The 42,760-nt window shown below is 67.1% G+C and carries 36 protein-coding genes and 1 riboswitch; of the genes, 14 read left to right on the forward strand and 22 right to left on the reverse strand.

Annotation, left to right across the window (positions count from 1 at the left end; genetic code table 11):
• Window positions 1-104: 104 nt before the first annotated feature.
• The 5 genes from AC1VXD_RS14530 to arfB all read right to left on the reverse strand — a co-directional run bounded on the left by AC1VXD_RS14530 (window position 105) and on the right by arfB (window position 4,462).
• On the reverse strand, window positions 105-551 hold the full coding sequence (locus AC1VXD_RS14530; protein ID WP_482992635.1) for a 3-dehydroquinate dehydratase: 447 nt from the start codon (window positions 549-551) through the stop codon (window positions 105-107).
• Window positions 552-554: 3 nt separating this feature from the next.
• Window positions 555-950 (reverse strand): hypothetical protein, encoded by a 396-nt coding sequence (locus tag AC1VXD_RS14535; protein WP_482992636.1) that lies wholly within the window; start codon window positions 948-950, stop codon window positions 555-557.
• 205 nt (window positions 951-1,155) lie between these two features.
• Window positions 1,156-3,312 (reverse strand): peptidyl-dipeptidase Dcp, encoded by a 2,157-nt coding sequence (gene dcp / locus AC1VXD_RS14540; RefSeq protein WP_482992637.1) that lies wholly within the window; start codon window positions 3,310-3,312, stop codon window positions 1,156-1,158.
• Window positions 3,313-3,423: 111 nt separating this feature from the next.
• Window positions 3,424-4,026 carry a lysophospholipid acyltransferase family protein gene (locus AC1VXD_RS14545; RefSeq protein WP_482992638.1) on the reverse strand — a complete coding sequence of 201 codons (603 nt, stop codon included), beginning with the start codon at window positions 4,024-4,026 and terminating at the stop codon, window positions 3,424-3,426.
• 4 nt (window positions 4,027-4,030) lie between these two features.
• On the reverse strand, window positions 4,031-4,462 hold the full coding sequence (gene arfB / locus AC1VXD_RS14550) for an alternative ribosome rescue aminoacyl-tRNA hydrolase ArfB (protein ID WP_108767332.1): 432 nt from the start codon (window positions 4,460-4,462) through the stop codon (window positions 4,031-4,033).
• 134 nt (window positions 4,463-4,596) lie between these two features.
• Here arfB and AC1VXD_RS14555 point away from each other — a divergent pair, with 134 nt between their 5' ends.
• Window positions 4,597-5,124 carry a DUF2059 domain-containing protein gene (locus AC1VXD_RS14555; RefSeq protein WP_108767331.1) on the forward strand — a complete coding sequence of 176 codons (528 nt, stop codon included), beginning with the start codon at window positions 4,597-4,599 and terminating at the stop codon, window positions 5,122-5,124.
• 34 nt (window positions 5,125-5,158) lie between these two features.
• Here AC1VXD_RS14555 and AC1VXD_RS14560 read toward each other — a convergent pair whose 3' ends face one another.
• From AC1VXD_RS14560 to AC1VXD_RS14575, 4 genes are all read right to left on the reverse strand, one after another.
• The gene (locus AC1VXD_RS14560; protein WP_482992639.1) at window positions 5,159-5,896 is read right to left on the reverse strand and encodes a pseudouridine synthase; all 738 of its coding nucleotides are present in this window, start codon (window positions 5,894-5,896) and stop codon (window positions 5,159-5,161) included.
• A 98-nt stretch (window positions 5,897-5,994) separates the two neighbouring features.
• Window positions 5,995-6,582, reverse strand: a complete 588-nt coding sequence (locus AC1VXD_RS14565; RefSeq protein ID WP_482992640.1) for an O-methyltransferase — start codon at window positions 6,580-6,582, stop codon at window positions 5,995-5,997.
• The gene (gene ubiB, locus AC1VXD_RS14570) at window positions 6,579-8,234 is read right to left on the reverse strand and encodes a ubiquinone biosynthesis regulatory protein kinase UbiB (RefSeq protein WP_482992641.1); all 1,656 of its coding nucleotides are present in this window, start codon (window positions 8,232-8,234) and stop codon (window positions 6,579-6,581) included. Before ubiB ends, AC1VXD_RS14565 begins: the two co-directional genes overlap by 4 nt.
• The gene (locus AC1VXD_RS14575) at window positions 8,231-8,866 is read right to left on the reverse strand and encodes a ubiquinone biosynthesis accessory factor UbiJ (RefSeq protein WP_482992642.1); all 636 of its coding nucleotides are present in this window, start codon (window positions 8,864-8,866) and stop codon (window positions 8,231-8,233) included. The genes ubiB and AC1VXD_RS14575 overlap by 4 nt, the downstream gene beginning before the upstream one ends.
• 389 nt (window positions 8,867-9,255) lie before the next feature.
• Here AC1VXD_RS14575 and ddlA point away from each other — a divergent pair, with 389 nt between their 5' ends.
• Entirely contained in the window at window positions 9,256-10,341 is a 1,086-nt protein-coding gene (gene ddlA / locus AC1VXD_RS14580; protein ID WP_482992643.1) for a D-alanine--D-alanine ligase, read from the forward strand.
• A gap of 81 nt (window positions 10,342-10,422) precedes the next feature.
• Here the strand turns inward: ddlA and AC1VXD_RS14585 are convergent, their stop codons facing one another.
• From AC1VXD_RS14585 to oleC, 3 genes are all read right to left on the reverse strand, one after another.
• On the reverse strand, window positions 10,423-10,578 hold the full coding sequence (locus AC1VXD_RS14585) for a DUF1328 domain-containing protein (RefSeq protein ID WP_005407633.1): 156 nt from the start codon (window positions 10,576-10,578) through the stop codon (window positions 10,423-10,425).
• A 121-nt stretch (window positions 10,579-10,699) separates the two neighbouring features.
• Window positions 10,700-11,686 (reverse strand): 2-alkyl-3-oxoalkanoate reductase, encoded by a 987-nt coding sequence (gene oleD, locus AC1VXD_RS14590; RefSeq protein WP_482992644.1) that lies wholly within the window; start codon window positions 11,684-11,686, stop codon window positions 10,700-10,702.
• A complete protein-coding gene (gene oleC, locus AC1VXD_RS14595; RefSeq protein ID WP_482992645.1) occupies window positions 11,683-13,341 on the reverse strand; it encodes an olefin beta-lactone synthetase in 1,659 nt (552 codons plus the stop codon). The genes oleD and oleC overlap by 4 nt, the downstream gene beginning before the upstream one ends.
• A gap of 104 nt (window positions 13,342-13,445) precedes the next feature.
• Between oleC and AC1VXD_RS14600 the strand changes: the two genes are divergently transcribed.
• On the forward strand, window positions 13,446-13,817 hold the full coding sequence (locus tag AC1VXD_RS14600; RefSeq protein WP_482992646.1) for a YkgJ family cysteine cluster protein: 372 nt from the start codon (window positions 13,446-13,448) through the stop codon (window positions 13,815-13,817).
• A gap of 115 nt (window positions 13,818-13,932) precedes the next feature.
• Here the strand turns inward: AC1VXD_RS14600 and AC1VXD_RS14605 are convergent, their stop codons facing one another.
• The 4 genes from AC1VXD_RS14605 to AC1VXD_RS14620 form a co-directional block, all read right to left on the reverse strand.
• Window positions 13,933-14,823, reverse strand: coding sequence for an alpha/beta fold hydrolase (locus AC1VXD_RS14605; protein ID WP_482992647.1), 891 nt, complete (start codon window positions 14,821-14,823; stop codon window positions 13,933-13,935).
• A 128-nt stretch (window positions 14,824-14,951) separates the two neighbouring features.
• Complete coding sequence (locus AC1VXD_RS14610; RefSeq protein ID WP_150455264.1) at window positions 14,952-15,968, reverse strand: 3-oxoacyl-ACP synthase III; 1,017 nt, start codon at window positions 15,966-15,968, stop codon at window positions 14,952-14,954.
• A 101-nt stretch (window positions 15,969-16,069) separates the two neighbouring features.
• Window positions 16,070-16,387 (reverse strand): DUF4156 domain-containing protein, encoded by a 318-nt coding sequence (locus AC1VXD_RS14615; protein WP_108767322.1) that lies wholly within the window; start codon window positions 16,385-16,387, stop codon window positions 16,070-16,072.
• Window positions 16,388-16,589: 202 nt separating this feature from the next.
• Entirely contained in the window at window positions 16,590-19,439 is a 2,850-nt protein-coding gene (locus tag AC1VXD_RS14620) for a M16 family metallopeptidase (RefSeq protein WP_482992648.1), read from the reverse strand.
• A gap of 405 nt (window positions 19,440-19,844) precedes the next feature.
• Here AC1VXD_RS14620 and AC1VXD_RS14625 point away from each other — a divergent pair, with 405 nt between their 5' ends.
• Window positions 19,845-20,321, forward strand: coding sequence for an XAC0231 family protein (locus tag AC1VXD_RS14625; protein ID WP_482992649.1), 477 nt, complete (start codon window positions 19,845-19,847; stop codon window positions 20,319-20,321).
• Between the two features lie 70 nt (window positions 20,322-20,391).
• Window positions 20,392-20,871 carry a tRNA (cytidine(34)-2'-O)-methyltransferase gene (locus tag AC1VXD_RS14630; RefSeq protein ID WP_482992650.1) on the forward strand — a complete coding sequence of 160 codons (480 nt, stop codon included), beginning with the start codon at window positions 20,392-20,394 and terminating at the stop codon, window positions 20,869-20,871.
• A 130-nt stretch (window positions 20,872-21,001) separates the two neighbouring features.
• On the opposite strand, the gene AC1VXD_RS14635 is transcribed toward AC1VXD_RS14630, so the two are convergent.
• On the reverse strand, window positions 21,002-22,165 hold the full coding sequence (locus tag AC1VXD_RS14635; protein ID WP_482992651.1) for an acyl-CoA dehydrogenase family protein: 1,164 nt from the start codon (window positions 22,163-22,165) through the stop codon (window positions 21,002-21,004).
• A gap of 223 nt (window positions 22,166-22,388) precedes the next feature.
• On the opposite strand from AC1VXD_RS14635, the gene AC1VXD_RS14640 reads away from it, so the two are divergent.
• Together AC1VXD_RS14640 and AC1VXD_RS14645 are read left to right on the forward strand one after the other, a co-directional pair.
• Window positions 22,389-24,065, forward strand: a complete 1,677-nt coding sequence (locus AC1VXD_RS14640) for an electron transfer flavoprotein-ubiquinone oxidoreductase (protein ID WP_482992652.1) — start codon at window positions 22,389-22,391, stop codon at window positions 24,063-24,065.
• Window positions 24,066-24,130: 65 nt separating this feature from the next.
• A complete protein-coding gene (locus AC1VXD_RS14645) occupies window positions 24,131-24,529 on the forward strand; it encodes a c-type cytochrome (protein WP_482992653.1) in 399 nt (132 codons plus the stop codon).
• A gap of 23 nt (window positions 24,530-24,552) precedes the next feature.
• On the opposite strand, the gene AC1VXD_RS14650 is transcribed toward AC1VXD_RS14645, so the two are convergent.
• Window positions 24,553-28,161 (reverse strand): ATP-binding protein, encoded by a 3,609-nt coding sequence (locus tag AC1VXD_RS14650; protein ID WP_482992654.1) that lies wholly within the window; start codon window positions 28,159-28,161, stop codon window positions 24,553-24,555.
• 76 nt (window positions 28,162-28,237) lie between these two features.
• Here AC1VXD_RS14650 and AC1VXD_RS14655 point away from each other — a divergent pair, with 76 nt between their 5' ends.
• From AC1VXD_RS14655 to pnuC, 7 genes are all read left to right on the forward strand, one after another.
• Entirely contained in the window at window positions 28,238-28,876 is a 639-nt protein-coding gene (locus AC1VXD_RS14655; protein WP_108767314.1) for a response regulator, read from the forward strand.
• Window positions 28,877-29,251: 375 nt separating this feature from the next.
• Window positions 29,252-30,034 (forward strand): hypothetical protein, encoded by a 783-nt coding sequence (locus AC1VXD_RS14660; protein ID WP_482992655.1) that lies wholly within the window; start codon window positions 29,252-29,254, stop codon window positions 30,032-30,034.
• Between the two features lie 104 nt (window positions 30,035-30,138).
• Window positions 30,139-32,145, forward strand: coding sequence for an XVIPCD domain-containing protein (locus AC1VXD_RS14665; protein ID WP_482992656.1), 2,007 nt, complete (start codon window positions 30,139-30,141; stop codon window positions 32,143-32,145).
• Window positions 32,146-32,419: 274 nt separating this feature from the next.
• The gene (locus AC1VXD_RS14670; protein ID WP_482992657.1) at window positions 32,420-32,791 is read left to right on the forward strand and encodes a glycine zipper 2TM domain-containing protein; all 372 of its coding nucleotides are present in this window, start codon (window positions 32,420-32,422) and stop codon (window positions 32,789-32,791) included.
• 142 nt (window positions 32,792-32,933) lie between these two features.
• Window positions 32,934-34,061, forward strand: coding sequence for a phosphotransferase enzyme family protein (locus AC1VXD_RS14675; protein ID WP_482992658.1), 1,128 nt, complete (start codon window positions 32,934-32,936; stop codon window positions 34,059-34,061).
• 94 nt (window positions 34,062-34,155) lie between these two features.
• Window positions 34,156-34,250, forward strand: a riboswitch (TPP riboswitch).
• Between the two features lie 70 nt (window positions 34,251-34,320).
• Window positions 34,321-36,510 (forward strand): TonB-dependent receptor, encoded by a 2,190-nt coding sequence (locus tag AC1VXD_RS14680; protein ID WP_482992659.1) that lies wholly within the window; start codon window positions 34,321-34,323, stop codon window positions 36,508-36,510.
• Window positions 36,507-37,076, forward strand: a complete 570-nt coding sequence (pnuC, locus tag AC1VXD_RS14685) for a nicotinamide riboside transporter PnuC (RefSeq protein ID WP_482992660.1) — start codon at window positions 36,507-36,509, stop codon at window positions 37,074-37,076. The genes AC1VXD_RS14680 and pnuC overlap by 4 nt, the downstream gene beginning before the upstream one ends.
• Window positions 37,077-37,192: 116 nt before the next feature.
• On the opposite strand, the gene AC1VXD_RS14690 is transcribed toward pnuC, so the two are convergent.
• From AC1VXD_RS14690 to AC1VXD_RS14705, 4 genes are all read right to left on the reverse strand, one after another.
• Entirely contained in the window at window positions 37,193-38,167 is a 975-nt protein-coding gene (locus AC1VXD_RS14690) for a Dyp-type peroxidase (RefSeq protein WP_482992661.1), read from the reverse strand.
• Between the two features lie 298 nt (window positions 38,168-38,465).
• The gene (locus AC1VXD_RS14695; protein WP_482992662.1) at window positions 38,466-39,041 is read right to left on the reverse strand and encodes an OmpO family porin; all 576 of its coding nucleotides are present in this window, start codon (window positions 39,039-39,041) and stop codon (window positions 38,466-38,468) included.
• A 284-nt stretch (window positions 39,042-39,325) separates the two neighbouring features.
• On the reverse strand, window positions 39,326-41,986 hold the full coding sequence (locus AC1VXD_RS14700; RefSeq protein WP_482992663.1) for an AAA family ATPase: 2,661 nt from the start codon (window positions 41,984-41,986) through the stop codon (window positions 39,326-39,328).
• A gap of 422 nt (window positions 41,987-42,408) precedes the next feature.
• The coding region (locus AC1VXD_RS14705) for an IS3 family transposase (RefSeq protein ID WP_482992664.1) at window positions 42,409-42,760 on the reverse strand (352 nt) is incomplete at its 5' end.

Here is a 42,760-nt window from a genome sequence, read left to right on the forward strand (position 1 = left end):
GTACCCCCCCCCCGCGGCCGGGCCCGCGCGCCCCCCCCGCGCGGGCCCCCGCGGGCGGCCCCCCCCCCCCCCCCCGGGCCCCCCCCGGCCGCTACCGATGGCGGTCAGGTGCCGACGTGCACGCGGTTGGCGTGCTCGGCCAGGCCGAGGTGGTCCAGGGCGATGTCCAGCGCCAGCACGTAGCTCTGCGCGCCGTAGCCGGCGGCGATGCCCAGGCGCTGGCCGACACCGGCCGGCAGGCGGGGTTCGGCCACGGCGCCATCGTCGTGCACTTCCACGTAGGCGTTGTGCAGGTACGGCAGCAGGCGTTGCAGGCGCAGGCTGCCGGCACAGGCGCCGGGGTCGAGCAGGGTCACCTCGCCGCGGCTGTGGTCGGCCACGCGCAACGCGTCCAGCAGTTCCTGTTCCGAACCGCAGGCGCGGATCGCCACGCTGGTGCCGGCATCGATCGCGCGGTGCACCAGTGATTTCAGCACCGGTGCCGGCAGCGGCAGGGCCGTGCGGATCAGCGGGCCGGCGGCTTCCGGGCCACGGATGATGAAGATCGACATGGCTCAGCCCTCCTGCGCCAGGCGGCGGCCGACGATGGCCAGCGACAACGGGTAGCCCGCCTGCTGGCTGCGCTGGTCGACCACCACCGCGGCCGGCCCGTGCTGCAGGCGCAGGCGTGCATCCAGGCCCGGCGCGTGCGGGGCCTGCAGTTCGATGTACGTGGCGGGCATGCGCTCCAGTGCCGCCTGCAGGGCGCCGCCCTCGGCCTGCCACTGCGCGTCGTCGGCCACGCCTACGTCCAGCAGTACCCAGTCATCGGCCTGTGCCTGGCACAGGCAGTGGCGCACATCGGACAGGCTGGCGCAGTCGTTGCACAGCACGCGATGGCCACACAGTTCCAGCGGAAGCTGCGGGCGTGGCGCCGACGACGGCGCGTGCCGGATCACCAGGAGGGTCATACACCACCTTGCACAAAGCGCCCTGCGGCGCGGTAGGCACACGATGCGCGTGCAGGCCGTAAAGGTGCGATGCCGGGGGAGGGCGTGGCGCGTAAAAGGTGCGTAACGCAAACGGGGTCGGAGCCCATTGCGCGGTGCGCAACGGGATCCGACCCCGGCTAACGCAACGAAAAACGGCGGGGTTTCCCCCGCCGTTTTGCATTTCTTACTTCAGCCCGCGGAACTTCAGCAGCGGTTCCACCGACGGGTCCTTGCCGCGGAAATCGCGGTACAGGGTCGACAGCTCCACGCTGTTGCCGCGCGAGAGGATCTTGTCGCGGAACTCCTGGCCGTTGGCCGCCGTCAGGCCACCGTGTTCGGTGAACCACTGGTAGGCGTCATGGTCCAGCACTTCGGCCCAGAAGTAGGCGTAGTAACCGGCCGAGTAGCCGCCGCCCCAGATGTGGTCGAAGTAGGTGGTGCGGTAACGCGGCGGCACCTGCGGCAGGTCGACCTTGAACTTCTTCAGCGCGCTGGCTTCGAAGGCGCCCACATCCTGCAGCGGGGCATCGGCCTTCTGCGTGTGCCAGGCCAGGTCAAGCAGTGCGGCCGACAGGTACTCGGTGGTCGCGTAGCCCTGGTTGAAGCTGCGTGCCTTGAGGATCTTGTCGACCAGTTCCTGCGGCATCGCTTCGCCGGTCTTGTAGTGCTTGGCGTAGTGGGCGAAGACCTTCGGGTCCAGCGCCCAGTGCTCGTTGAACTGCGAAGGGAACTCGACGAAGTCGCGCGAGGTGGCGGTGCCGGCAATCGACGGGTACTTCACGTTCGAGAACATGCCATGCAGGGCGTGGCCGAACTCATGGAACATGGTGGTGACGTCGTCGAAGCTGATCAGCGCAGGCTGGCCATCGGCCGGCTTGGTGAAGTTGCAGACGTTGTAGACCACCGGCTTGGCACCTGTCAGGCCGTCCTGCTCGACGAACACGTCCATCCAGGCGCCGCCGGACTTGGTGTCACGCTTGAAGTAGTCGGTGTAGAACAGGGCCAGCGAGGTGCCGTCCTTGTCGAACACTTCGTACACCTTCATGTCCGGGTTGTAGGTCGGAATGTCGGTGCGCTGCTTGAAGGTGATGCCGTACAGCTGGGTGGCGGCGTAGAAGACGCCGTTCTGCAGCACGTTGTCCAGCTCGAAGTACGGCTTGACCTGCGATTCGTCCAGGTCGTACTTGGCCTTGCGGACCTGCTCGGCGTAGAAGTCCCAATCCGAAGCGGCAACCTGGAAGCCACCCTTCTGGGCGTCGATCACCTTCTGGATCTCACCGGCTTCGGCACGGGCCTTGGCGGTGGCAGCCGGCACGGTGTCGGTCAGCAGCTTCAGCGCCGCGGCCGGGGTCTTGGCCATCTGGTCGCCCAGCTGGTAATCGGCGAAGGTCTCGAAGCCGAGCAGCTTGGCCTTCTGCGCACGCAGCTGGGCCAGGCGCTGCACGGTCTCGCGGGTGTCGTTCTTGTCGCCACGCTCGGCACGGGTTTCCGAGGCCTTCAGCACGGCAGCGCGCTGGTCGCGGTCGCTCAGCGAACCGAGCACCGGCTGCTGGGTGGTGTTCTGCAGCGGCAGCACGAACTTGCCATCCAGCTTGCGATCCTTGGCGGCGTTGGCCGCGTTGTTGATCGCGTTCTCGTCCAGGCCGGCCAGCTTGGCCTTGTCATCGACGACCACGGCCGCAGCGGCGGTTGCAGCCACCAGGCGGGTGTGGAACTGGGTGGACAGGGTGGTCTCTTCCACATTGAGCTTGCGCAGGCTCGCCTTGTCGGCGTCGGACAGCTGCGCGCCGGCGCGCACCAGGCCGTCGTAGTAATGCTCGACCAGGCGCTTCTGCACCGGGTCCAGTTCCAGCGTGTCACGCTGGTCGTACAGCGACTTCACGCGGGCGAACAGCTTCGGGTCGAGGTTGATCTCGTCCTGGTGCGCGGCCAGCTTCGGGGCGATGTCTTCCTGGATCTTCTGGCGCGCTTCGGTGCCATCGGCCTGGACCAGGCCGAAGAAGATGCGCGACACCCGGTTCAGGGTCTCGCCACTGCGCTCCATCGCCACGATGGTGTTGTCGAAGGTGGCCGGCTCGGCGTTGTCGGCGATCTTGCGGACGTCGGCCAGGTGCTGGCGCATGCCTTCTTCGAAAGCCGGCGTGTAGTCGCTGTCCTTGATCTTGTCGAACTGCGGCGCCTGGAACGGCAGCGTGCTGGCGCTCAGCAGCGGGTTGGTGGAGGCTTCGGCCGGCTGCTGGGCCGGGGAGTTCTGTGCTTCGGACACGGGGGTGGACTCCTTGCCGGAACAGGCCGCCAGCGCCAGGCTGATGGCGGCGGCCAGGACTACGGTACGCGACATGTAAAACGCTCCTTGGGCGGACGGTATGGGATACCAGCCCTCCACCCTACTCCTGTCGCGCACGCCCGGCATGTGCCGGACGTGGCGCCTCGGTTGCCGGCCGTGGCCGGCTCAGACCGTGCCGCGGGTCTTGCCCATCCAGGGCCGGTAGAACTCACGGATGGCGGCCATGTCGGCGGCATCATCGCCGGTCGGCTGGAACAGCGGGCCGATGCCGATGGTCTTTTCCGGGTAGTGGAAGTAGGCGGCCAGGATCGGCACGTCGGCCATCCGGGCGATCTTCAGGAAGCCGGCCTTCCAGTCCTTCACGGCCTTGCGGGTGCCTTCGGGGGTGATGGCGAACCACATCTTCTCGTTGTTGCGCAGCAGGTCCACGGCCTGGCCGACGGTGCCCTGCGGCGCGCTGCGGTCCAGCGGGATCACGCCCAGCTTGTGCAGCAGCGGGCCCAGCGGCCACCAGAACAGCGAGGCCTTGCCCAGCACCTTCACCTTCATGCCCAGCGCGATCTTGGCCGCCATGCCCCACAGCCCATCCCAGTTGGACGAATGCGGGGCGATGATGAAGACCACCTTGGGAACGTCGGGCAAGGTGCCTGTCACCTTCCAGCCGCCGACACGCAGGGTGCAGCGCGCCAGCCAGCGCAGGAAGGCGTTGGGCTTGACCTGCGGCATCTGCGGCGGCACGGCCGGCAGCAATGGATTCGGCTTGTTCAAGCAATCACTCCCAGTCACGTGATGAGCGACCGCGCTTGATCTGCGCGCGCCCGCGTTTGGCGTCCAGACGACGCAGTTTCGACCCGTGGGTCGGCTTGGTGGCCTTGCGTGGTTTGGGCACGCTCAACCCGGCCTGGATGAAGGCCGCCAGCCGCTCGCGCGCATCCTCGCGATTGCGATCCTGGGTCCGGAACCGTTGCGCGTCGATGACCAGCACGCCTTCGCCGGTCATCCGCCGGTCGCGGCGCGCCAGCAGGCGCTCACGCAACGGGTCGGGCAACGAGGGCGAGTTGGCCACGTCGAAGCGCAGTTCCACCGCAGTGGAAACCTTGTTGACGTTCTGCCCGCCGGCACCACTGGCACGCACGAACCGCTCGACGATCTCGCCGTCGGGGATTTCAAGCTGCGCGCTGATGGTGACCGGTCCACTGCCCATCCGCGCATTGTAGCGGCAGCCGCGTTGCCGTGGCTGCCATCGCGCACCGTATGCCGCCGATCAGGCACCGAACACGTCGCCTTCGCCTGTGCAGCGGGTATGCTGGCCATCCCATGTCCCGCAGGAAGCTTCGCATGACCCGCTTCATTCCCGCCCTGTCCACCGGACTGCGCCGTACCGTGCTGCTGCTGGCACTGGCCGCGGCCAGCGCACCGGCCCTGGCCGCGGCGCCCACCGACGCCGACATCAACCGCCTGCTGGCCGCCTCGCGTGCGCAGAGCCTGCTGGACGGCATGCTGCCACAGCTGGAGACGATGCAGCGCCAGCAGTTCGAGGACATCGCCCGGCAGCGCCAGCTGACCCCGCAGCAGACCGAACAGCTGCAGCGCATGCAGCAGCGCACCACCGCCACCCTGACCAAGGCGCTGTCCTGGCAGCAGCTGCGGCCGATGTACGTGGATCTCTACAAGAAGAGCTTCAGCAAGGAAGACGTGCTGGCGATGGCTGAGTTCTACGAGAGCTCGGCCGGGCAGAGCCTGCTGGACAAGACCCCGCTGCTGATGCAGAACGTGATGATCGCCATCCAGGAAAAGATGAAGCCGCTGATGGCCGACCTGGAGAAGGACATGCAGGCGATCCTCGACGAGCCGGAGAAGAAATAACGCCGGGACGTCGGGATGGATGGGGTCGGATCGGTTACGGCACCTGCCAGCCGAACAGGTCCAGGGCTTTCCGGAATTCACCGTCCACCGGCGCACGCACGTCCACCGTGCCGCCATCGGGGTGCGGGAAACGCAGGCGTTCGGCGTGCAGCAGCATGCGGTGCACGCCCTGCATGCGGAAATTGCGGTTGTGGCGCCCGTCACCGTGGCTGGTATCGCCGATCAGGTGATGCGAGAGGTGCTTGAGGTGGCGGCGGATCTGCCGGAAGCGGCCGGTCTGCGGCTGGCAGCGCAGCAGCGCGTAGCGCGAACTGGCGAAGTCGCCCACCGGCACCGACAGTTCGCCGGTGGCCAGGCGCTGGAAATCGGTCACCGCCGGCTTCTTCACCGGCTTGCCGGGGCCGCCGTCCAGGTCGTGGTCGACCTGCCAGGCCTCCTCGGCTGGCCAGCCACGGCAGATGGCCAGGTAATCCTTGCTCACCTCGCCGCCCATCAGCGCCTTGCCCAGCACGCTGGCGGTCTCGCGGTCGAAGGCCAGCAGCAGGCAGCCGCTGGTGGCGCGGTCCAGGCGGTGCACCAGGAAGATCGGCCGGCCCAGCTGCTCACGCAGGCGGTCGGCAAGGAAATCGTCTTCGCCACGGGCCAGCTTGCTGTCATGGACCATCAACCCGGCCGGCTTGTTGACCACGGCCAGGCGCTCGTCCAGGTGCAGCAGCTGCAGGGGGGCGGTTTCGATCTCGACCGCGGCGAGGGTGTCAGGTTCGGTGCTCACCGCGCGATTATAAGGGTGCCCCTTGCCCTGTAGAGCCGAGCCCATGCTCGCCTCCCGCAACAGCAGCCGAGCGTGGGCTCGGCTCTACAAGGCGTCCATCAGCCGTTGCGCACGGCCAGCAGTTCGCCGTTGCCCACCGGTACCAGGCTGGTGCTGAAGTCCGCGTCCGCATCCAGCAGCGCGCGCAGCGGTTCCATCTGTGCGGCGTGCGAGGTGGCGTTGTCGACTACGAGCAGGCCGCCGGGGCGCAGCACGCGACGCAGCTGCGGCCACCAGCCGGCGTACTGGTCGCGGTCCGAATCGAGGAACAACAGGTCGATGCTGGCATCGGCGGCGCTGGCCAGCCATTGCCCGGCATCGCCGTGCACCAGGCGGATGCGCCCGGCCAGGCCGCTGCGTTCGAAATTCGCCTGCGCCAGCGCGACCTTGTCAGCGGCGTACTCCAGCGTGGTGACGTGGCCATCGATGGCTGCGGCGGCTTCGGCCAGCCACAGTGTGGAATAACCATTGGAGGTGCCGATTTCCAGCACCCGCCGCGCCTGGCCGAAGCGCACCAGCACCGACAGCAGCTCACCGGTGTCGGCGGTGATGTTCAGCATGCGCCGGCCGCGCTCGGTCTCGCGCGCATCGTTGGCCCCGCCGTGGCGAGCCAGCTCATCCTTCAGGGCCTGCAGGGCGGCGCTCATCGCCACCACGCGCGGGCCAGCGCGAAGGCACCCACCGCGGCGGCGCCCAGGCTCAGCACCGGCAGGTCGCCCCAGTACCAGCCCGGCGGCTGCAGCACGTACATCAGCGTGGCGATGGCCAGCAGGCCGACGCCGGTGATGGCACCGACCGCGCGCTTCTGCAGGCGCTGCAGGCTGGCATCGAGGGTGACCAGGTCACGCGAGCGCATCGCCAGTTCATGGCGGCCTTCCACCTGCTGGGTCAGCCAGGCGTGCACCAGGCGCGGCATGTCCGGCGCGTGGGTCATGATTTCCGGCAGGCGCTTGCCGATCTCGCGCACGACCCGGCGCGGGCTGTAACGCTCGCGCAGGATCTTCGCCAGCACCGGCTTGGCCACCGCCCAGATGTCAATCTGCGGATCCAGCTGGCGGCCCACGCCTTCGATGTTCAGCAGGGTCTTCTGCAGCAGGATCAGCTGCGGCTGCAGGGTCAGCTGGTAGCGCTGGGCTACCCGGAACAGCTTCAACAGCACCTCGGCCAGCGAGATCTGCGACAGCGGGCGGGTGAAGTACGGTTCGCACACCGACCGCACCGCCGCTTCCAGGTCGTCGATGCGCACGTTGTCCGGCATCCAGCGCGCCTGCACGTGCAGTTCGGCGATGCGGCGGTAGTCGCGGTTGAAGATGGCCATGAAGTTCTCGGCCAGGTAGTACTGATCTTCCTGCGAGAGCTGGCCCATGATGCCGAAATCCAGCGCGATGAATCGCGGGTTGTCGCGGCGCGCCGGATCGGTGTCGACCCAGATGTTGCCGGCGTGCGCATCGGCGTGGAAGAAGTTGTCGCGGAACACCTGGGTGTAGAACACCCTCACGCCCTTAGCAGCCAGCGCCTTGCGGTCGATGCCGGCCTTGTCCAGGGCAGCGATGTCATCGGAGGGAATGCCCCACACCCGCTCCAGAGTCAGCGCGCGCTCGGCGGTGTGGCTCCAGATCACTTCCGGCACGTACAGGTCGTCGCTGTTTTCCCAGAAACGGCGCAGCACGCTGGCGTTGGCGCCTTCGCGCTGCAGGTCCAATTCGGCGGCCAGGGTGTTCTCGACCTCGGCCACCACTTCACGCGGGCGGATCTTGTCGGCGCGCGGGTGCGTGCGCTCGACCAGCGCGGCCAGCGAATTGAGCAGGGCGATGTCGGCGTCGATCTGCTTCTCGATGCCTGGGCGCAGCACCTTCACCACCACCTGGCGGCCATCGGCGAGGGTCGCGGCATGCACCTGCGCGATCGAGGCCGAGGCCAGCGGCTCGGTGTCGAAGCTGGCGAAGGCTTCGCTGACCGGCAGGCCCAGCGCTTCTTCAACGATGCGGCGCGCGGTATCGCCGTCGAAGGGCTTGACCCGGTCCTGCAGCAGGGTGAGTTCGTTGGCCACGTCCGGCGGCACCAGGTCGCGGCGGGTGGACAGGATCTGGCCGAACTTGACGAAGATCGGGCCCAGGTCCTGCAGCGCCAGGCGCAGGCGTGCGCCACGCGACTGCGAGGCGATGCCGGCCGAGGCACGCGGTACGAAGGGCTTGACCACGCGCAGCCAGCGCTCGGCCGGGGTGCCCTGCAGCAGGTCGTCGAGGCGGTAGCGCAGGATGACGCGGCCGATGCGGTTGGCCCGCAGCAGCGCCTTCATGCGGCACCCCGCAGGCGCTGCACGCGTGCGCCGAGGCGCTCGACGTCGTCACGCAGCACGTCCACGTCGTCGTGGAAGGCATCCAGTTCGGCCCGTGGCACCACGTCGCGCGACTCCTCGGTAATGAATTCGGCGGCGCTGTGGGCCAGGTCGATGGCGCCCTGGCGCGCGTGCTGCAGGGCGCTGCGCAGGGTGCTGGCGACCTGCACGCCGAGCACCTCGCCGAACACGCTGACGAAGGGCTGCTGCCAGTCGGGGTCGAAGCCCTTGGCCAGCTGCTGCAGGCGGCGCGCCAGTTCGGCATCGCCGGCCACGCGCACGCGGCCCTTGCCGTTGTCGTTGCCGCGGCGGGCGTTGGCCAGCAGCGGCAGCTGGGCGAGCACGCCGGCCAGGCTGCTGCGCACGGCCAGGTCGGCTTCCTGTGCGTCCACCGGGCCGACGCGCAACATGTCGCCATCGACGCTGATGCGCATCGCCAGCGACGGTGCGTCCAGGGTCAGGTCGATGTGGCGGCCGTCGAGGCTGGCCAGGGCGTGCCGGGTATCCGGATCCAGCGCCAGTGCGCGGTTCAGTGCAGCCTGCAGGGCACGGCCGGCGACTGGCTTGAGGGACGAGAGCAGGGAGAGAGCCATGTGTGCATTCTACCTGCGTGGGTGGGGGGCTTGGGCCGGGCTGCCGCCCGGCACCTGCAGAGGCAACGTCAACGTCAAATGCCAAAGCGGCTTCCTGGGGGAGTCGGAGCGGTGTGGGTGTGCGGGGACGCCGTAAACCCGTCCATGGGGGCTTGGTCGCCGCATCCATGCGGCTCACACAGCACACCCGCACCGCACCGCCCCACCCCCCCCCCCCCCGCCATCGACAGATTTACGCGATCTGTCGGAACGGCACGGGGTCGGATCCCGTTGCTGCGCAACGGGCTCTGACCCCACTGCTGTTGCTGGTGTGCCAACCAAGGTTGGCAACTACCGTAACCGGGCCGGGCGGTTCATGCTGTGTGGCCTTGTCACACAGGACAACGCGCATGGCACGGATCCGGGTCGGGATCATTTTCGGGGGCATGTCTTCCGAGCACGAAGTGTCGCTGCAGTCGGCGAAGAACATCCTCGATGCGCTTGATCGCGAGCGCTTCGAGCCGGTGCTGGTGGGCGTCGACAAGCAGGGCCAGTGGCACCTCAGCCAGCCCGATACCTTCCTGATCAATGCCGATGACCCTGCACGCATCGCGCTGCACCCTTCCGGCACGGCGCTGGCGGTGCGGCCCGGTGCGGGGCAGGCGCAACTGCAGCCGGTGGATGCGTCCACCGCGCTCGGCCAGATCGATGTGGTGCTGCCCATCGTGCACGGGCCGCTGGGCGAGGACGGCGCGCTGCAGGGGCTGCTGCGCATGGCCAACCTGCCCTTCGTCGGTTCGCCGGTGCTGAGCTCGGCGGCGGCCATGGACAAGGACGTGGCCAAGCGGCTGCTGCGCGATGCGGGGCTGCCGGTGGCGCCGTGGGTGTGCATCCGCCGCCACGAAGCGGCGGACGTGGACGTGCAGGCGCTGATCGCGCGCCTGGGCCTGCCGCTGTTCGTCAAGCCGGCCAACCAGGGGTCGTCGGTGGGGGTCAGCAAGGTCAAGCAGGCCGATGAATTCGCCGAGGCGCTGCAGCTGGCGCTGCGCCATGACCACAAGGTGCTGGTGGAATCGGCCGTGGTCGGCCGCGAGATCGAGTGTGCGGTGCTCGGCAACGATCTACCGCAGGCCAGTGTCTGCGGCGAGGTGGTGGTGCACGACGAGTTCTATGCCTACGACACCAAGTACATCAACCCCGATGGGGCGGATGTTGTGGTACCGGCGGCGATCGATGGCGATGTACAGGCACGCATCCAGCAGATCGCTCTGCAGGCGTACCAGGTCCTGGAGTGTGCAGGCATGGCGCGGGTGGATGTGTTCCTCACCGCGGATGGGCAGATCGTCACCAACGAGATCAACACCCTGCCCGGCTTCACCCGCATCAGCATGTACCCCAAGCTGTGGGATGCCAGCGGGTTGGGCTACACCGCGCTGATCACGCGGTTGGTCGAATTGGCGCTGGAACGGCACGCGGCTGATCGCGCGCTGGTGTAACGGCCTTCTGTAGAGTCGAGACATGCTCGACTGCGTTGTGGTCAGTCGAGCACGGCTCGACTCTACAGAAAGCGATATCGACTACCCGCGCTTGCGGAACATCGAGATAACCGCAAGGATCAGGAACACGACGAACAGGATCCAGGCGATGTTCGTGGCGGCACCGGCGATGCCGGAGAAGCCGAGCACGGCGGCGATGATGGCGATGACAAAGAAAATGATGGCGTAGTGCAGCATGGCGTTCCTCGCGGGTGGTCCGGCCGGTATGGCGTTGGGTCCATCCTGCGGATCTGCCGGTGTGCAACCGGTGACGGTGATCTGTTCGGCCGATGAAGCCTTCAGCGCCGTGACGCTGCCGTCACGACGCGGCCTTCAGGCGGCGCAGCCCTTCTTCGACGCTCACCTGCGGCACGTAGCCGAAATCACGACGTGCCGGTTCCATGCTGTACCAGTGCGGCGTGCACAGCTGTTCGGCCAGGAAGCGGGTCAGCGGCGGTTCGCCCGGCAGCCGCAGCAGCGGCCACAGGCGTTCGCTGATGGCACCGATGCGATAGGCGGTCTTGAAGCTGAGGGTCTTTTCCACGGCCGGCGCGCCGACGGCCGCCAGCAGCTTGTTGAGCAGCTCGCGCATTGGCAGCGGTTCGCCGTTGGAAATGAAGTAGGCCTTGCCGGCACAGGCCGCACCCGGCGCCAGCGCATCCAGGGCGAGGAAGTGCGCCAGCGCGGCGTTGTCGATGTAGGTGGTGTCGACCTTGTTGCTGCCATCACCGACCAGGCGCAGGCGGCCCTGGCGGGCGCGCTGGGCCAGGCGCGGCACCAGCTGCTGGTCGCCCGGGCCCCAGATCAGACGCGGGCGCAGTGCCACGGTGGCCAGCGTGGCGTCGTTGGCGGCCAGCACGCGTTGTTCGGCAATCGCCTTGGTCGCCGCATACGGCGCTTGGAAGTTCTCGCCGTAAGGCACTTCGTCTGCGCCCAGCCCTTCCACCGGATGGGTGGCGCGGTGGGTCACGCTGGGCGTGGAGGTGTAGACCAGCTTGCCGATGCCGTGCGCGCGGCAGGCGGCAATGACATTCTCGGTGCCGACCACGTTGGCCTGGTGGTAGCTGTCATAGCTGCCCCAGGCACCGGCCTTGGCGCCGTTGTGCAGCACCGCGTCGACACCGGCCACCGCGTGCAGCACCGCCTGCGCATCGGCCAGGTCGCCGCGGATCTGGCCCACGCCCATCGCCTGCAGTTCCGGGTAGTGGCTGCGGTTGAAAGCCAGCACCTGGTGGCCACGTTCAAGCAGCCCGCGGCACAGCGCCTGGCCAAGAAAACCACCACCACCGGTGACCAGGATCTTCATGCGCGCTTCTCCAGTTGGGCGCGGGCCCAGACGGCGAGCTTCTCGCGGCCGATCTTGGCGTTATGACGGATATCGACGGGGAAGGCCGGATGCACCAGGAAGTACTGCAGTCCGGCCTCGGCGGCGTGGACGGCCGCGTGCGCGCGCAGGGTCTCCTGCAGCGCCGGGCCGTCGGACTGCCCACACTGCAGTTCCACGCACAGCACCGGCACCTGCGCACCGGCGGCGCCGACGCCCACCAGCGCGGTGCGGGCCACGCCGGGCACGGTGTTGAACACCGGCTCGAGCTGCTCGGTGTACAGCGGCCCGCGCGCGGTTTCCACGCGCTGGGTCTTGCGCCCGCAGAACCACAGGCGGCCCTGCGCATCGAAGTAGCCGACATCGCCCATGCGGTGCACCACGCGGGTGCTGCCATCGGCCAGGGTTTCGCGGATCTTCGCCGCGGCGGTGGCCTGCGGGCGGTTGAAGTAGGTATCGGTGGTGGTGGGGCCGGCCACGGTGATCTCGCCCACCTCGCCGATGGCCAGCACGCGGGCCTGCGACCACTCGGGCAGCGGCGCATCGTCGATGGCGATGATGCGCACCTCGTTGGGCGCGACCACGCTGCCCACGCAGGTACCGGCACCGGCCTCGGTGGCGGCGCGGGTGCGCTCCAGTTCGCGGCCTTCGACCACGGCCACCGGCAGGCATTCGGTGGCGCCGTAGGGGGTCCAGAACTGCGCGTCGTCCGGCAGCAGTCTGCGGATGGTGGCCACCACGTCCGGCGGCACCGGCGCACCGGCCGAGGTCACCCGGCGCACCGTCGGCAGGGGCCGGCCGTACCTGGCGAGCACCCGCATCAGCGCCGGCGAACCGAACAGCTGGGTCACCCCGAAGCGCTGGATGGCATCGTGCAGGCGCGCCGGGTCGGCCTGCGCCGGCCGGGTCGGGTCCATGTCCGGGATGACCGAGGTCAGCCCCAGTGCCGGGTCGAACAGGGCGAACGGCGGGAAGGTCGGCAGGTCGACGCCGCCGGCCTCCATGCCGAAGGCGCTGCCCAGCAGCTGGATCTGGCCGACGAAGTGGCGGTGGCGGTAGACCACGCCCTTGGGCACGCCGGTGGAGCCGCTGGTGAACAGGATGGCGGCCATGTCCTCGCCATCGGTGGCGGCCAGCATCGGGCCGCCGCTGGCACCGGCGCGCTCCAGCGCAGCCAGGGTGGTTCCGCCCCAGCCCAGGCGGTGGCCGACGGTGACCAGGCGGGTGGCCGACGGCGCCCAGCGCAGCGCCAGCCGCGCCACGTGGGCCAGCGGAATGCCGATGAAGGCTTCTGGCTGCGCCTCGTCCAGGCACTGCTTCAGCGCGCGCTTGTCGATGCCCGGGTCCACCAGCACCGGCACCGCGCCCAGCTTGAACAGGGCGAACATCAGCAGGAAGAATTCGGGCGAGGGCCGCACCATCACCACCGTGCGCACGCCGCGGCCGATGCCGTAGCCGGCCAGGCCGGCGGCCATGGCATCGCTGCGGGCGTCCAGCTGGCGGTAGTCCAGGGTCACGTCGTAGGCGGCCATGCCGTTGCCGGCACCACGGCGGCCGGGGCAACGGATGGCGATCTGGTCAGGGCGTTCGCGGGCCAGTTCAGGCAGCCGCGCCGCGATATTGCAGGGTCCGTTCATCCGTTCATTGTCGCCGCTTACGGAATTTCTTGCGCGGCCGCCCACTTCGTGGAAAATCCGCAGCTTCGTTCCCGATTCCCGTTGCCGCCCGAGGCGGCTTGCCCATGCAACATCCCTGCATGACCTGCGGCGCCTGCTGCACCCAGTACCGTGTTGCCTTCCACTGGATGGAATCGGACGAGGTCACCCCCGGCGGCGTGCCGCACCCGCTGACCGAAGTGCTGGACCCGCACCGCCTGTGCATGCGCGGCACGCACTCCAAGCCGGTGCGCTGCGTGGCGCTGGACGCGCAGATCGGCGTGTATTCGCGCTGCACCATCCACCCCAACCGGCCCAGCGTGTGCCGCGAGGTGGATGCGTCGTGGGAATACGGCAAGGCCAGCCCGCAGTGCGACAAGGCGCGCATCGCCTATGGCCTGGACCCGCTGACCGCGGCGGACTGGGAAGGCGGCGACAACAACCCGATCGCGGCCTGATGCCAGGGGTCGGATCCGTTTCGCAGAAACGGCGCTGACCCCGGATTGCCCGGATGGGGTCAGCGCCCTCTCTGCGAGAGGGATCCGCCCCCGTGCCTGGATCTCGGCACATCCATCAGAGCGGGTTCGCGTCCAGGAAGGCGCGGATTTCGGGCACCAGCACCTCGTGCTTGTCTTCCAGCACGTAATGCCCGGCGTCCTCGAAGGCGTGCACCTGGGCCTTCGGCAGCGCGGCCTGGAAGCCCTCCAGGAAGTGGTGGTCGAACACGAAGTCGCGCAGGCCCCAGCCGATGAAGGCGGGGCGGTCGGCGAAGGACGGCAGCGCCTGGCCGGCACGCTCCAGCAGCGACCAGGCCTTGTCGGCCGGCGACAGCGGGATGTCCTGCATGAAGCGGATGGTGCTGATGCGGTTGGCGTAGCTGTTGTACGGCGACACGTAGGCGCGGCGCACGTCGGCCGGCATCTTCCGTTCCACGCCCAGCCACGAGGCACCGGACGAGAACGCATTGAAGGTGCGGATGATCCACTCGCCGATCTTCCAGTGGCGGCCCAGCCCGATCTGCCACGGCATCTTCTTGGCCGCCGGCATCGGGAAGGCGGCGGTGTTGAGCACCACCAGGCGCTTCACCTGCGCGTGGTGCGACAGCGCCCAGCCGAAGCCGATCATGCCGCCCCAGTCGTGCACGGCCAGGGTGACCGGGCCGGTGATGCCCAGATGCTCCAGCAGCGCCTCCAGGTCATCCACGCGCGACTGCAGGGTGTACTCGTAACGCTGGTCGTCGGGCTTGTCCGACAGGCCCATGCCGATGTGGTCCGGCACGATGCAGCGGTACCTGTCCGACAGGCCGGCCACCAGCGTGCGCCAGTAATAGCTCCACGACGGGTTGCCGTGCACCATCACCACCACCTCGCCATCGCGCGGGCCTTCGTCGAGATAGCTCATCGACAGGCCGGGACGGACCTCGAAACGCTGCGGGTGGGCGGGGTAACCGGGAAGATCGCGCATGCGGAGCACCTAGTGTGAATCGCGGCGCAGTGTAGAGCCGGGCCGATGCTCGGCTGCTCTCCGGTCAGGCCGCGGTGAAACCGCGCTGGGCGCGTGAGCCGAGCATGGGCTCGGCTCTACAGGAGGTCTTACCAGACCACTTCAGCCATCGAGCAGTTCAGGCCCGAGCCGATGCCGAGCAGTGCGATGCGATCGCCCTTCTTCAGCTTGCCCAGCTGCTTGAGCTTGCTCAGCACGATCGGCACGGAGGCCGGGCCGATGTTGCCGTGCTCGCCGAAGATGGTCATGACCTTCTTCGGGTCGATGCCGAAGTTCTTGATGAACGCGGCGGTATGCGGCTGGCTGACCTGGTGGATGACGAACTGGTCCAGTTCCTCCACGGCCCAGCCGAGGGCGATCCTGGCGGCGGCAAAGGTCTTCTGCGCCAGCTTGATGCCTTCGATCAGCAGCAGGCGGGTGTCGGTGACCATGCGGTCCAGGTTGCCCAGGCAAAGCTGGTTCCATTCGGTGGCCGAGCGGGTCACGCCACCCTTGTAGCGCGGGGCGTCGGGCACCAGCTCCGAGCGCGCCATCACCATGGCGGCGGCACCCGAACCGGTGGTCAGGGCGGCCAGCTCGTTGCGGAAGTCGTCGGCGGTGACGTCCGGGGCGGTCATGCGCTCCAGGGTCTTTTCGTACACCAGGTTGGCGGTCTCGCCATCCACCACCAGCGCGTAGTCGATGTCACCGCGCTCGAGCATGCGTGCAGCGATGTCCATGCCATTGATGAAGGCCAGGCAGGCATTGGCGACGTCGAAGGTCATGCACTCGTCGCTGACGCCGAGGTTGCCGGAGACGATGGAGGCCGTGGACGGCTCCAGGTAGTCGCGGCTGACCGAGGTATTGACCAGCAGGCCGACCTGGCCGGCGGTGATGCCTGCATCTTCCAGCGCCTTGCGGCCGGCCATGGTGGCGGCATCGGAGGCAAGGACGCCGTGGTCCCACAGGCGGCGGGCGTGGATGCCGGCGATATCGCCGAGCACATCGGTGCGGATGCCGAGGCGATCCAACGTCGGCTGCAGCCGTTCGTTGATTTCCTTGGTCGTCAGCGTATGCGGCGCGTCGACGTGTGCCAGGCCGGCGATCGAGACATTCTTGAAGAGCATCGAGGTTAGCGCCAAGGCTCAGGCAAAAGGGGGCGCTATTCTATAACTCCGGGGCTTTAACCGCATCTTTACGAATTCAGCCTTGGCCGTATGGTGCCCGCTCAGCGCGGCGGGCACTGGAAGGCGGCGAAGCGCTGGCTGCCATCGGCCGGGGCCGCAGCGGCCTGCACGGCATTGGCGCCGGCACTGGGGGCCTCGTTGCGGGCCAGGGTTTCCAGCTCTTCCTGCACGCGCAGCGGGTTGCGGTTGTAGAAGCCGACCTTGCTCTTCACGGTGACCACGACCTCACCCTTGGTGATGCAGCCCGCCGGCAGCGGGCCCGCCGGGAGCACGCGCACGGTCTTGCCGGCCGGTTCCATCGGCACCCAGGTGCAGGCCGTGACGGTGAGCAGCAGGGAAGACAGCAGCAGAAGGCGCATGGGCAGATCCTGGAAGGGTATGGGGCGATTCTGCCTGAACAGCCTGAATCGGGGGTAGCCGGGAGTGGGGTCGGAGCCCCCGGTTGCGCCGGGCCGTGCCCGGCGAGCGCGCAGCGCGGCATCGCTGGCCGCCGAGAAACCGCCGGGCATGGCCCGGCGCTGCCACAGGAGACCTGCCCGCCGGGGCGGGCAGGCGCATCCCTTATTTCTTGACCGGGTTGCCTTCGGCGTCGATCACGGTCACTTCGCCCAGCTTCAGCTCGCGCACGGCTGCTTCGGTCTGCTTGAGGTCACCCACCACCACCCAGGTCAGTCCCTGCGGCTTGATCGCGGCGGCCGCCTGCTGCACCTGGGCCGGGGTCATCGCCTCGATCTCGGCCTTGCGGCGCACCACGTAATCGTCCGGACGCTTGAACTGCACGATGCTGCCGATGGTCGAGGCCACCGCGGCGGCGGTCTCATAAGCGCCCGGCAGGCTCAGGGTCTGGATGTTGCGGATGCGGTTGACCTCGGCCTCGGTGGCCGGCTTGCTGCCATCGGCGAACTCGGCGATCTCCTTGCGCATTTCCGCCAGGGCCGGACCGGTCTTGTCGATCTGCACCGGCGCCATCGCCATCCACGGGCGCTGGCCCACGGTGCTGCTGGCGCTGGTACGGGCACCGTAGGACCAGTGCTTGTCCTCGCGCAGGTTCATGTTCAGGCGCGAGGTGAAGTCACCACCGAGCACGCCGTTGGCGATGTCGAAGCGGGTCGAGCCGGGGTCGCTGGACGGCGCCACCACCTGGCCTGCGAACAGGTTGGCCTGCACTGCACCTGGCTGGTCGATCAGGAACACGCGCGGAGCCGTCGGCACGGCCACGGCGGTGCTGGCCTTGATCACCGGTGCATCGCCGCTGGCCGTCCAGTCGCCCAGCTGCTTGTCCAGCAGCGGCACGATCTCGGCCAGGGTGGTGTCACCGACCACGATCAGGGTGCCGTCCTGCGGACGCAGCCAGTCGCGGTGGAAGTCGACCAGGTCTTCGCGGCCCAGGCTGGTGATCGCCGCTTCGTCACCGCTGCCGGTGAACGGAATGGCGTACGGGTGGCCCTTGCCGTACAGCAGCGGCGGCAGCACACGCATGGCCACCGCGTTCGGGTTGACCTTCTCCTGCTTGATGCCGGCGATCCACGAGGCCTTGACCCGGTCGATCTCGCCCTGCTCGAAGCGCGGCTCGCGCAGCAGGTCGCGGTACAGCGCCAGCGACGGCACCAGGTTCTCCTTCAGTGCCGACAGTTCGACGGTCACCGAATCCAGGCCGGCGCCCGCGTCCAGGCTGGCGCCCAGCGCGTCGGCCGCATCGGCGAAGGCCAGCGAACCCAGTTTGCCGGCACCTTCGGTCATCAGGTTCATGGTGAAGTTGGCGGTGCCCGGCTTGCGGCCCTGGTCGGCGGTGAAGCCGCCCGGGAACTGGTAGCTGAACTGCACCACCGGAATCTCGTGGCGCTCGGCCAGAACCACGGTGGTGCCGTTCTTCAGGGTGGCACGCTGCAGCGCCGGGAACTTCAGCTGCGGGAACTCGCGGGTCTGCGGCACGCCGGCCTTGCGGTCGACCTGTTCCGGCAGGGTGCTGTACTTGCTGTCCACGGCCGGCACGTTGAATGGCTTCGGGGTGGCCGAGGCTTCTTCCTGCAGCGCGACGCGCTCACCCGGCTCGACCACCAGGGTGTGGCTGCCCTTGTCCAGCCACTGCGCGCCCACGCGCTTGAGGTCGGCGGCGGTGGCCTTGTCGATGTTGGCCAGCGAGGTGCGGAAGCAGCCCGGGTCGCCGGTGTAGACCGCGCACTCGGCCAGCGCGTCGGCCTTGCCGCCGAAGCCACCGATGCGCTCGATGCCGCGGATGAAGCCGGCGCGGAAGCCGGTCTTGGCGCGCGACAGCTCGTCGGCGGTCGGGCCGTCCTTCAGCAGGCGCTCGATCTCCTCATCGATGATCTTCTCGACCTGGGCCGGGTCCTGGCCCTGCTTCACGGTGGCCATGACCATGAAGTTGGAGCCCAGCTGCGAGGCGTAGGCACCGGCGCTGATGTTGTCCACCAGCTTGTCCTGGTGCTGCAGGCGCTGGCTCAGGCGCGAGGACTTGGCGCCTCCGAGGATCTGCCCCAGCAGCTGCAGCTGGTCGATGTCGGTGGTGCCGACCTGGGCCACGTTCCAGGCGCGGTAGATGCGCGCCTGCGGCACCTTGTCGGTCATCACTTCACGGGTGTCGGCATCGCGCTTGGCGACGTCCACCTTCGGCTGGGCCATGGTCGGGCCGGCCGGGATGCTGCCGAAATACCTGGCGGCCTTTTCCTTGGCGGTGGCCAGGTCGATGTCGCCGGCCAGCACCAGCACCGCGTTGTTGGGGCCATACCAGGTACGGAACCAGGTCTTGACGTCATCCAGCGAGGCGGCGTTGAGGTCGTTCATCGAACCGATGACGCTGTGGTGGTACGGGTGGCCGACCGGATACAGCGAACGGTTGATCTTCTCCCACACCTGGCCATAGGGCTGGTTCTCGCCCTGGCGCTTCTCGTTCTGCACCACGCCGCGCTGCTCATCCAGCGCCGCCTGGTCGATCGCACCGACGAGGTGGCCCATGCGGTCCGATTCCATCCACAGCGCCATGTCCAGCGCGGTGGTGGGCACGTTCTCGAAGTAGTTGGTGCGGTCGGTGTTGGTGGTGCCGTTCTGGCCGGTGGCACCGACCTGCTTGAAGGGCTCGAAGTATTCGCCGTCGTGGTTCTCGCTGCTCTGGAACATCAGGTGTTCGAACAGGTGCGCGAAACCGGTACGGCCGGCCGGCTCGTCCTTGCTGCCCACGTGGTACCAGATGTTGACCGCCACGATCGGCGCCTTGCGGTCGGTATGCACGATCACGCGCAGGCCGTTGGGCAGGGTGAACTGCTCGAACGGGATATCGACCTTGGTGGCGGCGGTCGGCTTGGCCGCCAGTGCGGCGGTCGGCGCAAGCGTGCCGAGTGCAGTACTGAGGGCGACGGCCAGCAGCGCGGTGCGCGGGCGCAGGGCGAGAGACATTTCCGGATCCTTGGTCACGTTGGTGAATCGCGATCCTAGCGCGCGGGCGCGGGGGCCGGTATCAGCCACCAGTCACTGGGGGTGTCTGCCGCCGAGGGCCTTCCGGGCCCGCTTCAGGCCGGTCACGGGCCGCCCGGTTCATCGTCCGGACAGTGTCCAACGCCGTTCGAACGGACAGGTGTCCGCCCTGCGGACACTCTTCGCATACCTTAAATCCCTTTTAAATCAATACCCTGTAGTTGGCACGGGGATTGCTATGTTCTTTCTGCGCCAGGAAGGGCTTCAGATCAAAAGTGACTGGATGCTGAACAAAAGCAAGGATTTGAAAATTTTCCTTGTAAGCCCCGAATTGGTGTTCTACCTTACTACCACACCACCGCTCACCAACACTAAACAGGCCCCGTCATGAACGCCAAGACCATTGCCATCGCCATCGCCCTGATTGCCGGCACCGCGGTTGTTTCGTCGGTGCAGGCCTCCGAATCCATCAAGACCCTGTCCACGGTGCAGGTCCGCCCGGCCGCCGACCAGCTGGCCCAGCAGGCCTGGGAACAGGCCAGCGGCATCGTCACCCTCGCCACCGTGGAAGTGCGCCCCAGCGCCAACCAGCTGGCCGAGCGCGACGGCTTCATCGCCGCCCCGGTCGCTGCCGCCCTGCCGATCACCACCCTGGCCGCCGTCGAAGTGCGCCCGAGCCTGGAACAGCGCGTGGCCCTGGCCGCCGAGCTGGAAGCCCAGCGCTACGCCGCCACCCTGGCCGCCGCCGCCACCAGCGTCGCCAACCAGGTCATCACCAACCTGCCGGCCCTGCAGGTGCGCCCGAGTTCTGCCGATCTGCAGGCCCTGGCCACCGAAACCGCCCAGGTCCTGCTGCGTCCGTAAGCGGCGTCCGCCCTGCCCCGCGCAGGGCGTGCGCCGTAATGGCGGCATCGGTCGCAGGTACACTGCAGCGATGAATGCCGCGCCCCTGTTCCACGTGATCCTGTTCCAACCGGAAATCCCGCCCAACACGGGCAATGTGATCCGCCTCTGCGCCAACACCGGCGCGCGGCTGCACCTGGTCGAACCGCTCGGGTTCGCACTGGAAGACAAGCAGCTCAAGCGTGCCGGGCTGGACTACCACGAGTATTCGCGCCTGCAGGTGCACCCCGACCTGGACACCGCGCTGGCGCGCATCGCGCCCAAGCGGTTGTTCGCCCTGAGTACCCGGGCCAGCGTGCGCTATGACAGCGTCGGGTTCGAAGAAGGCGATGCCTTCCTGTTCGGGCCGGAAAGCCGCGGCCTGCCGCAGGACCTGCTCGATGCGTTGCCCGAAGGTCGCCGCCTGCGCCTGCCGATGCGCCCGGACAACCGCAGCCTCAATCTGTCCAACACCGTGGCCGTGGTGATGTACGAGGCCTGGCGCCAGCACGGGTTTGCCGGCGGCGCATGACGCGCGCACAACCGCGGTGACCACGGCATGCCAACCAAGGTTGGCATCTACCCGTGGATCCACGCGCGGATGTCAGTAGATCCACGCCATGCGTGGATGTCAGTAGATCCACGCCATGCGTGGATAGCCGTCAGAACGCACTGATCCCGGTCAGCTCGCGACCGATCACCAGCTGGTGCACGGTCTCGGTGCCTTCATAGGTGATCACCGATTCCAGGTTCAGCGCATGCCGGATCGCCACGTGCTCGGTGGTGATGCCGGCGCCGCCCAGCAGGTCGCGGCATTCGCGGGCGATATCGATCGCCATGCGGCAGTTGTTCCACTTGGCCAGGCTGACCTGCTGCGGCTGCAGCTGGCCGGCCTCCTTCAGGCGGCCCAGCTGCAGGGCCAGCAGCTGTGCAGTGGTGATACGGCGGGCCATCTCGGCCAGCTTGATCTGCGCGCTCTGGGTGGCGGCCAGGGGGCGGCCGAACAGCACGCGCTCCCTGGCATAGCCCAGCGCCTCATCGAGGCAGGCGATGGCCGAACCGATCGGGCCCCAGCTGATGCCGAAGCGGGCCTGGGTCAGGCAGCCCAGCGGGCCCTTCAGGCCCTTCACGTTCGGCAGGCGGTGGCTGTCGGGCACGCGAACGTCATCGAAATACAACGCACCGGTCAGCGAGGCGCGCAGGCTCATCTTGTGCTTGATCTCCTGCGTGGTGAAACCGGCCATGCCCTTTTCCAGCACGAAGCCCTGGATGCCGTCCTCGGTCTGCGCCCAGACGATGGCCAGGTCGGCCACCGGTCCGCTGGTGATCCACATCTTGCTGCCGTTGATGCGCCAGTCGCTGCCGTCGCGCACCGCGCGGGTCTTCATGCTGGCCGGGTCGGAGCCGCCGTGCGCCTCGGTCAGGCCGAAGCAGCCGATCAGTTCACCGCGCGCCATCGCCGGCAGCCATTGGCGGCGCTGTTCCTCGCTGCCGTAGGCGTAGATGGGGTACATGCACAGCGAGCTCTGCACCGACACGAAGCTGCGCAGGCCCGAATCGCCGCGCTCCAGCTCCTGGCAGATCAGGCCGTAGCTGACCGCACCGAGGTCGCCGCCGCCGTATTCGGCCGGCAGGGTCGCGCCGAGCAGGCCCAGGGCGGCCACCTCCGGCACCAGCTCTTCGGGGAAGCGGGCCTGGTCGAAGGCATCGCCGATGATCGGCAGCACGCGTTCGTTGGTGAAGCGGGCCACGCTGTCCTGCACCGCGCGCTCTTCCTCGCTGAGCAGGGAACGGACATCGAACAGATCGTACGGATGCAAAGCCATGGCACTCACGCGCAGTCAGGACCGGGCCATTGTCGGTCATTCGGAGCCGGGACATTACGCTGCGCCGCAGCAATCGTGCGGTGAAAGGCGTCTATCTAGCTCGATCACGCGCGGCCCGGTACCCTGACACATTCAAACAACCGTTTCGCCCGTGGCCGCACGCGCGATTCCCAGGCACCGCCGGTGGCCCCGATGCCGGCCCTACCCACGAGTCATGCAATCGATGAGCGCTGAAGCCAACGCCCTCCCCCCACGTGAAGTAATGGAATTCGACGTGGTGATCGTCGGTGCCGGCCCGGCCGGCCTGGCCACCGCGATCCGCCTGCGCCAGCGCGCGGTGGAAGCCGGCCGCGAGCTGTCGGTGTGCGTGCTGGAAAAGGGCTCCGAGCCGGGCGCACACGTGCTGTCCGGCGCGGTGATGGACCCGCGCGCCCTGACCGAACTGTTCCCGGACTGGGCCGAGCGCGGCGCACCGCTGAAGCAGAAGGTCACCCGCGACGAGTTCCTGTTCCTCAGCGAGACCGGCGCGCGCAGCACGCCCAACGCGCTGCTGCCGGAGTGCTTCCACAACGAAGGGAACTACATCATCAGCCTGGGTGAAGTGACCCGCTGGCTGGCGCAGCAGGCCGAAGCGCTGGAAGTGGCGATCTTCCCCGGCTTCGCCGCCGCCGAGGTGCTGTACAGCGACGATGGCGCGGTGATCGGCGTAGCCACCGGCGACATGGGCATCGAGAAGGACGGCAGCATCGGCCCGGCCTTCGAGCGCGGCATGGCCCTGCATGCCAAGTACACGATCTTCGGCGAAGGCGCGCGCGGCCACCTCGGCCGCCAGCTGATCGCCCGCTACAAGCTGGATGAAGGCAAGGACCCGCAGGCCTACGGCATCGGCATCAAGGAGCTGTGGCAGATCGACCCGGCCAAGCACGAGCCCGGCCTGGTGGTGCATGCGGCCGGCTGGCCGCTGGACAACGACACCTACGGCGGCGCGTTCCTGTACCACGCCGACGGCGGCAAGGTCGCCGTCGGTTATGTGGTCGGCCTGGACTACAAGAACCCGTGGCTGAGCCCGTTCGAGGAGTTCCAACGCTTCAAGACCCACCCGTCCATCCGCAAACACCTGGAAGGCGGCACCCGCATCGGCTACGGCGCCCGCGCCATCACCGCCGGTGGCCTGATGTCGCTGCCGAAGACGGTGTTCCCCGGTGGCGCGCTGGTCGGCTGCGAGGCCGGCTACCTCAACGTCAGCCGCATCAAGGGCAGCCACGCCGCGATCAAGACCGGCATGCTGTGCGCCGATGCGGCCTTCGATGCCCTGGCCGCCGACCGCCAGCACGATGAACTGGACGCCTACCCGAAGGCGTTCGAAGCCAGCTGGCTGTTCACCGAGCTGCAGCAGGCCAAGAACTTCAAGCAGTGGTTCAAGAAGGGCCAGACCGTGGCCACGCTGATGACCGGCATCGAGCAGTGGCTGCTGCCCAAGCTGGGTGTGCGCAACCCGCCGTGGACCCTGCGCCACAGCACCCCGGACCACGCCTGCCTGGAACCGGCGGCCAAGCACACGCGCATCGCCTACCCCAAGCCCGACGGCGTGCTGACCTTCGATCGTCTCAGCTCGGTGTTCCTGAGCAGCACCAACCACGACGAGAACCAGCCCAGCCACCTGACGTTGAAGGACGCCAGCGTGCCGGTGCAGGTGAACCTGGCTGAGTACGCTGGCCCAGAAGCGCGCTACTGCCCGGCCGGTGTCTACGAGTTCGTCGGCGAAGGTGACAGCGCGCGCCTGCAGATCAACGCGCAGAACTGCGTGCACTGCAAGACCTGCGACATCAAGGACCCCACCCAGAACATCGTCTGGGTGACCCCGCAGGGCGGCGGCGGCCCGAACTACTCGGGCATGTGATGGCGCCGGGCTGCGACCGCATGTCGCAGCCCGCTGCCGCGGGCACACCGTTATCCTGCCCGCCCATGCGCGCCTGCCTGCCCCTGCTGCTGACCCTCGCCTTGGCCACCACGGCCTGCCAGCGCACGCCGCCGGCACCGCTGACGCCCGCAGAGACACGACTGCGGGCCCAGCAGCATGCCTTTGAGATCTGTGCCGGCTGCCACACGGTCAAGGCCGGTGGCATCCACCGCTTCGGCCCCAACCTGCACGGCGTGATCGGCCGCCGCGCCGGCAGCCTGCCCGACTACGCCTATTCGGACGGCATGCGCCGCGCCGGCTTCGTGTGGAGCGCGCAGACCCTGGACACCTTCCTGCAGTCGCCCACCCACGTGGTGCCGGGCACGCGCATGTACAACGCCTTCCCCAGCTCCGAACGCCGCGCGTTGGTGATCGCCTACCTGCAGGAACATGCATCGCAGTAGCAGGCGTCGCAATAGCCGGCCACTCAGCCTGCCAGCCGTTGCAGCTGCTGCTGCAGGTGCTGCACGAACTGGCCGACCTGCTGCAGCACAGGCGCCGCGTCGGCATCGCTGGCCTGCTGCAGCTGCTGTTCCAGCGCTGCCGCGCGTTCGGCCAGGCCACGCGCGCCCACCGACCCCAACGCGCCGCCCATGCGGTGCAGCTGCTGGATCGCACTGGCGCGATCACCTTCGCCCAGCGCCCGCTGCAGCTGCGCGATGTCCGCCGCGCTGGCCTGCAGCAGGCTGTCACGCAGCTGGGTGGCTACCTGCAGTGAGCCGAAGCGCTGCTGCAGGGCCGCCAGGTCTGGCAGTTCCAGCGCGGACGCGTCATCGCTTGTCCGTGCAGATGCCTCGGCCGCCGGCCCCGCCTCCAGTGCCGCCGCCTGCGGCAACCAGCGCAGCAGTGCCTGCCGCAGCGTGGCCAGCGACAGCGGCTTGGCCAGCACGTCGTCCATGCCGGCATCGCGGCAGCGGCGTGCATCATCGTTGAGCACGCTGGCGGTCAGCGCCAGGATCGGCAGGCGCGGCTGGCCGTGGCGGCTTTCGCGTTCGCGCAGCAGGCGGGCGAAGGCGAAGCCATCCAGCACCGGCATGCGGCAATCGGTGATCACCAGATCGAACGCCTCCACCGACAGGCGGTCCAGCGCCTGCTGGCCGTCGTCCACCAGCACATGCGGCACGCCCAGCTGCTGCAGGCGCCAGGCCATCATCGCCTGGTTGGTGGGATGGTCCTCCACCACCAGCACGCGGGCCTCGCGCAGCGCCGGCGGCAGCAGCGCGGTCTGTTCCTGTTCGGACAGCAGCGCCTGCACGTCATCGGCCCGCGCCTCCACCAGCGACAGCAGCACCTCCACCCGCGTGCCCTGGCCCAGCACGCTGTGCAGGGAAATCTCGCCGCCCATCTCCTGCACCAGCCGGTGGCAGATGCTCAGGCCCAGTCCGGTACCGCCGTGCTCGCGCTGGATGTGTGCACCGGCCTGGGCAAACGGTGCGAATAGGTGCGGGATCTGCTCGTCGGCAATCCCGATGCCGGTGTCCGACACGGTCAGCCGCAGCGGCTGGCTGCCTTCCTCGGTGGTGGCACCGAGCACATCCACCTGCAGGCGCACGCTGCCCTGCGCGGTGAACTTGATGGCGTTGCTGAGCAGGTTGAAGATGATCTGCCGCACGCGCACGCCATCGACCTCATGCGCCTGCGCCAGCCGCGGATCGATCTCCACCTGCAGGTCCAGGCCACGCGCGGTGGCTTGCGCCGACAGCAGCCGGCACACGCTTTCCAGCAGCGGCCGCAGCGGCATCGGCACCGGTGCCAGGCGCAGCGCGCCAGCTTCCATGCGCGAGTAATCGAGGATGTCATCGAGGATCTGCCGCAGCATCTGCGCGGAATCCTCGATCACCCCGATGATGCGCTGCTGTTCCTGGTCCAGCGGCGAATGCGAGAGCACTTCCAGCATGCCCAGCACGCCGCTCATCGGCGTGCGGATCTCATGGCTCATGGTGGCCAGGAAGCGCGATTTGGCTTCCACCGCCTGCTCGGCCTCGACCTTGGCCGTCGCCAGTGCATCGGCCTGCGCGCGCGCCTCGCTCACGTCCACCCAGTAGCCGCTCCAGGTCACCGCACCGGCCTCGGCCGAATACGGGTGCGCCTGGGTGCGCACCCAGCGCGCGTTGCCATCCTCGGTGCGCACGCGGAACTCGAACGACAGTGGTGCGAAGCTGCGCGCGGCCAGATCGGTGCCACGCACGATGAGCACGCGATCCTTCGCGTCGATCCGCTGCAGCAGCGCATCGGCATCGTCCATCGCCTGCTGCGGCGAGATGCCGAACAGGGCCTGCACGTCACCGGCGATGAAGGGGAAACTGAGTGCGCCATCGGCGGCGCGACGCGCCTGGTAGACGATGGCCGGCAGGTTGTCAGTGACATCGGCCAGGCGCTGCTCCACATGCCGGCGCCCGGCCACCTCACGGCGCAGGCGCCAGAAGCCCAGTGCATACACGAACAGCGCGGTCAGCAGGATCAGCAGCAGCGGGATGCCCCAACGCCGCAGGGTGCTCCACTGCACGCCGTGGTGATACTCGGTGGCCAGCCAGTCGCCGCGCAGGGCCTCGCGTTCGCGCGGCGTCATCTGCAGCAGCAGGCGGTCGAAGGTGGTGGCCAGCGCGGCATAGCGGCGTTGAACGGCCAGCGCCAGTTCATCGTTGAAGTTGGCCGGGGCGGCGATCTGCAGGCGGCCGGCGAACTGGTTGCGCAGCAGCTGGTCGATCAGCGCCAGGTTGCCCACGTAGGCATCGGCCTCGCCGTCGGCCAGGCGCTGCATCGCCTGTTCGGCACTGCGCGTGGGAATGATGCGCGCCAGCGGTGCCTGCTGCAGCACGTAGCCCCGCACCCGTTCCGGGTCGGACAGCAGCACGCGCTTGCCCTGCAGGTCGGACAGGCCCAGCAGCACCGGGCTGTTGCGGGCGGTCACGATGACGTTGGGCACGCTGATGAAGGGCTGGCTGAACACCCAGTCCGGGCCCAGGTAGTGCGAATCGATCGGCACGCCCATCACCGCCTGCAGGTCACCGCGCTTTGCCTTGGCTCGCACGTCGAACCAGTCGTGGCTGGGGTCGATCTGCAGGTGGGCGCCGGCCTGAAGCAGGCGGCGCAGATAGTCGCTGGCCAGGCCGCTGGGCTGGTCGTTGTCGTCGGCGAAGGACAGCGGTGCCGCATTGGGCGCGAAGCCGATCTTCAATGATTCCTGCAGCACGCGCTTCTCGGCCTGGCTGAGCGCCAGCTGCGCGGACGCCGACCACGTCAGCGGCGGCAGCCAGTGCTCCATCAACGCCTCGCGCTGCGAGGGGCTGCTGGCGGCCAGCGCCACATCCAGCGCTTCGGCCAGCGGCTGGCTGCCATTGGGCACGCCGAAGTGCAGGCGCTCGGGCGGCAGATCGCTGGGCCGCAGCACCACCACGCCGTCGATCTTCTTCAGCGCGATCAGTTCGGTGGCGACGTAGGCATTGCCGATGAAGACATCCGCCTTGTCGTCTCTGACCATGGCGAGCGCTGTCTGCGTGTCATTTGCGACAAGCTGTCGGGCCCGCGGGAAGCGCGCACGTACCTGCGGGGCAGTCATGAAGTCCTGTTCGATGACCACCCTTAGCCCGTCAAGGTCCGGCGTTTCGGAGGCGCGCAGATCACCCGGCCGCCCGACGATCGCCAGCGGCGCTTCCACATACGCGCGGGTATAGACCATGCAGCGGGCGCGTTCGGGACTGAGCGCGGTGTTCATCACCACGTCGATCTCGCCGCGGCATGCCGCATCCAGCACGGCATTCCAGTCCGGATAGCGACGGAACTGCAGTTCCACGCCGAGTTGACGAGCCAGAAGCGACAGGTAATCTGGCCCCAGGCCCACCGGCTGGCCCTGCTGCAGGTCCTCGAACGGTGGCCAACCGCTGTCATACTGGCCCGCAACGATGACCGGATGCGCGGCCAGGAACTGGCGCTGCAGGACGGTCAACGGCAGGGGGCCCGGTTCGGCCTGCGCCAGCACGGACAGGCCCAGCAGCCCCAGCAGGAGGACCCATCCACGCACTGCCCGGTTCCGCATCTGCGACGTTCTCCCAGAAACCCGCCTGGTACCGCGCAGCTCGCGGCCGGCACTGCCCGAAAGGCCATACTAGAGCATGACCTTGCGCATCATCATCGCAGACGACCACCCCGTAGTACGCATCGGCACCCGTGCCGTGATCGAGGCCAGCGGCGTCGGCCGGGTCGTCGGTGAAGCGGAGAGCGTGCAGGCGTTGATGGCCGTGCTGGCCAGCCAGCCCTGCGACATGCTGGTGACCGACTACTCGATGCCCGGCAGCGCCCAGGCCGATGGCTTCGCGATGATCGGCATGATCCGCCGGCGCTACCCCGACCTGCCGGTGCTGATGCTCAGCGTGTCCAACAACCTGGCCATCCTGCGCATGGTGCTGGACTGCGGCGTGCTCGGCCTGGTCGACAAGAGCTCGTCGATGGAGGAACTGCCGCAGGCCATCCAGACGGTCTATCGCGGCCAGTCCTACATCAGCCGCAGCCTGCGCGAGCGGGTGGAGGAAGCGGGCAGCTGGCGCATGCGCGAGGGGGATGGCAAGCCGCTGTCGCCGCGTGAGGTGGAAGTGCTGCGCCTGCTCGGCACCGGCATGACGGTCAAGGAAATCTCCCTGCAGCTGCACAAGAGCGTCAGCACCATCAGCAGGCAGAAGGGCGATGCGATGCTCAAGCTGGGCCTGAAGGGCGATGCCGAACTGTTCGACTACCTGCGTGACGGGAAAATCTGAGAACTGGTTCGCAGTTTCACAGGACTGCCCCGTCCTTCACGTCCGCCTCCCCCTGTGATCGCCGTAGCGGTTGTGCCATGATCCGCCGCGATGGGCTCTCCCATGCGAGGTCGAAGGAATCGACCGGCTCATCACTACATCGTGCTGCCCCTGCGTGGGTGGCCGGTTTTCTGCGTTGGCCGTCTTGCCCAGCGCCCGCACACCATGGAGAGGCGCATGATCCATTCCCCCACCGTCTGCCTGGCACCGGCCCGTACGCGATTGCGTCTGGCATTGGCTGGTCTTGCCGTTTCGCTGCTGGCCAGCGCATGCACCCCTTCTACCTCGACCGCGTCACCGCAGGGCGCCGACGCGCCACGACAGGAAGTTGCCCCGATGCAGAGCTCCGCTACCGCCGCCGCGACCCCCGCGGCCGTTGCCACGCCGCCCGATGCCGGCAGCGTGCTGTACTTCATCTACCAGGTGGACGGCGATGGCGCCGTTTCCTACGAAGTGGCCAACGGCAGCGTGGCCACGTTCTGGTTCGGCCACACCTATGAAGTGGCCGGCACCCGCTACTACACCGGCTTTGCCTGGAACACCCCGCAGAAGTTCGGCAAGGCCGGCGAAGACGAGGCTGGCCCGGACAGCCGCGTCACCCTCTCCGAAGCCACCTTCACCCTGACCGGCGACAAGCCGGACCGTCCGTGGGTGTTCAAGGGCGCTGAACCGTGGATCGGCGCCATCGGTGCCTACGGCAGCGCGCCGGACGTGGACAGCAAGCGCACGCCGGTGGAACACCGCACGGCGTCGGGCAAGCTGCTGCTGGCCGTACCGACCCGCGCCTTCAGCAGCGGCGTCAGCGTGGAAAGCTACGAGATCCTGCTGTTCAACCCGGACTACGAGAAATCCGAGGATGGCCAGGTCTGGGCCAGCGCCGGCACCGTTATCACCGGCGAGGACAATTCGGCGGCCTGCGACGAGGGTGCAGTGATGCCCTGCATCAGCAGCCAGGGCACGCTGGCCTTCGAGGCCGTGCCGGGCAGCGACCTGCCGGCCATCCGCGTGAGCGAAACCGGCACCACCATCGCCGCCCCGGGCCAGACCCGTGCGCTGGGTGCCGCCGACGCGCGCCAGTACCGCTACGACGCCGCCCGCAAGGCCTACGCGGCGCCGTAAGCACACATCGCAGTACCTGTTGACCGACATGTTGATGACTCAAGGATGAGTCCGGTTGGCGAAACGCGGCCCAGGCCGCTCCATCAACCCCAGAGGAAAACGTCATGGCACAGCGTGACTACAGCAGACAGGAAGTTCTCGACATCATCGAACAGGTCGCCCAGCGCAAGGGGATTTCCAGCGAGGATTTCCTGCGCTTCGCCCACATCGAGACCGGCGGGCAGTTCGACGAACGCGCGCACAACAGCCGCACCGACGCCAAGGGCCTGTTCCAGTTCCTGCCGTCTTCGGCGCGCCAGTACGGCCTGACCGGCCACGAGTACGACCCGACCCGCAACACCGAAGCGGCCGCGGACATGTTCCAGCGCAACCTGGCCGACATGCAGAAGCGCCATGAGCGCACCGGCCACCCGTACCTGTCCGGCGAGGCCTCGCCGACCGGCCTGGACCTGTACCTGGCACACCAGCAGGGTGCGGCCGGCTATGGCTCGATCCAGACCGCCATCGCCACCGGCACCTTCGGCGTGGTGCGTGATGGCCACGGCGATGTGATCAACATGCGGCCGCGGATCATGGGCCAGATCGGCAGTGACATCCAGGCGCTGACCGGCCACACGCGTGCGGAAATGAGCACGATGAACGACAAGGACCTGGCCAGCACCTTCGCCCAGTATTACGACCGCAAGTACGACGGCATCAGCATTCCGGAAAAGAACATCGCGCCGATCAGCGCCGATGCGCCGGCACGCAGCGCCCCGGTGCAGGCACCGGCCGGCCCGACCCAGACGGTGCCGGCACCGACCGCCGCCACCGTGGCCGCACCCGTGGCGGCCAACCAGGACAAGCCGGGCATCAGCCTCAGCGCCGCCTACGAGGCAGGCGTGAAGTACGACGACGTCAAGTACGCCATCAACATCCCGTCCAGCCAGTACTACCGTGGCAATGGCATCACCGGCAAGAACGTCGACCAGGGCTACGTGGACTGCTCGGGCTGGGTCGGCACGATGCTCAACAAGACCCAGGACGAGATCAACCAGAAGGCCGGCCACGCCGTCTACGGTGATGCGGACCGCATCAAGCTGGGCTTCGCCGGCTCCGGCGGCATCGTGCAGCAGGCCTACAAGGATTCGGGCGTGCTGCTGCAGCGCGACGACATCCTCAAGCCGGGTGCGCTGCAGGAAGGCATGGTGATCGGCCTGGATACGGCCAAGACCAAGCACGAGCACTGGAACGGCATCGACCACATCGTGATGGTGGTGCGCGACCCGAACACCGACAAGCTGCTGATCAGCCAGTCCACCGGCAAGCAGGGCGTGCACACCATGCCGGTGGAGGACTACCTGAAGCAGGTGGAGAACCACCCGAACTGGAAGCTGTTCGCCTCCGACCCGCTGCACAAGGCGCGTGACCTGCTGGAGACGCGCACCCAGACGCAGCAGCAGGGCCAGCACAAGGACGCGCCGGCGCAGGCCACCGTGGCCGCACCGCAGGCCGCACGCAACGAGATCCATCGCCAGGGCGACCACAGCGAAGGCGTGCGCAAGGTGCAGGAGAGTCTCGGCCACCTGGGCTATGTCGGTGCCGACGGCAAGCCGCTGTTCGAGGACGGCAAATTCGGCCGCAACACCGAAGCGGCGGTGCGCCAGTTCCAGAAGGACAACGGCCTGGCCGTGGACGGCATCATCGGTCCGAAGACCCAGGGCGCGATGCAGGAGGCGCGCGAGCGTCCGCTGCTGAACGACGAACGCCACCCGCGCAACCCGATGTACAACCAGGCGGTGAACAGCCTGGAGCAGCTGCCGGCCGGCACCTTCAAGGATCGCCATTCGCTGGAAGCAGCTGCCGCATCGCTGACCCGCCAGTCGCATGAAGCCGGCCTGCAGCGCATTGATTCGGTGGTGCCCAGCACCAACGGTGAGCGCCTGTTCGCCGTGCAGGGCGCGATGAACGACCCGGCCGCGATGCGTGCGGCGGTGGACGTGAAGGCCGCCAGCGAACAGAGCATGGCGTTGAACAGCGGCGCGGTGCAGGGTGCACCGAACGTTCTGCAGCAGGACACCCAGCAGCACCAGGAGCAGCAGCGCCAGACCCAGCGCGCGATGGGTCATTGATCCAGGCGGGGTCGGATCCCTTTCCGCAGGAAAGGGCTCCGGCCCCGTTGCCGCGTTCCTGAAGGAAACGTGTCGGCCCCACGTGCTGCAGCTCCCATTCAGGCGGATTTTCAGGTGCGCTTCATCGCCCATGACGCTAGATGAATACGCACGCCGCAGGCCGTCCACGCGCAATGTTCCGACAATGTTGGAAGACCACTTTGGACAGCACGGCAGCCAGGGCGCCCCCGCCCTCCCTGCCCACCGTGGCAAGCCCCAGACAGGAGAACCGAACATGATCAGTACGTCCGCAATCAGCTTCCGTGGCCTGGCGATGGCCCTTGCCTTGCTGGCCGGCGTGGCGGTGGTCAGCGATGCCAGCGCGATGTCGAGGAAGGACAAGCGCACCGTGGTCGGTGCGGTGGTGGGCGGCGTGGCCGGCCATCTGATCTCCAACGGCGACCCGACCGCGACCGTCGGCGGCGCGGTGGCCGGTGGTGCCATCGGCAACCTGACCACCAAGGACCGCCACGACAACCGCCATGACCGCCGCTATGACAACCGTCGCTACGATCGCGGCTACAACCGCGGTTACAGCCGCGGCTACCACGACCGTGGCCATGACCGCCGCCACTACCACGATCGCGGCCGTCATCGCGGCTGGTAAGCGCGCCTCAGTGTGATGATTCCGGCAGCGGGCAGATCCTGGATCTGCCCGTTTTCGTTACTGCCAGCGCGGGTTGCGCCGGCGGCGTCCATGGCGTTGAATGCGCAGCCTTGGTGATTCCTTTCCGGGCAGCGGCTGCGGCATGATTTCTTCCCCCCATCGCGTGCAGGGCCTCAACAACGACGAGGTCGCTGCCGACTGGCCAGCGATCAGCGCCGACGAAGTGGCGTGGCTGTGCACGCAGTACCCGGCACTGGCGGCGGACAGCACGCTGTACTGGCACAGCCCGCGCCCGCTGTCGGCGGCCGCGATCGTGCAGGGCGTGATGGGCCGGGTGTTCATCAAGCGCCACCACCACAGCGTGCGCAGCGCCGGCTGCCTGCAGGAAGAACACCGTTTCATCGCCCACTTGGCCACACACGGCGTGCCGGTGGTGCAGGTGCTGGCCGCCGCTGACGGCGCGACCGCCGTCGAGCACGGGCCGTGGACCTACGAGCTGCACGCCGCGGGTGCGGGTGCGGACCTGTACCGCGACGCGGTGTCGTGGTCGCTGCTGACCGACAGCGCGCAGGCGGTGCAGGCCGGGCGCATGCTGGCGCGCCTGCACCAGGCCTCGGCCGGTTTCCACGCGCCACAGCGCAGTACCCACATCCTGGTGGCGCGCGACGACCTGATCCGCGCCGACGATCCCATCGCCACGCTGCAGGCCGACCTGCCGAACCGCCCCGGCCTGGCGCGCTACCTGGCGCGCATTCCCTGGCAGGCACAGCTGCGCGCGGAGGTGCTGCCCTGGCACGAGGGCTTGGCGGCACGCCTGCGCGACGAACCACGGCTGTGGGCGCACAACGACTGGCACGTCTCCAACCTGCTGTGGGATGCCGACGGCGCGGTGGCCACCGTGCTCGATTTCGGCCTGGCCTCGCCCACCAGCGCGCTGTTCGACCTGGCCACCGCCATCGAGCGCAACGCCGTGGCCTGGCTGGAACTGGAACGCGGCGACGACGCCGTGCGCATCGACATCGCCCTGGCCCTGCTGCAGGGCTACCGCGAGGTGCTGCCGCTGTCGGCCGCGCGCGTGCAGCTGCTGGCGGATCTGTTGCCGATGGTCCATTTCGACTTCGCACTGTCCGAAGTGGAGTATTTCGAAGGCATCACCGGCTCCACCGCCAATGCCGACGTGGCGTGGCAGCCGTTCATGCTGGGGCACCCGGCGTGGTTCCACACGAAGGCGGGCCAGGCCTTGCTGCAGGCGCTGCGCGCGGCGGCGTGAGGTTGGGTGGGGTCGGATCCCGTTCCGCAGGAAGCGCTCTGACCCCTCCTTCGACCCGTGGCTCGCAAATCGCCACCATTTGTAGTGAAATGGCCATCTGAAGCGGGGGTGCCTGGATTGCCAGGCTGAGAGAGTCCCTTGGAACCTGATCCGGTTTGCACCGGCGTAGGGAGCTTTGAGCAGCAGTCGCACCCCCGTTCCGGGCAGGTGCGTCCGTGCGCCGTCGCTTCGTCTCCCTTGCTGTCAGAAGACGAACCGAATGAACCGCTGCCTGCGCCCCACCCTGCTCGCCCTTGCCCTCTGCGCCGCCCTGCCGCTGCATGCCAGCGCTGCCGAGGCATCTCCCGACGTGGACGCCACTGGCGCCGAACGCTCGCCGACCGAGCTGGCCGCCGTGCGCGTGCAGGCCGGCAGACCCGCGGCCGATACCTCGCGCGCCAATGCCTTCGGCGGCGGCAGCTGGAAGGACACGCCGGCCTCGGTGAACGTGCTCGACCGCGATTACCTCGACCGCCGCCAGGTGCGTTCGCTGTCCGAGCTGACCAGCAACGATGCCTCGCTGGGCGATGCCTACGCACCGGTCGGCTACTACCAGAACATCGCCATCCGCGGCTTCGCCCTGGACGCGGCCACCGGCTACCGCTTCAACGGCCTGGCCATTGCCGGCGAACAGCGCCTGGCCCTGGAGAACGTGCAGGAAGTGCAGATCCTCAAGGGTGAAGCCGGCCTCGCCGCCGGCGTGATGGCACCGGGCGGCATCATCAACTACGTGGGCAAGCGCCCGGCCGAAGTGCGCACCGTCACCCTGGGCACCGATTCGGAAGGCTCGCGCTATGTCGCTGCCGATGTCGGCCACTGGATCACGCCGCGATTCGGCGTGCGCCTCAATGCGGCGTGGGACGCCAGCAACTCCTACGTCGAGCACGCCGATGGCAACCGCAATTTCTACTCGCTGGCCGCTGACTGGTTCATCGGCGAGCGCGGCAAGCTGGAAGTGGATGCCAACTACCAGACCAGCACGCAGCGCTCGGTGTCCGGCTATCAGCTGCTGGGCGCCAGCGAGCTGCCGCGCGGCGTCGACCGCAAGCACCTGCTTGGCTACCAGCCGTGGCAGCGCCCGGTGGATATCGCCAGCACCAACATCACCACCCTGCACACCTACGATTTCAACGAACGCTGGCAGTCGCGCGTGTCGGTGGGCTACAGCCGATCGGTCATCGATGACAACGTGGCCTTCGCCTACGGCTGCTACTACACCGCGCAGTGCGCCGATGGCGGCACGCCGGGCAACTACTTCGCGCCCAATGGCGACTACGACATCTACGATTACCGCAGCCCGGACGACACCCGCCGCAACCAGCAGGCGCGCGGCGAACTGCGCGGCCGCTTCGATACCGGCAGCGTCGGCCATGAGATGACCGTCGGCGCCGACTATTTCCGCCGCACCGTCGACCGCCGCCCCAGCGTCAACGAGTACGTGGGCAGCGCCAACATCCACGATGCACAGGTGCCGGTGTACGCGCCCTCGCCGCTGCAGCCGGGCCCGTCCGCGCGCCGCCTCGACAGCCGCCAGACCGCCGTCTTCGCGCTGGACCGCATCCGCTTCGGCGATGACTGGCAGTGGCTGGCCGGTGGCCGTTTCGTGCGCCTGGACGAGCGCGCCTATGACAAGCGCGGCGCCCTGCAGCGGCAGAGCCGCCTGTCGCGCTTCCTGCCGCAGACCGCGCTGGTGTGGAAGGCCAATGACCAGCTCAACGTCTACGGCAGCTACGTGCGCGGCATCTCGCTGGGCCAGGAGGCACCGTTCTGGACCACCAACGCCGATGCGTTCCTGCCGTCGGTGCAGTCGCGCCAGCTGGAAGTGGGCGTGAAGTACGTGCCGGTGCAGACCCTGACCCTGGGTGCGGCGCTGTTCCGCATTTCTCAGCCGTACCAGTTCGCCCAGCCGGACGACAGCGAGGCGGGCTACACCTTCGTGCAGCAGGGCACGCAGACCCACAGCGGCCTGGAAATGACCGCCAACGGCCAGTTGACCGACGCGCTGCAGATCGTCGCCAGCGCCAGCGTGCTGCAGGCACGTGCACGGGATGCAGGTACGCCGGCCTATGAGGCCCACCAGCTGGTGAACGTGCCCAAGGTGCGTGCCAGCGTGCACCTGGCCTATGCGCTGCCGTTCGTGCAGGGCCTGGATGTGACCGGTGGCTGGCGCTATGCCTCTTCCAATGTGGCCCGCGCCGATGGCAGCGTGCGCGCGCCGGACTACTCGGTGTTCGATGCCGGCCTGCGCTTCCAGCATCGCCTGCATGAGCGTGCGGTGACCTGGAACCTGTCGGTGGACAACGTATTCAACCGCTTCTACTGGCGAGATACCGGCAGCAGCGGCGGTGATTACTACCTGTTCCCCGGTGCACCGCGACAGGCGCGGCTGTCGGTGACGTTCGCGCTGTGAGCGGCGTCCTGCTCGAGTGGACCGCCGCGCTGTGCAGCGTGCTCGGCGTCTGGCTGATGGCCCGGCGCCGACTGGCGGCATGGCCGGTGGGCCTGCTGTCGGTGGCGCTGTACGGCGCAGTGTTCGCCGAGGCCAAGCTGTATTCGGACACGCTGCTGCAGGTCGCCTTCGGTGGCTTCCTGGTCTATGGCTGGATCAACTGGCGCCAGCATGCCGCCGACGAAGGCAGCATCCGCATCGTGCCGCTGGCGCGCGGCAAGGCGCTGCGCGACCTTGCCATCGGCCTGTGCGGTGGCATCGCCCTGGGCACGGCCATGCACAGCTTCACCGATGCGGCGCTGCCGTGGCTGGATGCGATGCTGACCGCGCTGAGCCTGGTCGGGCAGTGGTGGCAGGCACGCCGCCACGTGGCGTGCTGGTGGGTGTGGATCGCGGTGGACGTGGTCTACGTGGGCACGTACCTGTTCAAGTCACTGCACGTGACCGCGGCGCTGTACGTGTTCTTCCTGGGTCTGGCGGTGTTCGGCCTGCGGGCGTGGAGTGCCGCAGCGCGCGAGCACCGGTAGTCGCCACCAGAACGCATCCACGCATGGCGTGGATCTACTGGATACGGTCATCCACGCATGGCGTGGATCTACTGGATACGGTCATCCACGCATGGCGTGGATCTACCGGCGCGGGGTCAGTCGCCCAGGTCGGCCAGCACCCTGCGCGAGGGCGCGAAGAAGGTGACGCCGGTGGTGGCGGTCGAGAAGTCCAGGATCCGGTCGTGCAGCGGCGCGGGGTTGCCGATGAACATGCGCTCGAGCATCTGCTCGATCACCCACAGGCGGCGCGTGTAACCGATGAAGTAGGTGCCGTACTCGCCGCGGCCCGGGTTGGCGAAGGGCATGTTGTCACGCAGGATCTCGTGCTCGCCGTCGGCATCCTCGATGGTGCACAGCGTCTTGTGCGACTTCTGCGCGTCGGCCGGGGCATCGTCCAGCTCGATGTTGTCGTGCTTGGTGCGGCCGATGATCGCTTCCTGGGCTTCGGTCTTCTGCGCGCGCCAGGCATCCAGGTTGTGCAGGTACTTCTGCACCACCACGTAGCTGCCGCCGGCATGGTCGGGGTCTTCATCGCCGACGATCGTGGCTTCCGGCAGCGACAGCCCTTCCGGGTTGGCCGTGCCATCGACGAAGTCCAGCAGGTCACGGCCATCGAAGTAGCGGAAGCCGGCCACCTCGTCCACCGCCTCCACGGCATCGCCGAAGGCCATCAGCAGGTTGCGCTCGAAGGCGACGATCAGGTCCATGGTGCGCGCGCGCACGTGGTACAGCAGGTCACCCGGGGTGGACACGGCGGTGTGGGTCGCGCCCTTGATCTCGCGGAACGGCTTCAGCTCGCGCGGCGGCGTGCTGCCCACCACCGCTTCCCACACGCGGTGGCCGATGGCCACGTTGCAGGTGAAGGTGCGCTCGATATCGCGGATGGCAGTATTCTTGATCAGGTCATCGCTGCTGCCCAGCACCTCGCGCACCTTGGCGATGGAATCTGCATCGTCCTTCACCTTCAGCACCAGGAACGCGGCCGAGTGGGTCAACGGCGCGGTGATCTGCTGCGGCTCGTTGTCGAGCGTGTGATTGAGGGCGGTGATCGGTGCGGGCTGGGAATTCACGGTACATCCTGCTGGCGTGGGGCGGGCGCGTCGCGCGGGGCGAAGTGCGGGCGATTCTAGCGGAAGCCCCCTGCAGATGGTGGAGCTGCAGTAGAGCCACGCCATGCGTGGCTGAGGAGAGCATCCACGCATGGCGTGGCTCTACTGAACATCCACGCACGGCGTGGCTCTACCGGCAGGCGATCCACTCGACAGTCGCGGCACAAAAAAGAAGCCCGGCGCGAGGCCGGGCTTCGGGTGGCGTGCGGGAGAGAGAGAGAGCACACGCCGGTAACGCTTTTTACTGTGGTACTGCTTATTACCAGGTGAAGCGCGGGCCCACGAACCACTCGCGGTCGCCGGCCTTGGCCAGCTTCACTTCGCCGCTCAGGCCCCAGTTCGGGGTGAACTTGGCGGTGGCGCCGACGCGGCCGTAGAACTCGCCGTCCGGATCGATGCCGTGCTTCTTGCTGTAGTCCTCGTAGCCGGCCAGCGCGTAGCCTTCCAGGTACGGGTTGAACGCGGTGCGCAGGCCCACTTCGGTGGAGTAGCCGTTGAAGTCCAGGCCGTGCTTCATGTCGAACTTCTGGTACGCGACACGAGCCACCAGGTCGGTGTTCGGTGCGATGCCGTAGTTGTAGCCGGCGCCGATGCGCCACTGGTCAACGTCGTTCTTGAAGGTGTCGGTTTCCTGCTTGCTGTAATCAGCGAAGACCGAGAAGTTCGGGTGCACGGCAACCGAGCCCTTGATGCCCCAGCCATCGGCGTCGCCGCCCTTGGCATCGGTGTTCACGTAACCGCCTTCAACGTAGTTGTACGACAGGCCATCGGCAGCCGATGCAGCGAACGGCAGGGCAGCCAACAGACCCAGGGCGAGCAGCGAATTCTTGTTCATCGGGACACACCTTTAATTATTTTTGGTTTCGTCGGCCGCCTCCCCGGGAGAGAGACAGAGCGAAGAGGCGGTCGACAGGTGTGAATTATCCGTTTGCTGGTGAAATCGACCCTGAATATTGAACTGACCAGTACATGAATGAAGTTTCTGTTCAGGGAACTCTGATGGCGGCTCGCAACTGGGGAGAACGGCATAGTTGGGCACCGATCACACAAACTATGCCGTTCGGTCTAGTGACCAACTATGCCGGCGAAGAACGGCATAGTCTGGAAGGCCCGCGATCCCTAGCCTTGGCGAACCTTGTTCCGAAGGTCGATCATGAACTGCTTCTCCTTTTTGTTGAAAGCGCGGCGCCGGTCCTCGCTGGCCCGGATCACAGCCTCCAGAGTCGCGATATCGGCCTCAAACTCCGTAGCTCCAGGCAACTCATACTGGCCTTCACGCGGGCTGTCATGGCCCACAATGACCTCACTGGCTTTTCCGTATACCGAGACGATCGTTCGCCAGTCATCGATTCCAAAACCCGCGACGGCACCAACCTGAATGACGCGAACTTCGTCGCTGAAGGGGTGCACGGTGTCATTCAGTATGATCTCGCGAACCGCACGTTCCACCATCCCTCGCATGTGCCCGTACGCGTCGCGAATTTCTCGCTTATCCGCGCTGCTTGGGTACGCGTTATGGGCGGCCTTCATCTGAACCGCCAACGCTTTCAGATGTGCCATCTGATCGCTGTAAGGCTTACTCTCCCAGGCGAGACCATCGAGAAGTCCGCCTGGACTGCCAGCCTGCCACTCTACAGTTTGGATCTTGGCTGGCATCTGTTGTTCCGCAATCTCGGCCAACAGGGTGGTCAGGAAGACAGCGTCATGAGTGAAGATCACCACCGGGCGCTCTGAACCAAGCTGGACCAAATGCTCCGCCATCCTCCTACGATGCAGGTGGTCAAGTGACGTTGAAGGGTCGTCAAAAACTATGGTGGACTTGTCGCCGCGAAGCTTAGCTTCAGCGAGGAAAAACGCCAGTGCAACGGCGCGCTGCTCTCCCTCGGACAGAACCTCATGCACGCCGTGCTTGCACCCAGTCAGCGCCAGCCCATGTAAGTTGCGTCCGCCCTTTGTCTGGCTGGTCAGTACTGGAGTGACGCGACGCCGATAGCCTAAAGCCGTGAGCTCTTCATTGAGAGCCGTTGCCAAAGCGTCGGTAGCGTAAACCTTGGAGAGCGCAGTGATCTTGGTTGAAACAGCCTTGGTATTCAATGCGTCACGAGCGCGCTCCAATGCAAGGCGGCGTAAAGAGGCCTGTACGTAGGTTTCGATCGCAGGCAGATGGGTACCGAGGTCGCGGCGCGCGACAAGCCCAGCATGCAGGTGCTTCAGGTCGGCCAGCTCGGACTGACTATTCGACCTCCGCAGCCTTTCAGCTAACTCACGGAGGGCACCCGCCTTGGCTGTCAATCGGACAGACAGCGCTTCCCCAATGGGAAGCTCCGGCCGAGGAGTGGTCCACTGAGACAGTACATAACAAGTCTCAATCCACTCTCGACGGGCGGCCCAGGCGGTTTGGTGTTCAATGATCGCCGCCCCGAGGGCTTCATCGGCCTGCTTGATCTCATCTAGCGTTGCCGGCTCCACTGCGGCAAGATTGGCAGATTCGATTTTCAGACGCGCATCCGCCACCGAGCGCCGTGCGGCCTCCAAATTCTTCGCAGCATCCGCAGCGACGAACACGTGGAATCGGCGCAATCGGTCCTGCGCGGGTTCGCCCAATATCTGCTGACATAGAACGCATTGATCCTCTGGCTGGTAGGCAGGGTGATCGCTGTGATCAGGATAGGCAACTACAGAAAAAGCACGAGCGGCATGGAACAGGCTCTTCCACTGTTCGCCTCCAGTCTCCGGCAGCAAGTCTTGTGCGTCGGTGCCCGAAGAGCTCTCATCATGAAGTAACCGTTGAGCCAGACGATCTGCGACAACGGCCTCTTCCTCGGCGCATGCCATGCCCATGAACTTGTCCAAAGCAGCATCCGTAACGAATCGCTCGGCGGCCACAGCGTTTCTAGCCAATGACTCAAGTCGCTGAGCCAGCCGTTCGTGCTTGGTTGCTTCCGGCTCGACATCAAGGCCTTTGATCGCCGCAGATAGGTCAGCGATCGATTGAAGTTCATCAGCATTCAACGTCGCCAGAGCCCGCAGCGAAGGCAAGTCCGTGCTAGGACCCAAGGTCCGAATCATGTCACCAACCGTGTGCCTTCCCTGTAGGGCCAGGAACTGTGCCGGGCTTAGCTGAATGCCGGAAATCTCCCTTGAAATCTCTTCTTGAACTGCCTGCTGCGCGCTCGCCAAGGCAGACAGCGCATGGAATCCAAAGGGCACGAAGGTGGACGGCCCACCCCGAGCGATGTAGTCCTGCGCGCACTGGCTGTCATACACAGACACCATGGCCAGGTCAGAGTCGCTCGCGCGTCCCTCTTGCCAGCGGAACTCCCTGTGTGTGCCATCCACCACGTATCCGAAGGAAGCCGAAGGTGCCGCTGTGGCAGCGCTGGTGAAAGCATTGGGCAACACTGCCGAAGAGTGGCGAGCCCGGCACGCGCGCTTCATGACACGCGCAAAACCGGACTTCCCAGCACCGTTCTCACCAAAAATCAACGTAACGCCGGCTTCCGCGATATCCAGCTGACGGCCGTCTGGAAATCCATTTACGCTGGCCAAGTTAGACAACCCAGTCAGCAACGTTGAGGAACCGGACCCAAGGGTTGGAACATGTGAGCTGAGCAACGGCAGCGGCACCGGTGCTTCAGGTCGTCCCTCCACCATTGCCCTCATATCGAGCAAATCCTGTCGGCTCAGCTCCCCCCCAATGAGGAAAGCACGTCGCAATGCGTCACGCTGCCAAGCGGTGAGTTCCTCGGACCAGGAGAGAATCGCATCTAAGAGCGTCATGGCGTTTCCTTATAGGGCCAGCCATCACATTACAGTCCGGTAGCGCCTCTGAACAGCGTGGCCAATCCTGCATAAAGTACCGGGAAAACACGTTATGCAGGCCGGGAAGTGACGGGCGAGTCTATGCCTACTCCGGCGATTCAAGCTAGTAGGGAAGGGCTGGCCACAGTTCCTGCGAATACTAGTCAGGCTCGGCACCCTTTGAAGAGGTTTCGATGGCTACCATGCAGAAAGTTGCTCTCAGGTACTTACGCACAATCTGCGGGCTCGTGCGATGGATCTTGCATTGTGCCGCTACTATCTCTGATAGCTTGGGGTGTTCGGGACTATCAAGGACCCTAAAACAAGACTCAAACAAGGCAGTTCGTAGTCTAGGATTTGCAGGCGACGGTTTGAATCGCCCAGGCTTTTGTAGACAGTCGTCAGCCGTTTAGTGCGTACCGCTTCTCAAACTCTACCGGGGACAGCCCGTCGTTGGAACTGTGCCGCCGTTTTGGGTTGTAGAACATCTCGATGTACTGAAAGACGTCGGCGCGTGCCTCGTCGTGATTGCTGTAGATCCTCCGCTTGATCCGCTCCCGCTTCAGCAGCTGGAAGAAGCTCTCCATCGCCGCGTTGTCATGGCAATTGCCTCGTCGACTCATGCTGCACACGATGTCGTGTTCGCGCAGGAAGCTCTGCCAGTCTTCGCTGGTGAACTGGGTTCCCTGGTCGGAGTGAAGCAGAAGCCCGGGGCTTGGTTTGCGCCGCCACACTGCAGCCAATAGCGCCTGC

The sequence above is a fragment of the Stenotrophomonas sp. STEN054 genome (assembly GCF_056854535.1).

Excerpts from the sequence above, each read along its gene's own strand:
- AC1VXD_RS14675 (WP_482992658.1), top strand. The coding sequence starts at position 32,934 with ATGATTTCTTCCCCCCATCGCGTGCAGGGCCTCAACAACGACGAGGTC.
- AC1VXD_RS14635 (WP_482992651.1), bottom strand. The coding sequence starts at position 22,165 with ATGGCTTTGCATCCGTACGATCTGTTCGATGTCCGTTCCCTGCTCAGC.
- dcp (WP_482992637.1), bottom strand. The coding sequence starts at position 3,312 with ATGTCGCGTACCGTAGTCCTGGCCGCCGCCATCAGCCTGGCGCTGGCG.
- AC1VXD_RS14565 (WP_482992640.1), bottom strand. The coding sequence starts at position 6,582 with ATGAGCGCCGCCCTGCAGGCCCTGAAGGATGAGCTGGCTCGCCACGGC.
- AC1VXD_RS14535 (WP_482992636.1), bottom strand. The coding sequence starts at position 950 with ATGACCCTCCTGGTGATCCGGCACGCGCCGTCGTCGGCGCCACGCCCG.
- AC1VXD_RS14695 (WP_482992662.1), bottom strand. The coding sequence starts at position 39,041 with ATGAACAAGAATTCGCTGCTCGCCCTGGGTCTGTTGGCTGCCCTGCCG.
- AC1VXD_RS14640 (WP_482992652.1), top strand. The coding sequence starts at position 22,389 with ATGAGCGCTGAAGCCAACGCCCTCCCCCCACGTGAAGTAATGGAATTC.
- AC1VXD_RS14625 (WP_482992649.1), top strand. The coding sequence starts at position 19,845 with ATGAACGCCAAGACCATTGCCATCGCCATCGCCCTGATTGCCGGCACC.
- ddlA (WP_482992643.1), top strand. The coding sequence starts at position 9,256 with ATGGCACGGATCCGGGTCGGGATCATTTTCGGGGGCATGTCTTCCGAG.
- AC1VXD_RS14670 (WP_482992657.1), top strand. The coding sequence starts at position 32,420 with ATGATCAGTACGTCCGCAATCAGCTTCCGTGGCCTGGCGATGGCCCTT.
- oleC (WP_482992645.1), bottom strand. The coding sequence starts at position 13,341 with ATGAACGGACCCTGCAATATCGCGGCGCGGCTGCCTGAACTGGCCCGC.
- AC1VXD_RS14630 (WP_482992650.1), top strand. The coding sequence starts at position 20,392 with ATGAATGCCGCGCCCCTGTTCCACGTGATCCTGTTCCAACCGGAAATC.
- AC1VXD_RS14600 (WP_482992646.1), top strand. The coding sequence starts at position 13,446 with ATGCAACATCCCTGCATGACCTGCGGCGCCTGCTGCACCCAGTACCGT.
- AC1VXD_RS14610 (WP_150455264.1), bottom strand. The coding sequence starts at position 15,968 with ATGCTCTTCAAGAATGTCTCGATCGCCGGCCTGGCACACGTCGACGCG.
- AC1VXD_RS14680 (WP_482992659.1), top strand. The coding sequence starts at position 34,321 with ATGAACCGCTGCCTGCGCCCCACCCTGCTCGCCCTTGCCCTCTGCGCC.
- AC1VXD_RS14665 (WP_482992656.1), top strand. The coding sequence starts at position 30,139 with ATGGCACAGCGTGACTACAGCAGACAGGAAGTTCTCGACATCATCGAA.
- AC1VXD_RS14645 (WP_482992653.1), top strand. The coding sequence starts at position 24,131 with ATGCGCGCCTGCCTGCCCCTGCTGCTGACCCTCGCCTTGGCCACCACG.
- AC1VXD_RS14530 (WP_482992635.1), bottom strand. The coding sequence starts at position 551 with ATGTCGATCTTCATCATCCGTGGCCCGGAAGCCGCCGGCCCGCTGATC.
- AC1VXD_RS14615 (WP_108767322.1), bottom strand. The coding sequence starts at position 16,387 with ATGCGCCTTCTGCTGCTGTCTTCCCTGCTGCTCACCGTCACGGCCTGC.
- AC1VXD_RS14655 (WP_108767314.1), top strand. The coding sequence starts at position 28,238 with ATGACCTTGCGCATCATCATCGCAGACGACCACCCCGTAGTACGCATC.
- arfB (WP_108767332.1), bottom strand. The coding sequence starts at position 4,462 with ATGGGCAGTGGACCGGTCACCATCAGCGCGCAGCTTGAAATCCCCGAC.
- oleD (WP_482992644.1), bottom strand. The coding sequence starts at position 11,686 with ATGAAGATCCTGGTCACCGGTGGTGGTGGTTTTCTTGGCCAGGCGCTG.
- AC1VXD_RS14585 (WP_005407633.1), bottom strand. The coding sequence starts at position 10,578 with ATGCTGCACTACGCCATCATTTTCTTTGTCATCGCCATCATCGCCGCC.
- AC1VXD_RS14555 (WP_108767331.1), top strand. The coding sequence starts at position 4,597 with ATGACCCGCTTCATTCCCGCCCTGTCCACCGGACTGCGCCGTACCGTG.
- ubiB (WP_482992641.1), bottom strand. The coding sequence starts at position 8,234 with ATGAAGGCGCTGCTGCGGGCCAACCGCATCGGCCGCGTCATCCTGCGC.
- AC1VXD_RS14660 (WP_482992655.1), top strand. The coding sequence starts at position 29,252 with ATGCAGAGCTCCGCTACCGCCGCCGCGACCCCCGCGGCCGTTGCCACG.
- AC1VXD_RS14605 (WP_482992647.1), bottom strand. The coding sequence starts at position 14,823 with ATGCGCGATCTTCCCGGTTACCCCGCCCACCCGCAGCGTTTCGAGGTC.
- AC1VXD_RS14700 (WP_482992663.1), bottom strand. The coding sequence starts at position 41,986 with ATGACGCTCTTAGATGCGATTCTCTCCTGGTCCGAGGAACTCACCGCT.
- AC1VXD_RS14575 (WP_482992642.1), bottom strand. The coding sequence starts at position 8,866 with ATGGCTCTCTCCCTGCTCTCGTCCCTCAAGCCAGTCGCCGGCCGTGCC.
- AC1VXD_RS14650 (WP_482992654.1), bottom strand. The coding sequence starts at position 28,161 with ATGCGGAACCGGGCAGTGCGTGGATGGGTCCTCCTGCTGGGGCTGCTG.
- AC1VXD_RS14620 (WP_482992648.1), bottom strand. The coding sequence starts at position 19,439 with ATGTCTCTCGCCCTGCGCCCGCGCACCGCGCTGCTGGCCGTCGCCCTC.